General features: G+C 71.3%; 59 protein-coding genes and 1 pseudogene (1 of these 60 cut by a window edge). 31 read left to right on the forward strand and 29 right to left on the reverse strand.

Annotated elements, in window-relative coordinates:
* Positions 1 to 74: 74 nt before the first annotated feature.
* Positions 75 to 194: pseudogene (locus ACFVYA_RS23125) on the forward strand (aldo/keto reductase); the annotation flags it as partial.
* A gap of 65 nt (positions 195 to 259) precedes the next feature.
* A complete protein-coding gene (locus ACFVYA_RS23130; RefSeq protein ID WP_387047796.1) occupies positions 260 to 517 on the forward strand; it encodes an aldo/keto reductase in 258 nt (85 codons plus the stop codon).
* 580 nt (positions 518 to 1,097) lie between these two features.
* Here ACFVYA_RS23130 and ACFVYA_RS23135 read toward each other — a convergent pair.
* Complete coding sequence (locus ACFVYA_RS23135) at positions 1,098 to 1,448, reverse strand: helix-turn-helix domain-containing protein (protein WP_285985632.1); 351 nt, start codon at positions 1,446 to 1,448, stop codon at positions 1,098 to 1,100.
* 479 nt (positions 1,449 to 1,927) lie between these two features.
* Entirely contained in the window at positions 1,928 to 4,957 is a 3,030-nt protein-coding gene (locus ACFVYA_RS23140; protein ID WP_387047798.1) for a BTAD domain-containing putative transcriptional regulator, read from the reverse strand.
* 219 nt (positions 4,958 to 5,176) lie between these two features.
* Here ACFVYA_RS23140 and ACFVYA_RS23145 point away from each other — a divergent pair, with 219 nt between their 5' ends.
* From ACFVYA_RS23145 to ACFVYA_RS23160, 4 genes are all read left to right on the forward strand, one after another.
* On the forward strand, positions 5,177 to 6,400 hold the full coding sequence (locus tag ACFVYA_RS23145) for a hypothetical protein (protein WP_387047800.1): 1,224 nt from the start codon (positions 5,177 to 5,179) through the stop codon (positions 6,398 to 6,400).
* Complete coding sequence (locus ACFVYA_RS23150; protein ID WP_387047802.1) at positions 6,397 to 6,966, forward strand: hypothetical protein; 570 nt, start codon at positions 6,397 to 6,399, stop codon at positions 6,964 to 6,966. The genes ACFVYA_RS23145 and ACFVYA_RS23150 overlap by 4 nt, the downstream gene beginning before the upstream one ends.
* 63 nt (positions 6,967 to 7,029) lie before the next feature.
* Entirely contained in the window at positions 7,030 to 7,209 is a 180-nt protein-coding gene (locus ACFVYA_RS23155; RefSeq protein WP_387047804.1) for a hypothetical protein, read from the forward strand.
* A 33-nt stretch (positions 7,210 to 7,242) separates the two neighbouring features.
* A complete protein-coding gene (locus tag ACFVYA_RS23160) occupies positions 7,243 to 7,437 on the forward strand; it encodes a hypothetical protein (RefSeq protein WP_387047805.1) in 195 nt (64 codons plus the stop codon).
* Here the strand turns inward: ACFVYA_RS23160 and ACFVYA_RS23165 are convergent.
* Positions 7,391 to 8,116 (reverse strand): ANTAR domain-containing response regulator, encoded by a 726-nt coding sequence (locus ACFVYA_RS23165; RefSeq protein ID WP_387047884.1) that lies wholly within the window; start codon positions 8,114 to 8,116, stop codon positions 7,391 to 7,393. The genes ACFVYA_RS23160 and ACFVYA_RS23165 overlap by 47 nt on opposite strands.
* A gap of 175 nt (positions 8,117 to 8,291) precedes the next feature.
* Here ACFVYA_RS23165 and ACFVYA_RS23170 point away from each other — a divergent pair, with 175 nt between their 5' ends.
* Positions 8,292 to 8,627: a DUF3140 domain-containing protein gene (locus ACFVYA_RS23170; RefSeq protein WP_387047806.1), complete on the forward strand. Its 336-nt coding sequence runs from the start codon at positions 8,292 to 8,294 to the stop codon at positions 8,625 to 8,627.
* A 54-nt stretch (positions 8,628 to 8,681) separates the two neighbouring features.
* On the opposite strand, the gene ACFVYA_RS23175 is transcribed toward ACFVYA_RS23170, so the two are convergent.
* Genes ACFVYA_RS23175 through ACFVYA_RS23200 form a run of 6 tightly spaced genes read right to left on the reverse strand, consistent with a single transcriptional unit; the run spans position 8,682 to position 17,177 of the window.
* Positions 8,682 to 10,667 (reverse strand): RICIN domain-containing protein, encoded by a 1,986-nt coding sequence (locus tag ACFVYA_RS23175; protein WP_387047808.1) that lies wholly within the window; start codon positions 10,665 to 10,667, stop codon positions 8,682 to 8,684.
* A 35-nt stretch (positions 10,668 to 10,702) separates the two neighbouring features.
* The gene (locus tag ACFVYA_RS23180) at positions 10,703 to 12,457 is read right to left on the reverse strand and encodes a beta-galactosidase family protein (protein ID WP_387047810.1); all 1,755 of its coding nucleotides are present in this window, start codon (positions 12,455 to 12,457) and stop codon (positions 10,703 to 10,705) included.
* Positions 12,450 to 13,994, reverse strand: a complete 1,545-nt coding sequence (locus tag ACFVYA_RS23185; RefSeq protein ID WP_387047812.1) for an alpha-N-arabinofuranosidase — start codon at positions 13,992 to 13,994, stop codon at positions 12,450 to 12,452. The genes ACFVYA_RS23180 and ACFVYA_RS23185 overlap by 8 nt, the downstream gene beginning before the upstream one ends.
* Positions 13,991 to 15,334: an ABC transporter substrate-binding protein gene (locus tag ACFVYA_RS23190; RefSeq protein ID WP_387047814.1), complete on the reverse strand. Its 1,344-nt coding sequence runs from the start codon at positions 15,332 to 15,334 to the stop codon at positions 13,991 to 13,993. Before ACFVYA_RS23190 ends, ACFVYA_RS23185 begins: the two co-directional genes overlap by 4 nt.
* A gap of 36 nt (positions 15,335 to 15,370) precedes the next feature.
* Entirely contained in the window at positions 15,371 to 16,234 is an 864-nt protein-coding gene (locus ACFVYA_RS23195; protein WP_387047886.1) for a carbohydrate ABC transporter permease, read from the reverse strand.
* A gap of 16 nt (positions 16,235 to 16,250) precedes the next feature.
* Complete coding sequence (locus tag ACFVYA_RS23200) at positions 16,251 to 17,177, reverse strand: carbohydrate ABC transporter permease (protein ID WP_387047815.1); 927 nt, start codon at positions 17,175 to 17,177, stop codon at positions 16,251 to 16,253.
* A gap of 111 nt (positions 17,178 to 17,288) precedes the next feature.
* Between ACFVYA_RS23200 and ACFVYA_RS23205 the strand changes: the two genes are divergently transcribed.
* Together ACFVYA_RS23205 and ACFVYA_RS23210 are read left to right on the forward strand one after the other, a co-directional pair.
* Positions 17,289 to 18,344, forward strand: coding sequence for a LacI family DNA-binding transcriptional regulator (locus ACFVYA_RS23205; RefSeq protein ID WP_387047817.1), 1,056 nt, complete (start codon positions 17,289 to 17,291; stop codon positions 18,342 to 18,344).
* A gap of 622 nt (positions 18,345 to 18,966) precedes the next feature.
* Positions 18,967 to 19,152 (forward strand): hypothetical protein, encoded by a 186-nt coding sequence (locus tag ACFVYA_RS23210; RefSeq protein WP_013229246.1) that lies wholly within the window; start codon positions 18,967 to 18,969, stop codon positions 19,150 to 19,152.
* Here ACFVYA_RS23210 and ACFVYA_RS23215 read toward each other — a convergent pair.
* Complete coding sequence (locus ACFVYA_RS23215) at positions 19,127 to 19,753, reverse strand: DsbA family oxidoreductase (protein ID WP_387047888.1); 627 nt, start codon at positions 19,751 to 19,753, stop codon at positions 19,127 to 19,129. The genes ACFVYA_RS23210 and ACFVYA_RS23215 overlap by 26 nt on opposite strands.
* Positions 19,754 to 19,861: 108 nt before the next feature.
* Between ACFVYA_RS23215 and ACFVYA_RS23220 the strand changes: the two genes are divergently transcribed.
* Positions 19,862 to 20,461 carry a QsdR family transcriptional regulator gene (locus tag ACFVYA_RS23220; RefSeq protein WP_285985645.1) on the forward strand — a complete coding sequence of 200 codons (600 nt, stop codon included), beginning with the start codon at positions 19,862 to 19,864 and terminating at the stop codon, positions 20,459 to 20,461.
* Between the two features lie 197 nt (positions 20,462 to 20,658).
* On the forward strand, positions 20,659 to 21,588 hold the full coding sequence (locus ACFVYA_RS23225; RefSeq protein ID WP_387047820.1) for an alpha/beta hydrolase family protein: 930 nt from the start codon (positions 20,659 to 20,661) through the stop codon (positions 21,586 to 21,588).
* On the opposite strand, the gene ACFVYA_RS23230 is transcribed toward ACFVYA_RS23225, so the two are convergent.
* Positions 21,585 to 21,767 carry a zinc-binding dehydrogenase gene (locus ACFVYA_RS23230; RefSeq protein WP_387047889.1) on the reverse strand — a complete coding sequence of 61 codons (183 nt, stop codon included), beginning with the start codon at positions 21,765 to 21,767 and terminating at the stop codon, positions 21,585 to 21,587. The genes ACFVYA_RS23225 and ACFVYA_RS23230 overlap by 4 nt on opposite strands.
* The gene (locus ACFVYA_RS23235) at positions 21,698 to 22,573 is read right to left on the reverse strand and encodes an NAD(P)-dependent alcohol dehydrogenase (RefSeq protein WP_387047822.1); all 876 of its coding nucleotides are present in this window, start codon (positions 22,571 to 22,573) and stop codon (positions 21,698 to 21,700) included. The genes ACFVYA_RS23230 and ACFVYA_RS23235 overlap by 70 nt, the downstream gene beginning before the upstream one ends.
* A 91-nt stretch (positions 22,574 to 22,664) precedes the next feature.
* Between ACFVYA_RS23235 and ACFVYA_RS23240 the strand changes: the two genes are divergently transcribed.
* Together ACFVYA_RS23240 and ACFVYA_RS23245 are read left to right on the forward strand one after the other, a co-directional pair.
* The gene (locus ACFVYA_RS23240) at positions 22,665 to 23,324 is read left to right on the forward strand and encodes a TetR/AcrR family transcriptional regulator C-terminal domain-containing protein (RefSeq protein WP_387047823.1); all 660 of its coding nucleotides are present in this window, start codon (positions 22,665 to 22,667) and stop codon (positions 23,322 to 23,324) included.
* A gap of 45 nt (positions 23,325 to 23,369) precedes the next feature.
* Entirely contained in the window at positions 23,370 to 24,362 is a 993-nt protein-coding gene (locus tag ACFVYA_RS23245) for an LLM class flavin-dependent oxidoreductase (protein WP_387047824.1), read from the forward strand.
* Between the two features lies 1 nt (position 24,363).
* On the opposite strand, the gene ACFVYA_RS23250 is transcribed toward ACFVYA_RS23245, so the two are convergent.
* The 3 genes from ACFVYA_RS23250 to sigK form a co-directional block, all read right to left on the reverse strand.
* Positions 24,364 to 25,038 (reverse strand): fasciclin domain-containing protein, encoded by a 675-nt coding sequence (locus ACFVYA_RS23250; RefSeq protein ID WP_285985650.1) that lies wholly within the window; start codon positions 25,036 to 25,038, stop codon positions 24,364 to 24,366.
* Positions 25,039 to 25,280: 242 nt separating this feature from the next.
* A complete protein-coding gene (locus ACFVYA_RS23255) occupies positions 25,281 to 25,964 on the reverse strand; it encodes an anti-sigma factor domain-containing protein (RefSeq protein ID WP_387047827.1) in 684 nt (227 codons plus the stop codon).
* The gene (sigK, locus tag ACFVYA_RS23260; RefSeq protein WP_387047829.1) at positions 25,961 to 26,557 is read right to left on the reverse strand and encodes an ECF RNA polymerase sigma factor SigK; all 597 of its coding nucleotides are present in this window, start codon (positions 26,555 to 26,557) and stop codon (positions 25,961 to 25,963) included. Before sigK ends, ACFVYA_RS23255 begins: the two co-directional genes overlap by 4 nt.
* 335 nt (positions 26,558 to 26,892) lie before the next feature.
* On the opposite strand from sigK, the gene ACFVYA_RS23265 reads away from it, so the two are divergent.
* Together ACFVYA_RS23265 and ACFVYA_RS23270 are read left to right on the forward strand one after the other, a co-directional pair.
* Entirely contained in the window at positions 26,893 to 27,306 is a 414-nt protein-coding gene (locus tag ACFVYA_RS23265) for an SsgA family sporulation/cell division regulator (protein WP_285985653.1), read from the forward strand.
* Between the two features lie 109 nt (positions 27,307 to 27,415).
* Positions 27,416 to 28,780: a class I adenylate-forming enzyme family protein gene (locus ACFVYA_RS23270; protein ID WP_387047831.1), complete on the forward strand. Its 1,365-nt coding sequence runs from the start codon at positions 27,416 to 27,418 to the stop codon at positions 28,778 to 28,780.
* On the opposite strand, the gene ilvD is transcribed toward ACFVYA_RS23270, so the two are convergent.
* Positions 28,770 to 30,461 (reverse strand): dihydroxy-acid dehydratase, encoded by a 1,692-nt coding sequence (gene ilvD, locus ACFVYA_RS23275; protein ID WP_387047832.1) that lies wholly within the window; start codon positions 30,459 to 30,461, stop codon positions 28,770 to 28,772. The genes ACFVYA_RS23270 and ilvD overlap by 11 nt on opposite strands.
* A gap of 116 nt (positions 30,462 to 30,577) precedes the next feature.
* Between ilvD and ACFVYA_RS23280 the strand changes: the two genes are divergently transcribed.
* Together ACFVYA_RS23280 and ACFVYA_RS23285 are read left to right on the forward strand one after the other, a co-directional pair.
* The gene (locus ACFVYA_RS23280) at positions 30,578 to 31,654 is read left to right on the forward strand and encodes a dihydrodipicolinate reductase (protein WP_387047834.1); all 1,077 of its coding nucleotides are present in this window, start codon (positions 30,578 to 30,580) and stop codon (positions 31,652 to 31,654) included.
* Positions 31,651 to 32,136: a carboxymuconolactone decarboxylase family protein gene (locus ACFVYA_RS23285; protein ID WP_285985657.1), complete on the forward strand. Its 486-nt coding sequence runs from the start codon at positions 31,651 to 31,653 to the stop codon at positions 32,134 to 32,136. The genes ACFVYA_RS23280 and ACFVYA_RS23285 overlap by 4 nt, the downstream gene beginning before the upstream one ends.
* A gap of 30 nt (positions 32,137 to 32,166) precedes the next feature.
* Here ACFVYA_RS23285 and ACFVYA_RS23290 read toward each other — a convergent pair whose 3' ends face one another.
* The gene (locus ACFVYA_RS23290; protein WP_387047836.1) at positions 32,167 to 33,720 is read right to left on the reverse strand and encodes a GMC oxidoreductase; all 1,554 of its coding nucleotides are present in this window, start codon (positions 33,718 to 33,720) and stop codon (positions 32,167 to 32,169) included.
* A 208-nt stretch (positions 33,721 to 33,928) separates the two neighbouring features.
* On the opposite strand from ACFVYA_RS23290, the gene ACFVYA_RS23295 reads away from it, so the two are divergent.
* The gene (locus ACFVYA_RS23295) at positions 33,929 to 34,297 is read left to right on the forward strand and encodes an RNA-binding S4 domain-containing protein (RefSeq protein WP_285985659.1); all 369 of its coding nucleotides are present in this window, start codon (positions 33,929 to 33,931) and stop codon (positions 34,295 to 34,297) included.
* A gap of 4 nt (positions 34,298 to 34,301) precedes the next feature.
* Here ACFVYA_RS23295 and ACFVYA_RS23300 read toward each other — a convergent pair whose 3' ends face one another.
* Positions 34,302 to 34,436 (reverse strand): hypothetical protein, encoded by a 135-nt coding sequence (locus ACFVYA_RS23300; protein WP_387047837.1) that lies wholly within the window; start codon positions 34,434 to 34,436, stop codon positions 34,302 to 34,304.
* Between the two features lie 274 nt (positions 34,437 to 34,710).
* On the opposite strand from ACFVYA_RS23300, the gene ACFVYA_RS23305 reads away from it, so the two are divergent.
* Together ACFVYA_RS23305 and ACFVYA_RS23310 are read left to right on the forward strand one after the other, a co-directional pair.
* Positions 34,711 to 35,205 carry a sigma-70 family RNA polymerase sigma factor gene (locus ACFVYA_RS23305; RefSeq protein WP_387047839.1) on the forward strand — a complete coding sequence of 165 codons (495 nt, stop codon included), beginning with the start codon at positions 34,711 to 34,713 and terminating at the stop codon, positions 35,203 to 35,205.
* A gap of 16 nt (positions 35,206 to 35,221) precedes the next feature.
* The gene (locus tag ACFVYA_RS23310) at positions 35,222 to 35,524 is read left to right on the forward strand and encodes a cupin domain-containing protein (protein WP_285985662.1); all 303 of its coding nucleotides are present in this window, start codon (positions 35,222 to 35,224) and stop codon (positions 35,522 to 35,524) included.
* Positions 35,525 to 35,528: 4 nt separating this feature from the next.
* Here the strand turns inward: ACFVYA_RS23310 and shbA are convergent, their stop codons facing one another.
* Positions 35,529 to 36,164: an RNA polymerase sigma factor ShbA gene (gene shbA, locus ACFVYA_RS23315; RefSeq protein WP_285993926.1), complete on the reverse strand. Its 636-nt coding sequence runs from the start codon at positions 36,162 to 36,164 to the stop codon at positions 35,529 to 35,531.
* A gap of 233 nt (positions 36,165 to 36,397) precedes the next feature.
* Positions 36,398 to 37,345, reverse strand: a complete 948-nt coding sequence (locus ACFVYA_RS23320; protein WP_387047841.1) for a hypothetical protein — start codon at positions 37,343 to 37,345, stop codon at positions 36,398 to 36,400.
* A gap of 30 nt (positions 37,346 to 37,375) precedes the next feature.
* Here ACFVYA_RS23320 and ACFVYA_RS23325 point away from each other — a divergent pair, with 30 nt between their 5' ends.
* Both ACFVYA_RS23325 and ACFVYA_RS23330 read left to right on the forward strand, forming a co-directional pair.
* Entirely contained in the window at positions 37,376 to 37,570 is a 195-nt protein-coding gene (locus ACFVYA_RS23325) for a hypothetical protein (protein WP_285985663.1), read from the forward strand.
* 139 nt (positions 37,571 to 37,709) lie between these two features.
* Complete coding sequence (locus ACFVYA_RS23330; protein ID WP_160169739.1) at positions 37,710 to 37,886, forward strand: hypothetical protein; 177 nt, start codon at positions 37,710 to 37,712, stop codon at positions 37,884 to 37,886.
* A 7-nt stretch (positions 37,887 to 37,893) separates the two neighbouring features.
* Here ACFVYA_RS23330 and sigJ read toward each other — a convergent pair whose 3' ends face one another.
* Both sigJ and ACFVYA_RS23340 read right to left on the reverse strand, forming a co-directional pair.
* Entirely contained in the window at positions 37,894 to 38,760 is an 867-nt protein-coding gene (gene sigJ, locus ACFVYA_RS23335) for an RNA polymerase sigma factor SigJ (protein WP_387047844.1), read from the reverse strand.
* 73 nt (positions 38,761 to 38,833) lie between these two features.
* Entirely contained in the window at positions 38,834 to 39,883 is a 1,050-nt protein-coding gene (locus tag ACFVYA_RS23340; protein ID WP_285985665.1) for an amidohydrolase family protein, read from the reverse strand.
* A gap of 140 nt (positions 39,884 to 40,023) precedes the next feature.
* On the opposite strand from ACFVYA_RS23340, the gene ACFVYA_RS23345 reads away from it, so the two are divergent.
* The gene (locus tag ACFVYA_RS23345) at positions 40,024 to 42,360 is read left to right on the forward strand and encodes a putative bifunctional diguanylate cyclase/phosphodiesterase (RefSeq protein ID WP_387047847.1); all 2,337 of its coding nucleotides are present in this window, start codon (positions 40,024 to 40,026) and stop codon (positions 42,358 to 42,360) included.
* On the opposite strand, the gene ACFVYA_RS23350 is transcribed toward ACFVYA_RS23345, so the two are convergent.
* A complete protein-coding gene (locus ACFVYA_RS23350) occupies positions 42,353 to 43,174 on the reverse strand; it encodes a cyclase family protein (protein WP_387047849.1) in 822 nt (273 codons plus the stop codon). The genes ACFVYA_RS23345 and ACFVYA_RS23350 overlap by 8 nt on opposite strands.
* Positions 43,175 to 43,232: 58 nt before the next feature.
* Here ACFVYA_RS23350 and ACFVYA_RS23355 point away from each other — a divergent pair, with 58 nt between their 5' ends.
* A complete protein-coding gene (locus tag ACFVYA_RS23355) occupies positions 43,233 to 43,658 on the forward strand; it encodes a DUF5709 domain-containing protein (protein WP_013229272.1) in 426 nt (141 codons plus the stop codon).
* 1 nt (position 43,659) lies between these two features.
* On the opposite strand, the gene ACFVYA_RS23360 is transcribed toward ACFVYA_RS23355, so the two are convergent.
* Entirely contained in the window at positions 43,660 to 43,878 is a 219-nt protein-coding gene (locus ACFVYA_RS23360; protein WP_387047851.1) for a hypothetical protein, read from the reverse strand.
* 577 nt (positions 43,879 to 44,455) lie between these two features.
* A complete protein-coding gene (locus ACFVYA_RS23365; RefSeq protein ID WP_285985669.1) occupies positions 44,456 to 44,830 on the reverse strand; it encodes a MerR family transcriptional regulator in 375 nt (124 codons plus the stop codon).
* Positions 44,831 to 44,894: 64 nt separating this feature from the next.
* Here ACFVYA_RS23365 and ACFVYA_RS23370 point away from each other — a divergent pair, with 64 nt between their 5' ends.
* Positions 44,895 to 46,058, forward strand: a complete 1,164-nt coding sequence (locus ACFVYA_RS23370; RefSeq protein ID WP_387047853.1) for an MFS transporter — start codon at positions 44,895 to 44,897, stop codon at positions 46,056 to 46,058.
* A 52-nt stretch (positions 46,059 to 46,110) separates the two neighbouring features.
* On the opposite strand, the gene ACFVYA_RS23375 is transcribed toward ACFVYA_RS23370, so the two are convergent.
* Positions 46,111 to 47,304 (reverse strand): glycoside hydrolase family 18 protein, encoded by a 1,194-nt coding sequence (locus ACFVYA_RS23375; protein ID WP_387047854.1) that lies wholly within the window; start codon positions 47,302 to 47,304, stop codon positions 46,111 to 46,113.
* 152 nt (positions 47,305 to 47,456) lie between these two features.
* Here ACFVYA_RS23375 and ACFVYA_RS23380 point away from each other — a divergent pair, with 152 nt between their 5' ends.
* Positions 47,457 to 47,849 (forward strand): hypothetical protein, encoded by a 393-nt coding sequence (locus ACFVYA_RS23380; protein ID WP_285985672.1) that lies wholly within the window; start codon positions 47,457 to 47,459, stop codon positions 47,847 to 47,849.
* On the opposite strand, the gene ACFVYA_RS23385 is transcribed toward ACFVYA_RS23380, so the two are convergent.
* Positions 47,843 to 49,201, reverse strand: coding sequence for a pyridoxal phosphate-dependent decarboxylase family protein (locus tag ACFVYA_RS23385; RefSeq protein WP_387047891.1), 1,359 nt, complete (start codon positions 49,199 to 49,201; stop codon positions 47,843 to 47,845). The genes ACFVYA_RS23380 and ACFVYA_RS23385 overlap by 7 nt on opposite strands.
* Before the next feature lie 297 nt (positions 49,202 to 49,498).
* Positions 49,499 to 50,077: a YdeI family protein gene (locus tag ACFVYA_RS23390; protein ID WP_387047856.1), complete on the reverse strand. Its 579-nt coding sequence runs from the start codon at positions 50,075 to 50,077 to the stop codon at positions 49,499 to 49,501.
* A gap of 85 nt (positions 50,078 to 50,162) precedes the next feature.
* On the opposite strand from ACFVYA_RS23390, the gene ACFVYA_RS23395 reads away from it, so the two are divergent.
* Positions 50,163 to 50,696, forward strand: a complete 534-nt coding sequence (locus tag ACFVYA_RS23395; RefSeq protein WP_387047858.1) for a GNAT family N-acetyltransferase — start codon at positions 50,163 to 50,165, stop codon at positions 50,694 to 50,696.
* Here ACFVYA_RS23395 and ACFVYA_RS23400 read toward each other — a convergent pair.
* A complete protein-coding gene (locus tag ACFVYA_RS23400) occupies positions 50,686 to 51,153 on the reverse strand; it encodes a nitroreductase family deazaflavin-dependent oxidoreductase (RefSeq protein ID WP_387047893.1) in 468 nt (155 codons plus the stop codon). The two genes, ACFVYA_RS23395 and ACFVYA_RS23400, sit on opposite strands and share 11 nt — an antisense overlap.
* A gap of 42 nt (positions 51,154 to 51,195) precedes the next feature.
* On the opposite strand from ACFVYA_RS23400, the gene ACFVYA_RS23405 reads away from it, so the two are divergent.
* The 4 genes from ACFVYA_RS23405 to ACFVYA_RS23420 all read left to right on the forward strand — a co-directional run.
* The gene (locus tag ACFVYA_RS23405; RefSeq protein ID WP_387047859.1) at positions 51,196 to 51,825 is read left to right on the forward strand and encodes a class I SAM-dependent DNA methyltransferase; all 630 of its coding nucleotides are present in this window, start codon (positions 51,196 to 51,198) and stop codon (positions 51,823 to 51,825) included.
* Between the two features lie 95 nt (positions 51,826 to 51,920).
* Positions 51,921 to 53,099 carry a PucR family transcriptional regulator gene (locus tag ACFVYA_RS23410; protein ID WP_387047861.1) on the forward strand — a complete coding sequence of 393 codons (1,179 nt, stop codon included), beginning with the start codon at positions 51,921 to 51,923 and terminating at the stop codon, positions 53,097 to 53,099.
* Between the two features lie 56 nt (positions 53,100 to 53,155).
* On the forward strand, positions 53,156 to 53,635 hold the full coding sequence (locus ACFVYA_RS23415) for a DUF2975 domain-containing protein (RefSeq protein WP_387047863.1): 480 nt from the start codon (positions 53,156 to 53,158) through the stop codon (positions 53,633 to 53,635).
* Positions 53,635 to 53,692: the 5' end (the start) of a helix-turn-helix transcriptional regulator gene (locus ACFVYA_RS23420; protein ID WP_043782048.1), read on the forward strand. The gene runs 155 nt beyond the window's last position; 58 of the gene's 213 nt are visible here — the first part of the coding sequence; the start codon lies at positions 53,635 to 53,637; its stop codon lies off the right edge, out of view. The genes ACFVYA_RS23415 and ACFVYA_RS23420 overlap by 1 nt, the downstream gene beginning before the upstream one ends.

A 53,692-nucleotide genomic window follows, 5' to 3' on the forward strand; every position in this document is an offset into this window, starting at 1 on the left:
GATCCGGAGGCGCTCGCGGACCGGACTTGCGGGTCCGACCCGGGCTGCGCGTCAGCCGGCTCGCCCTCGGCACGATGAACTTCGGCACCGCCGGCTTCCACGCCGCCTACGGCAAGACCGAGGACGAAGCCCGCCCCATCTTCCGGAAGTACCTCCACGAAGGCGGCAGCTTCGTCGACACGGCGGAGTCCTACACCGCCGGCGAGAGTAGGACGATCCTCGGCAAGCTCATCGCCGAAACGAACTCCCGCGACCGGTGGTGCTCACCACCAAGTTCACCAACACCGTCGACCCGGCCCAGGTGGCGATCAACTGGGTGGCCACCCAGCCGGGCATCGCGGCGGCGATCGTCGGCGCGAGCAACGCCGGCCAGCTCGCCAAGAGCACGGCGGCACTCGACTTCGAGATCCCGGCCGAGCTGCGCACCCTGCTCGACGAGGCGAGCGCGGTCCCCGGGCGTTGGTGTACCGCATGTTCACCCCGGCATACCAGAACTGGATCGTCAGCCCGGACCTGAAGATCGGCGACAAACCGCCGGGGTACGCGCCGCCGGTCCGGAACTGGTAGCGACAGTGCCACTCTTTCGAGTGAAATTACTTCAGTTCTTCCTTTCGCGAGTTACAGGCTGACGGGTGATGTAACCGGGCGACACCTCCTCGGACGCCGTTGCCGTGGACGAGATCCGGCCCTCCTGAATCTCTACAGTGGACTGCGGAAAGTGCCGCGTCCCGTCGAATTCGCAGCGAATTCGCCTGGTCAGACGACCGCGCAGTTTTCCTCGAAAGTGGCGCACAGTCGGATGACGACCCCCGATGATTCGACCTCATCCGGCACGGGTATGGTTTCGGCAACCCAACCGAATGACCACCGAACGAGGCTCACCCCCTTGGTCACCGCACTCCACATGAGGGCAAAGATGGTACCTCGTCCGCCTACGGAGCGAGCGGTTCCTGGTCCTGATCGATGGAAGGAGAAGTCGTTGACGTACCTGATGCCGCTTTGGTGGATCATCATGGCGGCCTGACGCCTGGAACCACCCTACTGGGGGCGAGTTGCGCCGGGTCTCGCCGAAGCCGCGAAACCCGGCGCAACCGGCGTCAGGGCTGACCCCGGCGGCGGAGTTCGACACCCTCCGCGAGGAGGACGTTGCGAGTCTGGTTGTAGGACATGCCGTAGGTGGTGGCGAGCTGGCGGATCGAACGCCCGTCGAGGTAGGCGTTGACCAACCCGGGCGGGGTGGGCGGCAGCGGAATCCGCGGTGGGCGTAGCGTGACGCCCGCGTCGAGCAGGGCGACGCGGATCTTGCGATAGCTGTAGGGGTGCCGCGCGACCAGGCTTTCGATCGTTTCCCCGGCGGCGTAGCGGTCCACGAGGACCTGCACGAGCTCGGCCGGGATCTCGGCGGGCACCGACTCGGGAGGACCCGCGCCTCTGTGATCGTCGCTCACCAGATCATCGCCGCCCCGACCAGCTGATCCGTGTGCGTGGGAACGCAGCCCCGGTCGCTGGCTCGCGTGTCACGCGGTCCGCATCCCACCCAACGACATCGATGTCGGCGGGTACACCGCCAACCGAGTGGCCGTCGATCGTCACAAGCGCTCATGGCTGGTTCCGCTCCCCGTGCGGTGTGCCCGTCGATGAGTGTGGACCACCTCGTCCCGCGGTCGTGACGTCGGTGGGCACAGTTGTAACGGTCGTTACACGCGTGCCCGAAAAGCCGAATTGTCGGTTCGGGCGAATCAGGCGCATGCACCCAGCATGGTTGCCACCCCTGGTGCCCGCCAACGATCAGCCGGCGCGGACGGCTGAAGTGTCAGCCCCGGTGGACGATCATGCACCGAAAGACGCGCTGTGCCAACGATTTCGCCCGTCTTCTGTAGCGGATCCGCGCCGATCACGAGAAGGGAAATGCCGTATCGGGTGACGTCTAACGGTTTCGCCGCAACCGCGGTGGCAGCATCGCCACGGTGTCCCGCTCACCGTCGCGGGCCGCCGGGATGACTGGCTCCGAGGCATCCAGCTCGGCGAGCAGCCCCTCGATCTCCGCCGCACGCCTGGTCCGTGCCCGCCCCTGGTAGAGGTCCGCCGCCTGCATCCACAACGCTCGTGCGTCTTCCCGGTTCCCGTGGTCGCGCAGGATCACCGCCAGCGTCGACAACGCCCTGGCCTGGCCGGTGGCGTGGCGGGTCCGGTCGGCCAGCTCGACCGCGCGGTGCGCGTACCACAACGCCGCCCGGGCATTGCCCTGCTGGTGCCGCAATCGGGCCAGTACGGTGTTCAGCTTCATCACCGCCGGCAGGTTCAGGCACGCCGGGATCAGCTCCGCAGCTTGCCGGCACTGCTCATCAGCCTCGTTCAGGCGCCCCAGGTCGGTGAGCAGCGCGCCCAGCGCGGTGTGGATCTGCAACCGTGCCGTCCGATCGCCGGATTGCCACAGGTGTTCCAGCGCCTCGGCGTAGAGGTCCAGCGCCTCCTGCTCGAACCCGCCGGCCGCGACCAGCGCGTTCGCCAGCCGATGGGCTGCGGCGGCACACAACGACGGCTCGTTCAGCTCATCGGCCAGCTGCAGCGCCAACCGGCACAGCATCGCGGCCTCCGGCGCCCGGCCGACCCTCAGGTGCCACCGGGCCAGGTTCAGCGTCGAAACGATCCGGCCCAGCGGAAACCCGTCGGCCTCGGCGAGCGCCAATGCCCGCCGGAGGTGGTGTTCCGCCCGAGGCTCCTCGCCCATGTGCATCAACACGACCGCGAGGTCGTTCAGGTGTGACCCGAGAACCTGACGCAGCTGCGGCGCGGAGTCACCACCTTCGGCGAGCACCTCTTCGACACTGCGGATCGCCGCGGTGAGGCAGCTGATCGCGTCGGCGTAGAAACCCATTTCCGTGATCAGCTCGGCGAACAACGCGGGCAGGTAAGCGCTTTCACCGCCACCGGCAGCGGCAATTTCCAGCAGTACGTTCTTTTCCCGGACCACCCACTGCCGGGCCAGTGCCGCGCTGCCGAAACCGGCCCCCGGCCGCGTCCGGGTCGCCGGCAGCTGCGGCGGCGGTTTGTACGGGAAAACCAGACGATGCGCCTCATAGGCCATCTGCAGGTGGAAATCGAACAGCCGGCGCCGCACTGCCGCCACATCGGCCAATTGCTCGGCGACCGAAGCGGCGTAGGCGTGCAAAAGGTCGTGGACGCGGTAGCGATCCAGATCGCTCGGGTGCTCGAGCAGGTGCGCCGCCACCAGGACGTCGAGCGAACGGCGCACGGCAGGCAGCGGGCGCCCGTCCCCGGCTGCCACCGCCTCGGTCGTCACTTCCGCTCCCGGGTGCACCCCGATCACCGCGAACGCGCGTCGCTCACCCGGCCCCAGCACTCGGTAGGACGCCGTGAACGCCGCACGCAGGCTTCGCTGGAGAGCATCTCCCTCGTACCCGAGATCCAGCAGCATGTCCGCGTCCCGCAGCTGCCTGGCCAGGGTCGACAAGAGCAGGCCGGTCCGCGCAGCGGCGCGGTCGGCCACCAACGTGAGCGCCAGCGGATTCCCCTGGCAAACCCGCACCAATTCGGCCACGCCGTCGCGATCTTCCCGGGCCCGCCGGCCGATCCGGCGGTCGAGCAGCGCAGTCGAGTCCTGATCGGTCAGCGGCGGCACGGTCACCACCGGCGGGGAAACCGTCGCGGCCAGCGAAGGCAGCCGCCACCGCGAAACCACCAGAACCGTACAGGCGTCGAGCACGCCGAGCAGCGGGGCGATCTGCTCACGGCTGTCGACGTTGTCCAGGACCACCAGCATCGGCCGCCGTTGCAAGAGCGCCGAGAGCTTCGCCGCTCTCCCCACGGGACTCACCACTTGGTCGACCGGGAAATCCAGCAACGACAACAACGTGTCCACGACCTCGCCGCTGCTCGCGGAGGTCGCTTGACCATCCCCTCGCAGGTCGAGCAGGACGGCTCCGTGCGGAAACCGGCGCCGGGCCCGGTGCACCCACCGCACGACCGCCGTGGACTTGCCCACGCCCGGCCCACCGGTCACCACGACCACGCCTCGCCGCGAGGCGCCGCTCGAATCGGAGGTGAACGCGTCGAGTTCCGCCAGCAGCTCGGCCCGTCCTTCGATTCCGTCGCAGTCCGGAGGCACGTGCCAGACCGGCCGGCCGGCCGGCTCCTCGACGTCCACGGCGCGAATCCGCACGACCTGGCGGGGGAAACCACCGTCGCCGGAGATCACCTCGTCGTGCACCCCCCGCAGCTCATCCGCGGCACGCAGTTCGCCGATGTCGAGGTACTGGCGGCGCTTGGCGAAGTAGAACTCGGTCACCTCGTCCGGGCGGTCCGTCGCGGCCAGCGCGCGCAAGCGCAGTTTCGCCAGGCCGAGTTCCAGCGGATGCGCGTGTTCGAGCTCCAGCAGCCTGCCGAGCGCCACGTCGCCATGACCGACGGCGAGCAGCTCGGCGACCAGGAAAGCATTGGCGGGCAGCCAGTGGCCGCGCGTCCACTGCGCACGCCAGTCGTCCGCCCGCTGCGTCGGCAAGTCGGCGAGCGGATCGTCCCGCCACAGCCGCACCGCCGCCTGCGCCTCGATCTGCGCGCGACGGTGGTCGCCGCGATCACGCAGCTCGCGCGCCCGCGCCATTCCCCGGGCGAACTGGCGGTGATCGACCAGTACTTCGTCGATTTCTACCACGCAGCCGTTCTTCCCGACGCCGACACGAGCCGGGATTCCGCTCTTCTGCAGCGCTTGCCGGAGGTGCACGGCGTTCTGGTGCAGGGTAGCCAGCGCACCTCGCGGCGCGTTCTCGTGCTCCGCCCACACCCAGTCCACGACCGCGTCGACCGGGAACCGCTGGTTCGGGGACGTCAGCAAGGCGGCGAGCACCTGCCTCGAACGCGGGTGAGCCCACTTCACATCCACTTTCCCGTGCAGCAGCATGGCCGTTTGCCCGAGAATTCCGAGCGCGATTTCCATGCGACCCCCTCCGCCACGGCTTCGGCCACCGGCCGACCGCCCCACTACCGGTATTTTTCCATTGTTTCCGACAAAAGACCACGTCAGCGCCAGTTCGCTGGCCCGGTAATGGTGATTGTTGATCGATTGTCAACCAACGAAACCGCAGGCCGAAAGCCTTTTGTGAGCACCCTCCTCCACCTTCGTGACAACAACTGGACAACCACGAGGAGGACCGCGATGGCCGCCGTCAGCTGGGTACGCAGCCCCATCGAGCGCGCCGATGCCCACTGGGCCACCCGGTGCGGAACGAAATCCGTCCTGGTGCTCGTGCCGCACGTGGTCGCCGGCACGCGTCTGCTGGACCTGCTCCCCCTGCTCGAAGCCGACCATCGCGTGCAGGTCGTGTTCACCGATCCCGACGCCGGCGAAAACTGGCAGGCCACGCACGACTTCCTGCGCGCACAGGGCGGTCCGGTGCTGCCGTGGGCCCAAGCCCGCCGCAGCGATGTCGACCTCGTCCTCGCCGGCAGCACCCGCGGCCTCGACGACCTGACCGCGCCGGCACTGCTGGTTCCGCACGGTGGCGGCCTCGGGCAGTACCGGCCCTGGCGCCCTCCCGCCACCACCCGGCCGTACGACCCCCAGCTCGGTCTCGGCGCCGGCCAGCTGATGTGCGAAGGCCGGGTCCGCGCCGACGCGATTGTCCTGGTCCACGACGACGAGCGCGACCTCCTCGCCCGAGCCTGCCCGCAAGCGCTCCCCACCGCGGTCGTCGCTGGCGACATCGCCCTCGACCGCATCACCGCCAGCCTGCCTTACCGCGACTGGTACCGGCACGCGCTCGGCGCCACCGGCGACCAGCAGGTCGTCGTGGTCACCTCGACCTGGTCACCTCGGTCGGCGTTCGGCCGTCACCCTGATCTGTTCGACCGTGTCCTGGCCACCCTCCCGCGGGAGGGCTACCGGGTCGTCGGTGCGCTGCACCCCGCGATCTGGGCCCACCACGGGACCCGGCAGGTCCGCTCCTGGCTCGCGGCGGCCCTCCGTGCCGGACTCGTCCTCGTGCCGCCCGAAGAAGGATGGCGTGCCGCTTTGGTCGCCGCGGACCACGTGCTCGGGGACTACGGATCCGTTACCGGCTACGGCGCGGCCACCGGCGCTTCGATCCTTCTCGACGACAACCCCGGCCAGCCGCTCCTGAGCGGCACCCCGGCCGAGGTCCTCGCCCGGCACGCGCCCCGCTGGCGGCCCGGCCGGCCACTGGTTCCCCAGCTGCGCGCCGCCGCCGCGGCCCGTGACGCCGCTCGTCTGCCCGGCGTCATCCACCGCCTCTTGACGTCCCGGCCCGGCGAGGCCGGCCCCATCCTGCGCCGCACCTTGTACCGGCTGCTGGGCATTCCCGAACCGGCGCACGCCGTGCCGGTCGCCCCGGTGCCACTGCCGAATCCGGTGCCGGCATGACACTCACGACGTGGCACTACACCTGCGGCCACCGCGAAGGCACGGTGGTCACCGGCACTCCCGGCGACCGGGCCACCCTCGCCGACGCGGTTATCGCGCCGGCCCATCACTGCGAAGCCGAAGGACGAGTCGCAGTGGCCGGGCTCTTCGACCGGCTTCCCGGGCTCACCCTGGCCGCCATCCCGATCCGCTCGACCGGGCTGCTGCTCGGCGACCGCCGCGGCGAGACCACCCTCGTCGGTCACGGGGCCGCCGAACCAGTCGCGGTCGCCGCCTGCGTGTGGCTGGCCACCGGACGGCCGCTGGGCTCGCTCGCGGTCATCACCGGCATGGAGTGCCGCCTCGGCTGGAGACGCGCGGGCTCGTTCCTGCTGTTCGCCGCGGCGAGCCCGGCGCCAGGTGCAGATCCGTGTCGTAGGCCGGCGGCGCCCCTGCTGCACTGGCGCCCCACGGGTAACCCAGGTCATGCGTATCGGCCTGTTGACCCGACCGGTGACTGCGGCGAAGACGACTTCGCCGCCCTGTGCCGGCGGCTCGACCCGGCGCCCGGCCTCGACTTCGCCTAAGTCGAGTGGGATCCGGACGTCGGCCGGGTCGGCGACCTCGACGCGGCGACACAAACCGCCGCCGTGCGTGCGCTCGGGACTCCAGGACGCCTCACCGCGGCCGCCGACCGGTTCACGGTCACCCCGGACGTCGTCGGCTGGGCGTGCTCCAGCTGCAGTTTCACCCACGGTCTCGACGGCGCCCCCGACGAGGCGCGGGCGCTCACCGCCCTCTTGCCGCCTTCCTCGCCGAGGCGGGCGTGACGACGGTGCACGCCGTATCGGCACGCCGACGCGGTGCTGGTCTCCGAGACCGCCCTGCGCACCACGCCGCTGCTCGCCGAGCTGGAGGAGCGGCTCGGGAAGGCCGTGCTCACGGCGACCGCGGTCGCCGTGGGGGACGCCACCGCGGCGACACCGGCGCAGGGCGGCCCGGGGACGCTGTTCAGTGCCGGGCCGTGCCCCCGTCCGCCGAACTCATCCTCTTCGTGAAGCGGGCCGCCACGTCCCGCAGCTTGATGTTCGTGTGCTGGGACTCCACGATCAGGCGGTGCATCGCCGCGTCCTCGGTGACCCGGTGGATCAGCATCAGCATGCCCTTGGCCTGCTCGATCACCGCGCGCGTCTCCATCGCGTTGCGCAGCTCGTCCGCGAGTCTTCTGGCCTCCCGGTAGCGGCGGGTCAGCCGCAACACCGTCTCCACGCACAACGTGAACAGCCGCAACACCTTCGTGTCGAACTCGTGGTAACCGTGGGTCTCGAAGCCGAACAGCGTGATTGCGCCCACCAGGGTGTCGTCCACCCGCAGCGGGACCGCCAGGTAGCTGCCCACGCCGAGGTCCTTGGCCGCCGCCACGAATTCGGGCCACTGATCGCCCGTCTCCGCGACCGCCACCCGCACGACTTCGCCCGTCAGCGCCGCGAGCAGGCCGGGCCCGTCGCCCGCGGCGTACTGGACGTCGTCGATGCGCCGGGCTCGCTCGTCCGTGAAGGCCGCGGTCTGGGTCACGCCGTCGCGGACGACCAGGATGCTGGCCAGGTCCGCGTCCGGGACCACCCGGACCGCCTCGCCGCAGACCGCCTCGAGCAGCCCCGGCGTGTCGGACATCGATTCGAGGACCCCGACGAGATCGGCCAGGACGGCGTTCAGCTCGTCGACCCGCTCCGCCATGCCGTCGCCAGTGGTCGGCAAGGCCCACCCCTCCCATGCGTCAAGCGGCGAGCACGGGATCGAGCTCGCCAGCAGCGTCAACAGAGACCACCGCTGGCGTTTCAACGGGTCCGCACGAATTCTACCGGCCACGGGCCCCCGGTTTGACGTCGGCCGCGCCGGGTAGCCGCAGAAGATGGACAATCCGGCTGTTGACGACGAGCTGTGGGCGGAGTTCCACCGGGTGGTGAACATGACCTCGCGCGAGCTGGAGGACTGGCTCCGCACGCGCGACGCGGGCCCGGAGACCGAGCCGCTCCCCGCCGAGGCGGGCCCGCCGACGGGCCACCAGGTCCTGGGTGTCCTGCGCAAGCGGCGGTCCGACGTGGACGGCCGCGACGCGGACGTGATGCGGAAGGTGGTCGACCGGGTGCACTCCGAGCGCCGCGACGACCTGGAACCCACCGCCGGTGAGGCCCACTGGCGCCACCGCCTGATGTCGCTCGGCCACGACCCGCTCAAACCCGCCTGACCACACTGAAGGCCACCACCCGCGAAGCGGTGGTGGCCTTCAGTGGTTCCCCGGTCAGCCGGCGATGGCCTGCCAGCGCTGGTTGGACCCGTTGGTCGGCTTGTACAGGCCGATCCGGGCGCCGTCCTCGCGGGACTCGCTCGTGACGTCGAGCAGCTGGCCGCTCGCCGCGTTGACGAACGTCCAGGTGCCGTCACCGGTCGTGGACAGCGTCCACTGCGCCGCCGGGTCGCACGTGCCCGCCGCGGCCAGCGTCACCGCGCCGCCGGACGTGCTGAGCACCTGGCCCGTGCCCGCGTTGGTGATGGTGAACCGGTCGCGGCTGCCGTAGCGGCCCGTGCGGTCGGTGAGCGTCCAGCGCTGCGCCGCCGCCGAAGCGTCCGTCGTGCGCTGGACCAGCGTGCCGTTCTCCGCCGACAGCGACTTGCCGCTCTGCACGCCGGTGAAGGTGACCGGCTTGCCCGAGCCGAGGCCCGTGCCGGCCGCCGTCGAGGAGACGCCGTCGACGAGGAAGCTCGTCACCGAACGCGCCGGCACCCGCAGGGTCGCCTTGCCCGCGGTCACCCGCACCGGCTTGCCCCGCTTCAACGCCCCGGTGACGTCGGTGACGACCGGCGTCACCGACGCACCCGGACGGACGTTCCGGAAGCCCGACAGGTCCAGCGTGACGTCCTGGGCGTCGGTACCCGCGTTGGTGTGCACGACCGTCGCCAGGTCCTCGCCGCGCATCGCGGCCGTCGACGCGGTGTCGTTCACCCCGACCAGCCGGTCACCCGGCCGGATGTAGTGGGTGAAGTTGCGCATGGTGTTGAACTTCGTGTTCGTCTTGATCTGGCAGGTCTGCAGCGTGGCGTTCTTCGGGCAGTCGAACGGGACCTGGATCTCGCCCCAGTTCATCCCGGCCGCGGACTCCCCGCCCGGCTTCATGTTGTTGTAGTCCTCGATCGGCTGCCAGCTGACCCACGCGCTCGGCTCGAGCAGCCGCAGGTCGTCGGTGATCTGCTTGGCCATGCCGAGGCCCGGGTCCATGTCCGTGAAGTCCTGGCGGTCCAGCCAGCTGCCGCCGACCTCGCTCATCCACAACGGCTTGTCCGCGCCCTTGGCCAGGTCGCGCGGGACCGGCCGGTTGCCGGTGCCGTAGGTGTGCACGTTGAGCCGGCCCGCCGCGGCGCGGGCGTCGGCCGACCAGCCGGCCCAGTCCGCGGCGAAGATGTCCGGGTTGGTCTCGTCGGGCGCGGAGACGATCGCCCGCGAACCGGCCGCCTTGAGGGCCCCGGCCATCGCCGGGATCAGCTGCGACTGGACCGACGGCCCGATGTGCGCGCCTTCCTGCCGCCCGCCGGTCGGGTTGCCGTCGGCGCCGAGCGTGGTCTTCCAGTAGTTCGTGTTCGGCTCGTTCAGCGGGTTCACCGACGCGAACTTGATGCCGTGCGCGCGTTCGAGGGTGCGCACCACCTGCGTCAGGTACGCGGTGAAGTCGCCGATCTTGTCGGAGCGAAGCTGCTCGTCGGTGGCGTTGAAGCCGCCCGAGACGTACCCGGACACGGTCTGGAAGTACGGCGGCGAGTTGCTGAACGCCTCCCACTTCGTGACGCGGTTCTTGATCTTGTCCAGCCACCAGCGCTGGTTCGGGTCGGCCTTCGGGTCGAACTCGGCCGGGTTGCCCGGTGTCCACCAGTCCTTGTCGGCGCGGGTGGTGCCGGCCGGCGCCTTCCACCAGCCCGGCACCGCGGCGCCCGCGCGTAGGTACGACGGGACGTCGGGGGCGTTGCCGCCGCCGACGTTGAACCGGGCGATGTTCAGGTTCAGCCCGTCGGGGCCGAAGACCAGGTCCGCCAGCTTGTTCCGGACGGCGTCGGGGTAGCCGCCGGTCGCCTCGGCCATCCACGCCAGGCTGGCGCCCCAGCCGTCGAACGGCTGCTGCCGGTAGGTGGGGTCCGGCTTGACGGTGACGGCGGTGGCCGCTTCCGCCGGCGCCGCGGCCAGACCGGTCGCGACAATCGGTACACAAAGGACGGTGAGCAAACGCCGCAGGTTCATCGTCGAATCTGCCCTTCGGTGCGGTGGGGACTCTTCTAGGCCTCGGTGTGGCCGAGCAGCGGCCGCGGCACGAACCGGGCCGCGGGGTCGAGCATCGTGCCGAGTTCGAGCACGACGAGTTCGTTGGCACCGGCCCGGACCACCGGGCGCGGCACGTACAACGTCCGTTGCGGCCCGCGCCGCCAGTACCGGCCGAGCGCGAACCCGTTGAGCCACGCGACGCCCTTGCCCCACTCCCCGGTGTCGAGGAAGAGGTCGGCGGGCTCGTCGAGGTCGATCTCGGTGCGCAGCACCACCGGCCCGGCCACCGGGCCCGCCACGGACTCCGGCGACGCAGGACGCAGCGAAGGCAGCGCGGCCAGGTCGAGCGGCAGCACGTCCCAGCCGGTCAGCGGCTCGCCGTCCAGCGACGCCCCGCCGATGATGCCCTTCGCCTCGCCGATGCGCGGGCCGTAGTCGACGCGGCCCTGGTCTTCGACCAGCACCAGCAGCTCGCCGCGGGCGCGCGGCAGCGGGATCGCGCGCTCGTGGTGGTCCCGGCTGAGCGTCCCGACGAGGTCGCCGTCGAAGAACACCGTGGCGCGGTCGCGGACCTCGCCGAAGGTGAGCACCCCGGGCCGGTCGCCCTCGACGGCCGTGCGCAGCAGCGCGAGCTGCGGCATCGGCGTCAGCTCGTCGAACGCCGGCAGGTCCTCGTGGAACTCCCAGGTGCCCCAGCGGTCCGGGGCGTCGAGCAGCCGGACGGGGTCCCGCAGCACGCCAGCAGGCGTCGGCGCAGGCTGAGCCGGCGGCGGGACGGTGTCGGGCACCTTGTGGTAGCGGGCGATCACGTCGCGGAAGGCGTGGTACTTCGGCGTCGGGTCGCCGGCTTCGTCCAGCGGCGCGTCGTAGTCGTAGGAGGTGATCAGCGGCTGGTAGACGCCCTTGTCGTTGGCGCCGTTGGTGAGGCCGAAGTTGGTGCCGCCGTGGAACATGTAGAGGTTGACCGAGGCACCCGCGGCGAGCAGCGCGTCGAGCTCCGCCGCCGAGTCCGCGGCCGACGTCGTGTGGTGGTGCGCGCCCCAGTGGTCGAACCAGCCGTTCCAGAACTCGCTGCACATCAGCGGCCCGGTCGGCTGGTGCGCGCGCAGGATCGCCAGCCGCGCCTCGGCGCCGGACCCGAACGACGCGGTGCGGTGCAGCCCGTCGAGACTGCCCGCTTCCAGCATCTCCGGCGTCGGCTGGTCCACTGTGGTCAGTGGCACGGTGACGCCGGACTCGCGCGTGTGCTCGGCAAGCGCTTTCAGGTAGCGCTTGTCGTCGCCGAACGCGCCGTATTCGTTTTCCACCTGGACCAGCAGCACCGGTCCGCCGCGGTCGATCTGGTGCGGGACGACGACCTCGTAGACCTTCGTCAGGTACTCGCGGACGGCGTCCAGGTACTTCGGCTCGTACCGGCGCACCCCGACCGACGGGTCGCGGAACAGCCACGCCGGCAGCCCGCCGTTGTCCCACTCGGCGCAGATGTACGGGCCGGGCCGCACGATCGCGTACATCCCGGCGTCGGCGACGAGCCGCAGGAAGCGGTCGAGGTCGAGGCCGCCCGTCAGGTCGAACGTGCCGGGTTCGGGGGCGTGCGCGTTCCACGCCACGTACGTCTCGATGGTGTTGAGCCCCATCCGCCGGGCCTTGTCGATCCGGTCGGCCCACAGGTCCGGGTGCACCCGGAAGTAGTGCAGGGCCCCCGAAAGGATGCGGAACGGGCGGCCGTCGAGCAGGAAGTCGTGCTCCCCGATGGCGAACTCAGGCATTCGGGGCCGCCTGCGGGGTCAGCTGGAGCACGGTCCAGGACAGCGGTGGCAGTGTCACGGTGATGGTGGTCCCCCCGGGATCGGACGTCGCGACCGTGCCGGGTAGCGGCACCGGCCGGACCGGTTGTGCGTCGGCGGTGTTCACGGTGTGGCGGGTCTCGCCGTCCGGTGTGGTCAGGGTTTCGGCGGCGTAGACGCCGAACCGGGCGCCGCGCAGGCGGATCCGGACTTCGGTCGGCGACGCCGTCGCGCGGTTGGTGAGGAACACCGCCCCGCGCCCGGACTCCTCGATCGTCGCGGCGGCGTCGACGAGGTCGACTTCGCCGTGCTGCGCGGTCCGGAGCCGCTCGCCTTCGACGGCCAGGCGGAGGCTCTCCCCACCGGCCAGCGCGGCGACCTGCCGGAACGGGTGGAACGTCGTCTGCCGCCACGCCGGGCCGCCGGGCTCGGAGCGGATCGGCGCGATGACGTTCACCAGCTGGGCCTGGTTCGCCATGGTCACGCGGTCGACGTTGCGCAGCAGGGAACTCAGCAGCGAGCCGACGACGACCGCGTCGGTGACGGTGTAGGTGTCCTCGATGATCCGCGGGTGCTCCCGCCAGCCGCCCTCGGCGAGCTTCGCCTGGTCGACCTCGTTCCAGCGGCGCAGGTCCCAGACGTTCCACTCGTCGACGCTGATCCCGATCTTCTTGTCGAGCCCCAGCTCGGCGAGGGTTGCGTCGATCACCCCGGCCGTCGTGGCGATGTAGCGGTCCAGCGCGGCCGCGCTGGCCAGGTAGCTGTCGGTGTCGCCGTGCAGCTCCTGGTAGTAGGCGTGCAGCGAGATGTGGTCGACCAGCTCGGCGGTGTGGCGCAGCACCGTGCGCTCCCACGAGCCGAACGTCGGCATGTCGGCGTGCGAGCTGCCCGCGACGACCAGCTCGACACCGGGGTCGACCATCCGCATCAGGCGGGCGGTCTCGGCGGCCAGGCGGCCGTACTCGTCGGCCGTCTTGTGGCCGATCTGCCACGGGCCGTCCATCTCGTTGCCCAGGCACCACAGCTTGAACCCGAACGGGCGGTCGGCGCCGTTCGCGCGCCGCCGCTCGCTCAGTTCCGTGCCACCGGCGTGGTTGCAGTACTCCAGGACCTCGGCCGCTTCCTGGATGCCGCGGGTGCCGAGGTTGACGGCGTACATCACCTCGGCACCCGCGGCTTCGGCCCACGCGACGAATTCGTGCAGGCCGAAGCGGTTGGATTCCACGCTGTGCCACGCCGGGTCCAACCGGACCGGCCGGGTTCCGGCCGGTCCGACACCGTCTTCCCAGCGGTAGCTGGAGACGAAGTTGCCACCGGGGTAGCGGAGCACGGTGGGACCGAGTTCCCGGACCAGCTCCAGCACGTCGGCGCGGAACCCGCGGTCGTCGGCGGTGGCGTGCCCCGGCTCGTACAGTCCGGTGTAGACGGACCGGCCCATGTGCTCGACGAACGAGCCGAAGAGGCGACGCGGGACCGGGCCGATGACCTGGCCCGCGTCACCTTCGATGTCGACGGTCATCCCGCGCTGACCGTGAAGCCCTGCTGGTTGCCGTAGTCGACGATGGCCTGCTGCCAGGCCGCCAGCCCGGCGTCGAGCGGGGTGGCGTTCAGGTAGGCCTTGCCGGCGGTGTCGCTGAAGACGCTGTTGGCGTAGGTCTGGTACGGCAGGTAGGTCCAGCCCGGCGCGACGTCCTTCGACGCCTGGGTCAGCACCTGGTTGATCTTCTGGCCGCCGAAGTACGGCACCGCCTCGTCGACGAACGCGGGCGAGGTCAGGTCGGCCGTGGTGGACGGGAAGCCGCCGCTCTTGATGAACGGCTGAACGCCGCCGGCGTGGTTGAGCCAGCGCACGAAACCCGCGGCCAGGGCCGGGTTCTTGCTCTGCTTGACGACCGACTGGGCGCTGCCGCCGTTCTCCGCGGTGACCGCCTTCTGGCCGTCGTAGGTCGGCATCGGTGCCACGGCCCACTTCCCGCTGGCACCGGGCACCGAAGAGATGAAGTTGCCCGGCATCCAGGCGCCGGTGACCAGGGACGAGATGGTGCCGTCGCCGAGGGCGCGGAACCAGTCGTCGGACCACTCCTTGACCGGGGCGAGCAGCTTGCCCTGGATCATCTGGTCCCACATCGCGGTCCACTTCTTGGTGCCCGCGTCGGCGAGGTTGACCTTGACGTTCCGGCCGTCGACGGTGAACGGGTGCCCACCGGCCTGCCAGATCATGCTCAGCACGGCCCCGGGGTCACCGGTGTCCGAGGTCATGTACTTGGTGGGGTCGGCGGCGTGCAGCTTCTTCGCCGCGGCGATGTACTCGTCCCACGTCTTCGGGACGGTGACGCCGTTCTTGTCGAAGACTTCCTTGTTGTAGAACAGCGCCATCGGGCCGGAGTCCTGCGGCAGGCCGTAGATCCCGTTGCCGTTCTTGACCTGCGCCCACGTCGAGGCGCTGTAGTCCTTCTCGAACGACCCGAAACCGAACTGGTTGAGGTCGGCCAGTGAATCGGTCAGCGCGAACTGCGGGAGGGCGTAGTACTCGATCTGGGCGACGTCGGGGGCACCCGAGCCGGCCTTGATCGCGTTCTGGAGCTTGGTGTACTCCTCCTTGTTGGTCCCCGCGTTGACGTAGTTGACCTTGACGTTCGGGTATTCCTTCTGGAACGCGGCCACCTGGTCCTTGGCCGAGGGGGTCCAGCTCCAGTACGTGATCTCGCCGCCGGCCTTCAGCGCGGCGTCGACGGAATCCTGGGTGCCGGTGGCAGCGGCGGGCGCGGAGGACGAGCCCCCGGACGAGCAGCCGACCGCCAGCGCGGCGGCCAGCGCCACGACGGCGGCCGCCTTGGCGCGGGTGCGGAATCTTGACATCGAATGTCCCTTCACGGCGGTGTGACGGCGGATTTCTTACTGCTTGACGCTGCCGGCGCTCAGCCCGGACTGCCAGAACCGTTGCATGAGCAGGAAAGCGACGACTAGGGGGATGATGGTGAGCAACGACCCGGTGAGGACCAGGTTGAAGATCGGCTGGGCGCCGGCACCGTTGGCCTGGGCGCTCCACTGGTTGAGCCCGACGGTCAGCGGGTACCACTTCGGCTCGCTGAGCATGATCAGCGGCAGGAAGTAGTTGTTCCACGTCTGCACCATCGTGAACAGCGCGACGGTGATGATCCCGGGGACCAGCTGGCGCAAGGTCACGGTGAGGAAGATCCGGATCTCGCCGGCACCGTCGATCCGCGCCGCTTCCAGCAGCTCGTCCGGGATGGCGTCGGCGGCGTAGACCCAGATCAGGTACAGGCCGAACGGGCTGATCAGCGACGGGATGAGGACCGCCCACGGCGTGTTGGTCAGCCCGAGCTTGCTGAACATCAGGAACGTCGGCACGGCCAGCGCGGTCGGCGGCACGGCCACGGCCCCGAGGACGACGGCGAACACCGAGCGGCGGCCGGGGAAGCGGTACTTGGCCAGCCCGTATCCCGCCGCGGTGGCGAGGATCGTCGCGCCGCCGGCCCCGACCACCACGTACAGCAGGGTGTTCCCGAGCCAGCGGAAGAAGATCCCGCCGTTGTAGGTGAACGTCTGGCCGATGTTGTCGAACAGCGCGAACGGGCCGCCGAAGGACAGTCCCGACGTCGAGAACAGCGCCGGCTGGGTCTTGCTCGCGTTGATCACCAGCCACACCAGGGGAACCAGGGTGTAGAGCAGGTAGAGCGCCATGAAGCCGGTGAGGACACGCGACTTGCGGGGGTTGGTCACTGAGGACCGTGCCATCGAAGAGGCAGCCACGTCACATCTCCTTCCGGGAGCCGCGCAGCTGCACGACGTAGGCGATGACCGCGGTGATCACGCCCATCACGATCGCGACGGTGGCGGAGTAGTTGTACTGCTGCCCGTTGAAGGAAAGGTTGTAGGCGTACATGTTCGGCGTGTAGAAGGTGCCGATCGTGTTCGGCACCAGGTTGCGCATGATGTTCGGCTCGTTGAACAGCTGGAAGCTGCCGATGATCGAGAAGATCGTCGCGACCACGATGGCGCCCCGGATCGCGGGGAGCTTGACGGACACGATCGTGCGGAACGTCCCGGCGCCGTCGATCGCGGCCGCCTCGAACAGCTCCTTGGGGATCACCTTCAGCGCGGAGTAGAAGATGAGCATGTTGTAGCCCACGAACTCCCACGTGACGATGTTGCCGATCGAGGTGAGCAGCCAGCTCGGCGACAACGGCGCTATCGCGGTGCCGAGCAGGTGGTTCAGGTCGGCCGCGAGTCCGAAGTGGTCACCGTAGATGAAGCCCCACATCAGCGCGGCGACCACGGCGGGGACCGCGTACGGCAGGAAGATCACGATCCGGAAGAACCCGGCGGCGTGCAGCCGGGCACTGTCGATGGCCAGCGCCGCGATCAGCGCGAGCACCAGCATGATCGGCACCTGCACGGCGAGGAACACCAGCACCCGCCGGAAGGCCTCCCAGAACTTCGGGTCGCCGAAGACCTGGAGGTAGTTGTCGGCGCCGACGAACACGGTGCCACCGAAGAAGGCCTGGTCGCGGTAGAGGCTGAGCACGAACGCGTACACGACCGGCGCGATGAAGGTCAGCGCGAACACCAGCATGAAGGGGGCGACGAAGAGCCAGCCCCGCCATTTCCGCCGCGGCCGGCGGGCCGCGGGCGCCCGGCGCGCCGGCACCGGGGCGGGCGGAGCCGCTGTGGACGTCATCGTCTCTCCGAGTGGTCATGCGGCCGGGCACTGGACCCGGCGTGATGTTTACGTCAACATGGACGGCCGCAGAGTAACGTGTTGACGTAAACATGTCCAGGACACCAAGGAGTGACCGTGCCGCGCCAGACAGCGACCTCGTCCGCATCCGGCCACGCCGCCCGGCGCCGGGGGCCGTCGATGGCGGACGTGGCCCGCGAGGCGGGCGTGTCGGGCCAGACTGTCTCGCGCGTCGCGAACGGGAAGACCAATGTGGACGACGCCACGCGCGAACGGGTCCTGGACGCGATGCGCCGGATCGGCTACCGGCCGAACAGCGCGGCGCGCGCCCTGCGCAACGGCCAGTTCCGCAGCATCGGCGTGATCATTTCGGCGCTCCCGACCTTCGGCAACAGCCGCACGCTCGACGCCATCGCGGCGGCGGTCGTCCCGGAGGGGTTCTCGATCATCTTGATGCCGGTGACGCGCCCGACGCAGGGCGAGGTGACGGGGGCGTTCAGCACGTTGAACGAGCAGGCCGTCGACGGCGTCATCATCCTCATCGAGCAGCACCAGCTCGACCAAAGCGAGATCGAACTGCCGCACGGGCTCCCGGTGGTGGTGATCGATTCCAGCGCCCGCTACGACTACCCGGTGGTGGACAACGACCAGGCCGACGGCGCCGCCCGGGCGACCAGCCACCTGCTTTCGCTGGGGCACTCGACGGTGTGGCACATCGCGGGCCCGCCGCAGTCGTATTCGGCCGAGCGCCGCCGGAGGTCGTGGCAGGCCACGTTGGAGCGGGCGGGCCGCCCGGTACCGCCGGTCCTGGTCGGCGACTGGTCACCGGAGTCGGGCTACCAGGCGGGCTTGCGCCTGGCGGCGGACCCGGCGGTGACGGCGGTGTTCGCGGCGAACGACCAGATGGCACTGGGCCTGCTGCGCGCGCTGCACGAAATCGGCCGCGGAGTGCCGTCCGAAGTGAGCGTGGTCGGCTTCGACGACATGGAGGAGTCGGCCCACTTCTGGCCCCCGTTGACCACGATCCGCCAGTCCTTCGAGGCGGTGGGCCGCCACGCGGTGGAGGCCCTCCTGGCCGAAATCGAGACCGGCACCGAAGCCGGCGAACCGGTCCTGCTGCCGACCGAGCTGGTCATCCGCTCGAGCACCGCCCCACCTCGCGCTTGACCCGAAACTGTCGGTGCCCGCCGGTAGAGTGGAAAACGGGGGGCGCCCCCGCGGGCCGGGCTCATGCCGGTGGTCGAGCGGGCATCACGGGTGCTGAGCGGGTATCAGCGTGTCGACCCTCCAATCACGCGAGGCGGCCCTCCAATCACGTGTCGACCCTCTGATCACACGTGCCGACCCTCCAATCACGCGAGTCGACCTTCCAATCACGAGTGATGGCCCTCCCGAGGCAAGGCCGACTGGGCAGGTACGCGTGCCGACCGCTCGAGGAAGGCGGCGAGAATACGCGCGAGGCCGGGCGAGGTACGCGAGGCGACCGGATAGGTGCGCGAACCAACCCTTCAAGTACGCAAGCCGACGGGCAAACGCGAACCGGCCGCCTGAGTACGGCGCGGGAATCCGCGCCGGGACCGCGCGAGTGGGCGAGCGAGGCGGCCGGCTGCGCGAAGCGAGGCGGCAGGCGAGGCGAGTGCGGGAGCGGGCCGGCGACGGGACGCGCACGAAAGGTCGTTTCAGGCGGCCAGAGCGCGGGCATTACCGGCCACCGGACCGGAACCCCCGGTCCCGCGAACGTCGCAGTGGTGTGGACCATTTGGCCGCACCGCCGTGGAAAGAGGCCGTCATGCTCGCCATTCTCGCCGCCGTGCTCTTCGGGCTCGCCCTGCTCATGGAGCTGGCCGGGTTCGGGCTGGGCCCGGTGATCACCACCGGGACGCTCACCACCGCCGGGCTGCTGTGCGTCGCCCTGCACCTGGCCGGGGTCGCCACCGACCGGTCGCGGTTCACCCGGCGGCGGCGCCGTCGCTGACTCGCCTCAGCACCTGCGCGAACACCTCCGGCGACTGGGCTCCCGCCACGCCGAACCGCTCGTCGATCACGAAGAACGGCACGCCGGACGCGCCGAGTGCGCGGGCCTGCTCGCCGTCCGCCGCCACTTCCGCTTCGTACGCGTCGGACTCGAGCACGGCTCGCGCCTCGTCGGCGTCCAAGCCCGCTTCGGCCGCCAGCTCCACCAGGGAATCGCGGTCGAACAGCGAGCGACGCTCGGTGAAGTGCGCTCGGTAGAACCGGTCGACGACGGCGTCGGCCATCCCGCGCTCCGCCGCGAGGTGGACCAGGCGGTGGCCGTCGACCGTGTTGCCCATGTGGACGCCGTCGAGGTGGTACTCGAGACCGTCGGCGGCCGCGCGCTCCTCCATCTGGGCTTCCATCGCGTCCGCTTCTTCCAGTGTCCGGCCGTACTTCTCGGCCAGCACCTCGCGGGTCGGCCGGGAAGTGCCACGGGGGAATGAGGGGTCGAGCTGGAACGAGTGGTGCACCACCTCGACCTCGACGCCGACTTCGGCCACCGCCCGCTCGAAGCGGCGTTTGCCGAGATAGCACCAGGGACAGACCAGATCGGACCAGATGTCTACGCGCACGAAACCACGCTAACCGAAGGGCCGCCGCGCACTTCAAGGTAACCGGTGGCCACCTGCGGAGAGTGAGATCCGGGGCGCCGAAGCTAGGGTGGGCCGGTGACCGTCTCGACCGACGACATCGTCCGGCACGCGGCCCGGCTGCTGATGGCCGGAACCCGCCTCGACCTCGGCCGGATGGCGGCCGAGCTCGGGATTTCGCGCACCACGTTCTTCCGGCGCGTCGGCAACCGCGACGACCTCATGGGCGCCGGGCTGCGGCTGCTGTCCGACCGGACCTGGCAGCGGGCGCTCGACGGCTGGCGCGCCCGGCACGGCGACGCGGCCCGCACGCCGGAAGGCCGGCTGCGCTGCCTGTGGGTCATGGAGGAGTACCGCCGCGAGGTCGCCGGCAGCGACGGCATGCGCAAGCTGATCGAGGCGGAGTCGGCGGTCGCCCTGCGCGTGCTGACCGACCCGCGCGGCGCCGTCCAGCCCGGGCTCGTCGACGCGCACGTCGAGCTGTTCCGGGCCGACGCCGACGCCGCCGGGCTGGCTCCGCTGGTCGGGCTGCCGGACCTGGCGTTCGCGGTCGTCCGGCTCGGCGAGTCGTTCCTCTACTCCGACGTTCTGGCCGCCCGGTCGGTGGACCTGACCGTCGCGACGACGCTGGTGGACACCCTCGTGCGCGGGGCCCTGGAGCCGGTCCGCGTTCCCTGAGCGACCGCACAGTTCGTCAGACCACTCCCCCATTCGGAGGATGTGGAACATTTCGCCAAGGTGTTTCATAGGCGACGGGAAGCGGTTACCCCGCACCCCACCCGCGGCACCCCTTTTCGTTGCCGTGTACCAGTTCTGCCGATCCGCCCGTCTGTGTCCGGGCGTGCTTTCGCCTGCCCGGGGAAAGAGAGCGATCCATGTCCGCACTCACCAGCCCGCCGACGCCGTCCGGCTCGAGTGAGAAAATTTCCCGCCGCCGTGGGTGGCGCGCCAAGGCCGCCGGCGTGGTGCTGGCCGCCCTGGCGCTGACCACCGGGTTCGCCGCGCCGGCGCCCGCCGCCGCGAACCCCTACGAGCGGGGTCCCGACCCCACCACCGCCAGCATCGAGGCCACCCGCGGCTCGTTCGAGACGAGCACCGTGACGGTGTCGCGGCTGGCCGTCTCCGGCTTCGGCGGCGGCACCATCTACTACCCGACGACCACGACCGCCGGCACGTTCGGCGCCCTCTCCATCGCGCCCGGCTTCACCGCGACCCAGTCGAGCATCGCCTGGCTGGGCCCGCGCCTGGCGTCGCAGGGCTTCGTCGTGTTCACCATCGACACCCTGACCACCAGCGACCAGCCCGACAGCCGCGGCAGGCAGCTGCTGGCCTCACTGGACTACCTGACGCAGCAGAGCTCGGTGCGGTCACGCATCGACAGCAGCCGGCTCGGCGTCGTCGGGCACTCCATGGGCGGCGGCGGCACCCTCGAAGCGGCGCGCTCGCGGCCGTCACTGCAGGCCGCGGTGCCGCTGACCGGCTGGAACCTGACGAAGAACTGGTCGACACTGCGGGTGCCGACACTCGTCGTCGGGGCGCAGTCGGACACCGTCGCGCCGGTGGCGTCGCACTCGATCCCGTTCTACACCAGCCTTCCGTCCACTCTGGACCGCGCGTACCTGGAGCTGCGGGGCGCCAGCCACTTCGCCCCGAACTCGCCGAACACGACGATCGCGAAGTACACGCTGTCGTGGCTCAAGCGGTTCATCGACAACGACACCCGCTACGAACAGTTCCTCTGCCCCATCCCGAGCACCAGCCTGTCCATTTCGGACTACCGCGGCAACTGCCCGCACAACGGCTAGGCGGCTCCGCCGGGCACGCCGAGGGTGGCGACGACCTTGCCCTTGGCGTGCCCGGCTTCGGAGTGGGCGAACGCGGCGGGCAGGTCGTCGAACGGGTAGCTCCGGTCGATCACCGGCGTGACCGCACCGCGCTCCACCATGCCGGCCAGCTCGCCGAGGAGGGCCGCCTTTCCCGGCAGGCCACGGTATCCGCCAGTACGACACGTCTCCTCGTCAGCGGCCCGGAAGCCAGGGCGGCGAAGACGTGCCCCGCGGGCTGCACCCACCGCCCCGCCGGACCGCCCACGGCGACGAACGTGCCGTTGCGCGCGAGCACCCGCCGGCAGGCGAACAGCGACCGGCTGCCGGCGATGTCCAGCAGGACGTCGTAGCGGCGGCCGCTGCGGGTGAAGTCCTCCACCCGGTAGTCGAAGACGTGGTCCGCGCCCAGTGAGCGCACCACCTCGGCGTTGGCCGCGCCGCACACGGCGTCGACCTCGGCACCGAGCGCCTTCGCCAGCTGGACGGCGAAGGTGCCGACGCCGCCGGAAGCACCGTTGACCAGCACCCGCTGCCCGGCGCCGGCACCTCGCAAGGCCAGCAGCGCGGTGACGGCGGCCATCGGCATCGCCGCCGCCTGTTCGTACGTGAGGTTCGCCGGCATCGGCGCCAGCAGGTCCTCGCGGACGCGGACGTACTCGGCGTGCGCACCCCGCGGCAGGAGCGCGTAGACGTCGTCGCCGGGCGCGAACCTGGTCCCGGCGGTCTCGACCCGGCCGGCCAGGTCACACCCGAGGACGCCCACCGGTGGACGGCGCAGGCCGAACCCCCCGGCCATCAGGCGGGCCACGTACGGCTCGCCTCTCAGGAAGTGCCAGTCGTACGGGTTGACCGAGGTCGCGCACACCCGGACCAGCACCTCACCTTCGCCGGGCACCGGGTCCGGTACGTCTTCCCAGGTCAAGGTGTCCGGCGGACCGTACGCGCGCTGAACCAGGGCCTTCATGGCCGCTCCCTTACGTTGTAAGTCGTACGTTGTAAGGTAGCTGCGTTCCGGACCCGTGGTCAAGGACGTCTTACGTTGTACGATCTTGGCCGTGACCACCGAAGCCCGGACCCCGCTGAGCCGGGAACGCGTGCTGCGGGCGGCCGTCGCGCTCGCCGACGAGCACGGCCTGCGCGCGGTGACGATGCGCCGGCTCGCCGAGGACCTCGGCGCCGAGGCGATGTCGCTCTACTACCACGTGGCCAAGAAGGAAGACGTGCTCGACGGGATCGTCGAGGTGGTCGCCGAGGAGATCAACGACGTGGTGGCCCGCGTGGAACCCGGCCCGGACTGGAAGCAGACGGCCCGGCGGCGCATCCTCGCGGCGCGGCAGGTCTTCCTGCGCCACCGCTGGGCCCCGGAACTGTTCGGCACGCGCTCGTCGACGAGCGTCGCGGTGCTGAAGCACTACGACAGCCTGGTCGGGCTGATGCGCGAGGGCGGGTTCTCCCACGACCGGATCCACCACGCGCTGCACGCACTGGGCAGCCGCGCGCTGGGGTTCAGCCAGGAGCTGTTCGACCCGAACGCCGGGGCGTCGGCCGAGGTACCCGCCGAACTCGCCGCGCAGCTGCCGAACCTGGCCGGGATGCTGGCCGAAGTCGCCCACGACGACCCGGATTCGACCCTGGGCTGGTGCGACGACCAGGCGGAGTTCGAGTTCGGCCTGGACCTCATCCTCGACGGCCTCGACCGGCTGCGGGAGCAGTAGCCCACCAGGTGGGACGCCGGCGTGCGCGGGGGCAGAATCGGCATCGTGTCACGACCTCTGCGGAAGCTCGGCTTCCTGACCATCGGCCTGTTCGACGCGGCCGACCCGCGCCGGGGCCACGAGTCGACGCTGGAGATCATCGAGCTGGGCGAACGGCTCGGGTTCGACAGCGCCTGGGTGCGCCACCGGCACCTGCAGTACGGCATCTCGTCGCCGGTCGCCGTGCTGGCCGCCGCGTCGCAGCGGACCAGCCGGATCGAGCTCGGCACCGCCGTGATCCCGCTCGGCTGGGAGAACCCGCTGCGGCTGGCCGAGGACCTCGCCACCGTCGACCTGCTCTCCGGCGGGCGGCTCAACCCGGGCCTCAGCGTCGGCCCGCCGATGCGCTGGGACGAGGTGAAGCACGCCCTCTACCCCGACACCGCCGGCGCCGAGGACTTCTCCTACGAGCGGGTGCAACGGCTGCTGGACTTCGTGCGCGGCGAACCGGCAACGGAGTTCAGCGGCACCGCCGGGTTCGAGGTCTTCTCCGACCGCGTCCAGCCGCAGGCGCCGGGACTGGGTGATCGCCTCTGGTACGGCGGCGCGAGCCTGCGCTCGGCCGAGTGGTCCGGCAAGCACCGGATGAACTTCCTGACCAGCAGTGTGGTCAAGGCCGAAGGCGAAAGCACCGACTTCGCCGAGATCCAGCTCTCGCACATCCGGACGTTCCGCGAGCACCACCCCGCCGGCCGCATCTCGCAGGGTCTGGTCGTCATCCCGACCGACGGCGCGACGCCGCAACAGCGGGCGAAGTACGAGGCCTACGCCGAAAAGCGCCTGCCTCGCACCGCGGAACCACAGGGACCCGCGCGGATGCTGTTCTCCCCCGATTTCGTCGGCACGTCCGCGGAAATCGCCGAGCGGCTGCACGCGCACCAGGCGTTCCGCGAGATCGACGAGGTGGCTTTCGCCCTGCCGTTCACCTTCGAACACGAAGACTACGTGCAGATCCTCACCGACATCGCGGAACGCCTCGGCCCCCTGCTCGGGCGCTGATCTACTGGTTGGTGCCCGGGGTCAGCACCTTGTCGATCACGAAGACCGTGGCGTTCTTCGTGGGGATGTTGCCGCACAGGACCTTCGCGCCGTTGATCGTCATGGTGTCACCGGAGCCCTCGATCTTCACCGGGCCCCCGGCGGTGTTGAGCGTGTCGACCGAACCCGCGGTGGCGAGGCCCTTGGCGTCGTAACGCTTGCCGACGACGTGGTACTGCAGGATCGGCGACAGCTCGGCGGGCTTGCCGGCGAGCTCGTTGAACTTGGCGTCACCCAGCGCGGCGAACGCCGGGTCGGCCGGCGCGAAGACCGTGATGGCCTCCTGGCTGTTGAGCGTGTCGACCAGGTTGGTGGCCTTGACGGCCGCCACCAGCTTGGTCAGCAGCGGGTTCGTCGACGCGGCCGAGGCGACCGGCTGCGGACCCATCGAGTCCAGCGAACCGGGCGCGGAGCCCTGCGGCAGCTGCGAACACGCCGGGCCGAAGACATCGGCGTTGGTGGTCACGCCGTTGCCGGCACCGGAGGCCATGCTGGACGACGGCGCGGGCACCGAGGACGACGGCGCCATCGAGCTGCTGGAACTGCCCGACGAAGCGGTGTCGCTACCGCTGCACGCGGTCAGCGAAAGCGCGGCAACGGCGGCGACGCCGATTCCGGCGACACGAAGCTTGGTCACGAAAATCACTCCAATTAGCGGCTGAGAATTACTTCTTGCCCCTGATTCGAACCTGCGGGAAAATCGGATTGCCGCCATTCGGGTGACGTGGGTCACCGCGCGGCGAAGGAAATGCTGTGCCATTCGGTTCACGTTGACTTCTTGGGACAGCACGGCTTCGCGCCACGCACCTTCCCGGAAGAAACGGTTTAAACCCTTTCGGTGTATCGATGCGCGATTGTGTCTTGATCGGCGCCCTCCTGCTAGACAAGGGAAATCCTGGTGACGGCGGGGGTCGTCGGGCCGGCCGAGCCGCCGGCGGGCTCGACGGTGATCCCGATCCGGTCGACGTCGGGCGGAAGATCGGCCACGAGCATCCGCTGCGATGCCTCGGACGTCATCAGCCCGGCCGACCGCGCGCCGCCGCTGCCGATCAGCCACACCTGGTAGACGTGCCCGGCGTCGAGCGCGGGCAGGTCCGATGCGAGGAGCACGGCCTGGTTCCGGCTGCGCGAGACGACGAGCGTGGCGTGCCCCTCGCCGGCCCCCTGGATCGCGGACGCGTCCGGCGCACTCAGCACCGAGTCGACGGGCGCGGGCGTCCTGGCGACGCCGAACACGACGACCGCCACCACGGCCGCGGCGGCCGCACCGAAGAGCGACACGCGCAGCTGCCACGTCTTGGCCCGGCTCAGCCGGCGGATGACCGGCACCTTCGGCGGCAGCTGCCGGGTGCGGGCCACCTCGGCGAGCACCACCAGCTTCAGCTCCGGCGGCGGGTCCGCCGCGGCGGCCACGGCCAGCCGCGCGCCGGTCGCCCGCAGCTCCGCCACTTCCTCCCGGCAGGCGGCGCATTCGCCGAGGTGCCGTTCGAATTCGGCGCGGTCCACATCGGACACCGCGTCCAGGGCGTATGCCCCGGTCAGCGTGTGCAGCTCGGCGGTCATCGGTCCACCCCCAGGCAGTCGCGCAGCCGGATCAGGCCGTCGCGGATGCGGGTCTTGACGGTGCCGGGCGCGACCTTCAGCACCTCGGCGACCTCGGGGTAGGTGTAGCCGTTGTAGTAGGCCAGCACGATCGACTCACGCTGCAGGTCGGTCAGCGCGGCCAGGCACTGCCGGACCCGCTGCTGCTCCAGACCGGCCAAAGTGGACTCGGTGACCTCGTCGAACGGCCGCCGCACGTCCATCAGGCCGGCGCGCTCCTCCCGGTCGAGGCCGGCCTGGTGCGAACGCACGCGGTCCACGGCCCGGCGGTGGGCGATGGTCAGCACCCACGACAGCGCGCTGCCGCGCTCCGGCTCGTACCTCGTGGCCTTGCGCCACACCTCCACCAGCACCTCCTGCGCCACCTCCTCGGCCTGCGCGTGACTGCGCAGCACGCGCGTCGCGAGGCCGAGCACCGGGCCGGCGACGAGGTCGTAGAGCGACGCGAACGCCGCCTCGTCCCCCGCCGCCACCCGCGGCAGCAGTTCTTCGGCGCTCGGCGCGAGCGCCGGCGCCTCGTCCGGTTGCAGCCGCAACCGCCCACGCTCACCCATGCCCGGCACCCTCCGCGTCCTCGGCTTCCCGTGCTGGGTTCGCGGCTGGACGGCGGCCCGGACTGGTGTGCGGTGGCCTTTCCCACCCGGACGGCGCAACTCCGGCGCCGGGACCCATCCGGCGGCGGCACGGCTCCGAAAGCCACGAAGGGGCCTCAGTGACGAATGGTCACCATGAGTGAAAAGGCTGCCCTTTCGGCCACGCCGACGGTGACGTCGGACACTTCTTGATCACCCCAGAGTGTGAAAGTTATTCGGAACGCTGGGCGTTGAACTGACTATGGGTTATCCCTGGAACCAGACGAAGTTAACCGACGAGTAGCAAAGGCGGTCCCATGACCGACCCGTACAGCGTGACCAACGCCCGCATCGACTTTGCCCTCCGCACCTTCGGGGCCGGGCCGCGACCGGTGCCGGCCGAGCTGGAGTACGACACCCGCGACCCGTACGCGGTCGCCGTGGTGCTGCACGCCGGCCCGAGCGCGGTCCGGTGGCTCTTCGGCCGCGACCTGCTCGCCGACGGCCTGCTCGCCCGCTGCGGCGACGGCGACGTGCGGATCGGGCCCGCCGGCGACCCCGCGCTGGTCGTGGTGGAGCTGACCTCCCCCGACGGCGCCGCGGTGCTCGAAGCGCCCGCCAAGGAGATCGCTGCCTTCCTCGACCGCACCTACGACGTCATCCCGGCCGGCAGCGAGAGCGACTGGTTCGACTTCGACGAGGAACTGGCGAAGCTCTCGTACCAGGACTGAGGCTTGTTCTGGTCAGCCCGCCGCGCCCCACGCGCGGACCGCCGGCCGAGAGCGAAAGCCATGCGGCGGGCAACGGCAGAACAAGCCTCACCTGAGTACGTTCCCCGGGGTGAGCTTCTTCCTGACGAAGGTCCTCGCCGCGCTCGACGACGGCGGTGACCGCGTCCTGTTCCACTCCGGCGGCGGGGTCACCACCTACCACCAGGCCCGCGACCGCCTCCACCGCCTGCACGGCGCGCTGGGCGGCGTCGAAACGCTCGCCGTCGACCTGCGCAACCGGCCCGAGACGGTCCTCGTGCAGCTGGCGGCCCTCCTGCGCGGCGCGACCGTGCTCATGGTCCCGGCCTCGGTGCCGCCCCGCGACCGGCTCGCCGCGGCGAGCGGCGCCACCGTCGTCACCGACCGGCCGCACGAGTGGCCCGCGGGCGACGTCCGCACCCTCGACGACCTCGACGGCGAACCCGGACCGCTGCACCCGCCGGAAACCGTGCGCCTGCTCTTCCCCACCGGCGGCACCACCGGCACCCCGAAGCTGATCCGCCACAGCGGCATCTACGACGGCATGGCGTCCATCTTCACGCCGTCGCCGGACGGCCCGGGCCGCACGCTCCTGGTCGCCCCGATGACGCACATGACCGGCAACGCCACCGTGCTCGGTGCGCTCCTGCGGCTGGACACCGTGGTGGTCCACGACGGTTTCGACGCAGGAGCCGTCCTCGAAGCGATCCAGGCGCACCGGATCGACACGCTCTCGCTGACTCCGCCGCGGCTGGCCGCGCTGCTCGACCACCCGGCCAGGGAAGGCACCGACCTCAGCAGCGTCCGCTCGCTCTCCCTCGGCGCCGCGCCGCTGCCGCCGCACCGGCTCGCCCAGGCCCTCGACGTCTTCGGCCCGGTCGTCGGCCAGGGGTACGGCCTCACCGAGGCGCCGATGATCGCGAGCATCTCCGCCGCCGAGCTCGTCGCCCGTCCCGAACTCCGGAGCTCGGTCGGCCGGATCGTGCCGGGGATGGAGGCCCGCATCACCGACGGCGAGGTCGAGGTGCGCGGACTGTCCATGATGGATGGTTACCTCGGCGGCCCGGAGGTCGGCGCGGGCTGGCTGCGCACCGGCGATCTCGGCCGCTTCGACGACGAGGGCTACCTCTACCTGCTCGACCGCGCGGACGACGTCGTGGTGGTCGGCGAGCACGGCACGAAGGTCGCCACCACCGTCGTCGAACACGCCCTCGCGACGCATCCCGCGGTGCGGAGCGCGGCGGTCTTCGGTGTCCCGGGCGAAGACGGCCAGCTGCTGCACGCCGTCCTCGTCACCTGTGAACCACTGACCGCCGGCGAGGTCCGGGAGCACGCGCGAAAGGCCTTCGGCCAGGAGCACTACGTCCCGGCCGGGGTGGACTTCGTGGCCGAGCTGCCGCTCACGAGCGTCGGGAAGGTCGACAAGCGCGCGCTGCGAGCCGCGGTCAGCTCGTGACGGCGCCGTCCGAGGACGACTTGACGAGCTTCACGTACTTGCCGAGCACCCCTTCCGGAAACTTGTTCGGCAGCGGCTCCCAGCCCGCGCGGCGAGAAGCCAGCTCGGCGGCGTCGACCAGCAGGTCGATGCTGCGCGCCTTGATGTCGACGGCGATCCGGTCGCCGGTCCGGACGAACGCGATCGGCCCGCCGTCGACCGCCTCCGGCGCGACGTGGCCGATGCACAGGCCGGTGGTACCGCCGGAGAACCGCCCGTCCGTCAGCAGCAGCACGTCCTTGCCCAGCCCGGCGCCCTTGATCGCCGCGGTGATCGCGAGCATCTCGCGCATGCCCGGACCGCCCTTGGGCCCTTCGTAGCGGATGACGACGACGTCGCCGGCCTCGATCCGGCCCTCGTTCAGCGCCGCCATCGCCTCCTGCTCACGCTCGAACACCCGCGCCGGACCCTCGAAGTTGGCCGTGTCGAAGCCCGCGGACTTCACGACCGCGCCTTCGGGGGCGAGCGAGCCGCGCAGGATGGTGATGCCGCCGGTCGGGTGCAGCGGGTTGTCCAGGGCGCGCAGCACTTCGCCGTCGATCGGGTCCGGGTCGAGCTCGGCGAGGTTCTCGGCCACCGTCCGCCCGGTCACCGTGAGGGCGTCGCCGTGCAGCAGGCCCTCGTCCAGGAGGGCCTTCATCAGCACCGGGATGCCGCCGTGGCGGTCGATGTCGTTCATGACGTACTTGCCGAACGGCTTCAGGTCGCCCAGGTGCGGGACGCGGTCACCGACGGTGTTGAAGTCGTCGAGCGTCAGCGGCACCTTCGCCTCGTGCGCGATGGCCAGCAGGTGCAGCACGGCATTGGTCGAGCCACCCAGGGCCATGACCACGGTGATGGCGTTCTCGAACGCCTCCCGGGTGAGGATGTCCCGCGCGGTGATGCCGCGTTCAAGCAGGCCGACGACGGCCTCCCCGGACAGGTGGGCGTAGTGGTCGCGACGGCGGTCCGCGGACGGCGGCGCGGCCGAGCCCGGCATGCTCATCCCCATGGCTTCCGCCGCCGATGCCATCGTGTTCGCCGTGTACATCCCGCCGCAGGCGCCCTCACCGGGGCAGATGGCCCGTTCGATGCGGTCGAGATCGGCGGTCCCGAGCCGGCCCGCCCGGCACGCGCCGACCGCCTCGAAGGCGTCGATGAGCGTGACGTCCTTCTCGGTGCCGTCGGTGAGCTTCACCCAGCCGGGCGCGATCGTGCCCGCGTAGAGGAACACCGACGCCAGGTCGAGGCGCGCCGCGGCCATCAGCATGCCCGGCAGCGACTTGTCGCAGCCGGCCAGCAGGATCGACCCGTCGAGCCGTTCGGCCTGCATCACCGTCTCGACCGAGTCGGCGATGACCTCGCGGGAGACCAGCGAGAAGTGCATGCCGTCGTGGCCCATGGAGATGCCGTCGGACACCGAGATCGTGCCGAACTGCAGCGGGTACCCGCCACCGGCGTGCACGCCCTCCTTGGCCGCCTGGGCCAGCCGGTCCAGGGACAGGTTGCACGGCGTGATTTCGTTCCACGAGCTGGCGACGCCGATGATCGGTTTCTTCCAGTCGCCGTCGCCCATCCCGACCGCGCGCAGCATGCCTCTGGCGGGCGCGGCCTCGATCCCGTCGGTCACCGTGCGGCTGCGGGGCTTCGGGTCGATCGTCATCACGGGCCTCCGGTTGCGACGTTCGGGCGCTGAAGCATGTTACCAATGGGCCCGCGGTCCGCTGGCCGGAACGATTTCCTATCGGCGCCCGGGACGACCGGCGAAAACTCGGCCGCATGATCTCCACAGTGGTGTGGGGCACGGGCAACGTCGGCCGTGCGGCAATCCGGGCCGTCGACGCCCACCCGGCGCTGAAGCTCACCGCGGTGCTCGTCCACGACCCGGCGAAGGTCGGCAAGGACGCCAGCGAGCTGGCCGGAGTCGAGGCACTGGGGGTCGCCGCGACGGACGACATCGACGCCGTCCTGGCGGCGAGTCCGCGCGCGGTCGTGTACGCCGCCTCGGGCGACGTCCGGTTCGACGACGCGCTCGCCGACATCGTGCGGGCCGTCCGGGCGGGCGCGGTCGTCGTGACGCCGGCCCTGTACCCCCTCTACGACCAGCGGAACGCGCCTCCGGAGCTGCGCGACCCGGTGCTCGCCGCGATCGAAGAGGGCGGCGGCTCGCTCTTCGTCTCCGGCGTCGACCCCGGCTGGGGCAACGACGTGCTGCCGCTGCTGATCAGCGGGCTCGGCACGGACGTCGACGTGGTCCGCTGCCAGGAGATCTTCGACTACTCGACGTACGAGCAGCCCGACTCCGTCCGGTACCTGGTCGGGATGGGCCAGCCGATGGACTACGACCCGCCGATGCTGATGACCGGCGTGCCGTCGATGGTGTGGGGCGGCCAGGTCCGGCTGATCGCGCGCGGCCTCGGCGTCGAGGTGACCGAGCTGCGCGAGACCCTCGACCGGCGGCCGTTGGAAGACTCCGTGACCACGCGGACCATGGGCGAGTTCGAAAAGGGCACGCAGGGTGCCGTGCGGTTCGAGGTGCAGGGCATCGTCGGCGGCGAGCCGCGGATCGTCATCGAACACGTCACGCGCATCCACCCGTCGTGCGCGCCCGACTGGCCCACGCCGCCCAGCGGCGACGGCGCCCACCGCGTGATCATCGAGGGCCGGCCGCGCATCGAAGTCACCGTCGAGGCGACCGACGAAGGCGAAAACCGGTCGGCGGGCGGCAACGCCACCGCCGTCGGCCGCCTGGTCGGCGCGATCGACTGGCTGGCCGCGGCGGACCCCGGCCTCTACGACGCACTCGACGTCCCGCTGCGCCCGGCAGCCGGCAAGCTCGGAAGGAGCCGTCCGTGAACATCGACATCCCCGCGGGCAAGGACCCGATCGGGTACGTCTGGGGCGAAATGGTGCCCGGCATCGGCATCGCCGCGTCGAAGTTCTCGCTGGCGGTGTACGAGCACACGACGCTGGGGCTGCGGGAGTTCGAGGCCGCGCGGCTGCGGATCGCGCAGATCAACGGCTGCGTCTTCTGCCTCGACTGGCGCACCGAACGCGACGGGCAGAAGGTCGAGCCGGAATTCGCCGACGCCGTCCTCGAGTGGCGCACGACCGACCGCTTCGACGACCGCACGCGGCTGGCGGCGGAGTACGCCGAGCGGTACGCGACCGACCACCACGACCTGGACGACGAGTTCTGGGAGCGGATGGCCGGGCACTACACGCAGCAGGAGATCGTCGAGCTGAGCATGAGCCTCGGCGCGTGGCTGGCCTTCGGCCGGCTCAACCACGTCCTGGGCCTCGACACCGTCTGCGTGCTGCCGTCCCACCGGTCGTGAGGGGCAGGACGCCCCCCACGACCGGCGGGGTCAGAAGTCCGTCGCGATGATCTTTTCGATGTTGCGTTCGGCCAGTGCCGTGATGGTGACGAACGGGTTGACGCTGGTGTTGCCCGGGATCAGGGACCCGTCGATCGCGTACAGGCCCTGATAACCGGCCAGCCTGCCGTAGTTGTCGGTCGCCTTGCCGAGCACCGCGCCGCCGAGCGGGTGGTAGGTGAGATGGTCGCCCCAGGTCTTGTACGTGCCGAAGAGGTCGGTCCGGTAGATCGTGCCCTCGGTCGCGTTGATCTTGTCGAAGATGGTCTTCGCCATGTCGATGCCCGGCTGTTTCCACGCCGTCTGCCAGTTCAGCTCCACCGCGCGCGTCGTGGGGTTCCAGGCGAACTGCGCGCGGTTCGGGTTCTTCGTGATCGAGAGGTAGAACGACGCCCACGTCTCGATCCCGGTCGGCAGCGGCGCGACTTCCGCGAACGCGCCGCCCGCGGCCCAGTTGTCGATGCCGCCGCACGGGATGGTCGACTGGGAGGCCCCGGTCGGGTCCCAGATCTGGTTGGCCCGCCCGACCATCACGTTCCCGTTGTCGCCCCAGCCCTTCCCGACTTCGCCGTTGAGGTTCGGCAGCGCGCCGGTCGCCTTCAGCTTCACCAGCAGCTTGCTCGTGCCGACGCTCCCCGCGGCGAAGAACACCTTGTCCGCCGTGACGGTCTTGATCGCGGACACCGCGCCCGCGGTGGTCAGCTGCTCGATGGTCACGGTGTAGCCGCCACCGGACGCCGGCAGCACCTGCGTCACGCGGTGCAGCGGCGAGATGGTGACCCGGCCGGTCGCGGCGATCTTCGGCAGGTAGGTCTTCTGCAGCGACTTCTTGCCGTAGTTGTTGCCGAACAGGATTTCCCCGGCCAGCGCCGACTTCGTGGCGGTGCCCGCCGCCTCCCGTTCCATGTAGTCCCAGTCGTACACGTCCGGCACGAACACGAACGGGAACCCGGACCGCTGGGCCTGTTTCCGGCCGACGCGGGCGAACTGGTACCAGTCGGTGGTCTCGAACCAGGCCGGGCGGACACTGGCGACCCCGAGCCCGGCGTTGGCGCGCGGGTAGTAGACGTCGTACATCTCGTTCGCGTCGACCGTGGGCAGGATCGCGCCGAAGTTCTCCCGCTTCGGCGTGACGGCCATGCCGCCGTTGACGAGCGAGCCGCCGCCGACGCCGCGGCCCTGGTACACGGTGATCCCGCTGAACTCCTCGGCGTCGAGGATGCCCGTGTAGCGCGGGATGTCCTTGTCGATCGGGAACCCGAGGAAGTTGGACAGCGGCTGTTTCGTCCTGGTGCGCAACCAGAACGACCGTTGGTCCGGATTGGGCGTGGTGCAGAAGATCTTGCCGTCCGCGCCCGGGGTGTCCCAGGCCATGCCCATCTCGATCATCTGCACGTCGACGCCCGCCTGGGCGAGCCGCAGCGCGGCGACCGAGCCGCCGTAGCCCGACCCGATCACCAGCGCGGACACGCGGGCGCCGTCGGCGACAGCGGCCTGCTGCGGCGACGCGGCGGTGGCTCGACCGGCCAGCGCGGCACTCGCCAAGATAGAACCAGTTCCAGCAATGAAGAGACGACGGGATACGGAGCCAGAAGTTGTTCTCCACACGGGTTCGTCACTCATTTGGTGTTCCTCACCGTTGAGGTATTTAGAACAAGTTATAGCTCTGCGGTGCAGACAAGTCGACAAGTACTCGCGAGTAACCTGGCGGGGTTGCGGGGCAGTGCCGCTGAATGGGCCATGATGGACGACTGTGGAGTCCACCCGAGTGGACCGCTGGCTCTGGGCGGTCCGGCTGACGAAGACGCGCCCGGACGCGGCGGCGGCCTGCCGCGGCGGCCACGTGCGCGTCAACGACAAACCGGCCAAGCCGGCGACCACGGTCGTCCCGGGCGACGAAGTGCGCTACCGCGTCGACGGGACGACGAAGATCCTCGACGTGGTCAGGGTGATCCAGAAGCGCGTGGGCGCTCCGGACGCGGCGACGTGCTACGTGGACCGGACCCCGAAGCCGCCGCCCGAAACGGCGATCCCGGTCGCCCGCCGCGACCGCGGCGCGGGACGGCCGACCAAAAGGGAGCGTCGCGTGCTGGACGCGTTCCGGTCCCAGCAGGAGCCTTAGGCCTTCAGGCCGTCCAGCACCACTGACAGCAGGTGCCGCGTGCGCGCTCCCGCTCGGCGCCGGAGGCCTTGAGCGCCACCAGGGCGACCTCCAGGATGCGCTCGCGGTTCTGCTCGGCGTCGGCTCGCATCGGCGTCACCCGCCCACTCCAGCCAACCGGACACCTGTCCGCCACCCGTCGAAGCGGACAGGTGTCCAGGTCGTGCTGGGCGCGCGGCGCAAGGACCGGCTGGACGAGCAGGCAGGCGCCCCCGCGGCGGGTCACCTGGACCGACCGCGCAGGTGTAGGTCATCCGCGCCTTCGATCGACGGATCGTCGTCGCGGCCGCGGCTTTCCCGGAAATGGCCGGGAATCCGCGCCAGGTGGGTCGGTCCGCGGGGAATGCGGGTAGTTCCCCGCACGGAGGAAACCCATGACGACCAGCACCACCCCGGACCACCTGCTGGCCGCGGCGCGGCCGCTCGTGGTGCGCTACTGCCGCGATCGCCTGGACCCGGACTCGGCCGACGATGTCGCCCAGGACGTCTGCGTGGCACTGATCAAAGCGCTGCCGCGGCGGCCACCGGAACGGTCCTTCCCGGACTTCGTCTGCGGCATCGCCCGGACCAGGGTCGCCGCCGCGCGCAAGGCGGCCGCGCGGAAGGACGAGCCGGTCGCCGAACTGCCCGACGAACCCGACTCGTCGCTGGGGCCCGAACACCACGCGCTGCGGCGCGAACTGCGCGAACGGGTGACGGAACTGCTGCGGGTGCTGCCGCGCAGACAGCGGGAGATCGTGGTGCTGCGCGTGGTCGTCGGCCTGTCGGCGGAGGAGACGGCGGCCGCGGTCGGCTCGACGCCGGGTGCCGTGCGCGTGGCCCAGCACCGGGCGCTCGGCCAGTTGCGCAAGGTCGTGACCAGCCCGTGACGGCTACCCTGGCCAGGTGAGCGACAGCGAGAATTTCGAAGGACGCGACGTCGGGTCCGGAGTCTCGGTCATCCGCGAAAGCACGGACGTCGTCGGCTCCGGGCCGCGGCTGCACCGGCACCCGTACACCGAGACGTTCGTCATCATCCGCGGGCGGGCCCGGTTCACCGTCGGCGGCGAACAGCGCGACGGCGGGGCCGGGGACGTGCTCGTCGTCCCGGCCGGCACGCCGCACAAGTTCGCCGTGCTCGGCCCCGGCGTCTACGAGGCCGTGCACATCCACGAAAGCGACCACTTCATCACCGAATGGCTGGAGTGACGGTTCAGAGGCCACCGTCCCCGATCATGCCGCGCAGCTTCGTCAGCGCGCGGAACTGCGTGATCCGGACGTTGCCGGCGGAGATGCCCAGCGCCTCCGCCGTCTCGTTCGCCGACAGGCCGCCGACGATCCGCAGCGACAGGATCTCCTGGTGCAGTGGCGGCAGCAACGCCATCAGCCGGCCCAGGCGGGCGCCGAGGTCGAGTTCGAGGACGTGGTTCTCCGGCTCGTTGCCGCCCAGCGGGCGGTCCGGCAGCTCCGGCACCGGCTTCGACCGGTCCCTGGCCACCGAGCGGAACGCGTCGGCGACCTTGTTCGCCGCGATCGCCCGCACGAGGTACAGGAACGATCCCCCGCGGTCCTGGTAGTTCGGCAGCACCTTCAGCACCGCCAGGCACACCTCCTGGGCGACGTCGTCGGCCGAGAGGTACGACAGGTCCCGGCCGCCGATCCGCGCCCGGCAGTAGCGCACGACCGTCGGCTTGATGAGCCGGAGCAGCGCCTGGACCGCGTCCGGGTCGCCGTCGCGCGCCGCCGCCACCACCGGGTCGAGCTGCTCCTTCGCCAGGCCGCCCTCCGGCCTCGGCAAATCCGCCGGCACGGTGTAGCCGTCGACGGCCGCCGCCGCCTCCGCGATCATGGTCTCCACGGGCCCTCCTCGTGTCCGCCACCGGGGCCGGCGTCCGTCCACAACGGACAGTGTGGTACCTCGGCGTTCCCGGTCCGACATAGGCGTTATCGAGGTGCTGACCAGCAACGTTGCACTGTGGTGTGGGTTGTCCAGCTATTGTCCGTTAACCGTTCACGACCCGGCCGGAACCGCTGCCGAGCACCGGCGGAACACCGGACAAATCGTGGACAGATCGCGGAAAATCAGGCCCAGCGGATTCCGTACGCGAAGCCGGGAGCGAGGTTCCGGAACCGGACGTGCACCTCGCCGGCGTCGTCGGCCGCCAGTGCGGCACCGGTTCGCGGCCAGTCATCCGCGCCGGCCGGGGAAACCTTTTCCTGGCGCACGATCCGCTTCGGCACCCGTTCACCGAACCGGACGTGCAGATCGAAAAGATCGCACGGGTACCGCGGTATGCAGACGTAACGCGGTTCTCGCAGCTTCGCCCGGAATCGCAGGCCGACCTCGTGCCGCGCGCCCCGGCGCAACGGCTCCGGCAGCCGCAACGCGAGCCCGACCCGGTCACTCGATTCCCGTTCCCGGCCGGCGAGCACACCACCGTGGAACACGTCGACACCGAGATCCGGTTCGCGCACCGAATCGCCCGATTCGCCGGTGACCGGCAACGTCAGCGCCAGGTCGAGCACGGCGATTTCGTCGGCATCGGCGATCACCCGCCGGAATTCGAACGCCTCCGGCACGGGCTGGTCGAGGGCCAGCGTGACGCGCAGTTCTTCGGTGTGCCATCCGCGGCCCGGATACAGCCGGGGTGCCGGCACGGCCGCCGCGACGGCCAGCGCGGCGATCTGCTCGATTCCCTCGTCGATCCGGCGCCGGACCGTCCGGTCGTCGCGGTCGAGCGTGATCGCCGCCCAGTGCACCCGCTCCTGGTAGAACGGTTTTCGCGCCCGCTCGTCGAGCGCGAACGCGGCGAGCAAAGCGATCTTCAGATCGTCCGGCAACGACTCGACCAGCGGGCGCAATCGATCGGACAGCTTACGCCGCATCTCCACGGTTCCGTCATCTTCGACAATGCCGCAAGTGGAACGTAATGCGGGGCCGACCCGGTCCGCGAGCGGTGTCGTGAAAATTGCCCTCCCTTTGCGCAGGGCCTTGAGTTCGCCGACCACGTCCGCCGCACTGAGGCTCACCGTCCCCTCCCCTTCCACGCAAGGAGGTCAATGTTCGCCAGCGCCACCGCCGATGTCCAGTCGATCACGCTCCGGCAAACGGATCGTTATCCCGCGGTTTCCGTTCCGGCCGCCACGGGAAAGGACGAAACTCCTTGGCGTTCCGTTAACAAGGGCCGCATTGCGCCGCAACGATTTCGCGACCGGAACTCACGCGACCCCCACCTGTCGAACGTGTCGAAATGACGAACGCTCGTTCGCCGACGCACCGCGCGTTCCGGCGCGGCACGTTCACCCGGGCGGCGCACCACCCCGGCGGGTGAACGTGACCGGGCCGTTGCCTCGGCACGGGTTGACGGCGGTCCGCCGCGGGTATTTGTTGATCATGAGCCCGAGGATGTGGCGCCTGCTGATCTCGGGGTCGCTGCGGCTGTTCCTGATCAGCGCCGTGCCGGCCGCCGCGCACCTGTCCGTGCTCGCCGGACTGGCGGCGGGGGTGATCGCGTTCATCGTGCCGGCCCCGCACAGCCGGCACGACGACCGCGTCGGCCCGGGCGGCTAGCGACCCCTCAAGCAGCCTGCCACCGGCGGAGCTTCTCGGGGTTCCGCACCGCCCAGATCCGCCGGACCGACTCGCCGGCCACCTCGAACGCCATCACGGCCACGACCGCGCCGTCCCGCCGCGCGACCAGGCCCGGCCGCCCGTTGACGGTGGTCTCCTCGAGCGTCAAGGCCGGGATCCGGCCCGCCAGGTCCACGGCGTAGCGCGCGACCCGCTCGCCTCCCTCGATCGGGCGGCGGACCGCACTGGCGAGCCCGCCGCCGTCCGCGACGACCGTCGCTTCCGGATCGAGGATGCCGACCAGCCGCTGGATGTCCCGTGCGGCCCAGGCCAGCTTGAAGGCGCGGACCACCTCGGCGCTCCCCCTGGCCGGCACCGGGGCGCGGGCGGCCCGGACGCGGCGGCGGGCGGAGGAAGCCAGCTGCCGGCACGCGGCGGACGTCCGGCCGAGGACGTGCCCCACCTCCGCGAAGGGGTAGCCGAAGACGTCGTGCAGGACGAAGGCCACCCGCTCGGCCGGTGTCAGGGACTCCAGCACGACGAGGAACGCCATCGTGATCGACTCGTCCAGCGTGACGCGGTCGGCCGGGTCGGCGAGCGAACCCGCCGCCCCGGGCAGCGGCTCCGGGAGCCACTCGCCGACGTAGCTTTCCCGCCGCACGCGGGCCGAGCCGAGCAGGTCGAGGCAGATGCGGCCGGCGACCGTCGTCAGCCACGCCCCCGGCGACTCGATCGCGTCCCGTTGCGCCCCGGACAGGGCGTACCACCGGCCGTACGCCTCCTGGACGACGTCCTCGGCGTCGCTCATCGAGCCCAGGAGCCGGTAGGCGAGGCCGGTCAGCTGCCGCCGCTCGGCCGTGATCGTGCCGGTCATGCTCCCCCTCGGTCCGCGTTCGTCACCCCGGTGACGAAACCCGGGGGCCGGTTGTGACACGCCCGCGCCGTGCTCACCCGCGGCGTCGCACGCACCGGCCGCGCAGCACCACCGCCGCCGGGTCGGCCAGCTGGTCCGGGTCCGCCCGGGGATCCCGGTCGTAGACCACCGCGTCCGCCGGGGCGCCCGGCTCCAGACCACCCAGTCCGAGGTACTCCCGCGCGCTCCACGACGCCGCCGCCAGCGCGTCGTGGGGCCGCACGCCCGCGGCCACCAGCGCCCGGATCTCCGCGACGATTCCGCCGTGCGGCAGGGAATCCGTGCCCGCCAGCACGCGCACCCCGGCTTCCGCCGCGGCCGCCGTCAGCGCGCCGTGGACCCGCGCACCGCTCAGGTACCAGGCCCGGGCCGGGCTGTCCGGCTGCTGTTCCCGGCGCCGCAGGCCTCCGGTGATCACCGACAGCGTCGGGGTCAACGCCGTTCCCTGGGCGGCCATCCGCGCCAGCAGGCCGGGGTCGAGGCACATGCCGTGTTCGAGGGAGTCGACGCCCGCCGCGACCGCGGCCGCGCCGCCCTCGGGGTGCTGGCTGTGCACCGCGACCCGCCCGCCGGCCGCGTGCACCGCGCGCACGACGGCCCGCAGCACGTCCACCGGCACCGCGGAATCCCCGACGCGCCAGTCCGCGATGATCTTCGCCCAGCCGGTCCGCGCGGCCTGCGCCGCCGCCAGCCCGGGCAGCTCGTCATGGGAAGCGCGGCGGCCCCAGCCGTCGAAGAACTGTCCGTGCTGCGCCAGCCACGGTCCCGCGTGCCGGGCCCGCGGCACGTCGGGGTCCTCGCCGAACCACGGCGGCGGTTCGCCCGGCAGCCCGGGTGCGCGGATCAGCGTGACCCCGGCGTCGACGTGCTGGTGCAGCTGCTCCCGGAGCAGCTCGGGGTCCATCGGCTGCCCCGGCTCCGCGGCGCCGGGGTGGGTGTGGGCGTCGACCAGGCCGGGCACCAGCCAGCCTTCGCCCACCAGGGTCGCGCCGGGCACCGGATCGGTCGTCCAGCGGTCCCCGTCGGCGTAGAGGTCGGCGTATTCGCCGCTCGGCAGCGCGTACCCCCGGATGCGCGTGATCACCACGCCGACCGTACCCGCGTACGCAGCCCGGCGTAGGCGCAAGTGCCGTCCCCCGGCGGCGGTGCCGGTGCGCTTGTGCGTGATCACACCCGGTGTAGTGTTTGCCGGTCCTACCGGCGTGCGTGACCGCGTGAGGTGCCATGACAGTGCGGCGGTACCCAGTCGCCATCCTGCTCGTCTTCGTCGTGGCGGCCCTGGTCGTGGTCAACGGCTTCGCCTTCTGGGGCGACACTTTCGCTCTCTGGGTCGACGACGCCATGCAGCTGAGCGCCGGGCTCGCCGGGGTGATCTGCGGGGTCGTCGTCGCGCGCCGGGTCCGCGCGCACCAGCGGTGGTGGCGGGTGCTGGTCGCGCTCGGCATGACCGGCTGGTCGCTCGGCCAGTGCGTCTGGTCCTGGTACCAGCTGATCGACGGCCGCGGGCTGCCGTCGCCGTCACTGGCCGACCTCGGGTACCTGAGCTTTCCGGTGTTCGCCCTCGCCGCCCTCTTCGTCCTCGCGCACGCGCGGTCCCGGCCGGAGCGCGAACGCTGGCAGCCGGCCCAGTGGTTCGGTGTCGCGGTGGTGCTCGACGGGCTCGTCGTCACCGGCTCGCTGTTCATCCTCACCTGGACCGCGGCACTCGGGCAGGTGGTCCGGGCCACCGGGCCGGACTCGCTGACCTGGGCCGTCGCCATCGCCTACCCGCTGTCGGACCTGGTGGTCGTGGTCGTCGCCGTGCTGCTGGTGGTCTTCGACCGGGTGGACCGCCCGTACCGCGCGAACCTGCTGCTGGCCGCCGTCGGGATCGTCGCGCTGGCGTGCTCGGACAGCGTGTTCGCCTACCTGGTCAGCATCGGCGCGGAAAGCATGAAGCCGTGGTCGGACGCGGGGTTCGTGCTCGGCCCGCTGTTCATCGCCTTCGCTCTGCTGGTCACCCCCGGCACGCGGCGGCGTGACGACGCGGGCCAGCCGCTCGGCGTCGACTGGTGGCAGGTGGCGCTGCCGTACCTGCCGGTCACCGCGGTCGCGCTGCTGATCACCGTGCAGATCGTGGCCGGGGCCGGCCCGGACGGCGTCGAGGTGTTCGTCGGCGCGCTCGTGGTGTTCCTGGTGCTGGCCCGGCAGCTGCTTTCCTTGCTGGACAACCGGTTGCTGCTGCGCCGGGTGTACGAGGGCCAGCTGCAGCTGACCCACCAGGCCTACCACGACCCGCTGACCGGGCTGGCCAACCGCGCGCTGTTCGCCGACCGGCTGGACCGGGCCGTCGAGCAGGGCGCGGAAGGCGGGCACGGGCCGCTCGTGCTGATCTTCGTCGACCTCGACGACTTCAAGGAGGTCAACGACCGGTTCGGGCACGCGGGCGGGGACGTCCTGCTGCACGCGGTCGCCCAGCGGCTGCTGAGCTGCGTGCGCGCGGGCGACACCGTCGCCCGCCTGGGCGGTGACGAGTTCGCGATCCTGCTGGAAGGCGAGGTCGACGCCCCGCAGGCCGTCGCCGACCGGATCCAGAGCGCGCTGCGGCGGCCGTTCGCGGTGCACGGCACGCTGGTGCCGGTCCGCGCGAGCATGGGCCTGGTGGTGCCGGACCCGGCCGAGCCGGCGATCACCGCCGACGTGCTGCTGGGCCGCGCGGACACGTCGATGTACGCGGGCAAGCGGCTCGGCAAGGACACGACGGTCGTGTACCACCCGTCGCCGGACGGGCCGCCCGACTTCCCGTCGGCACTGCGCCGCGCGGGCGGTGGTCTCCCGGACGGCTTCGCCCTGGTGTACCAGCCGATCGTCCGGCTGGCCGACGAGCAGCCGGTGGCGGTGGAGGCGCTGGCCCGCTGGACCGCGCGGGACGGCACCGCGGTGTCACCCGAGACGTTCGTCCGCGCCGCGGAAGGCGCCGGTCTCGGCGCGGAACTGGACGCGCTGGTGCTGGACCTGGCCTGCCGCGAGATCACCGCGGCCGGGATCGACCTCACCGTGCACGTCAACGTGTGCGCGAGCCGGCTGGGGGCCGCCGCGCTGGAGCAGAGCGTCGAGTCCGCGCTGGACCGGTACGGCCTGCCGGCCGAACGCCTGATCGTCGAGATCACCGAGACGGTGCCGGTGCCGGACCTGGCGGCGGGCGCGGCCGCGATCCGCCGCCTGCAGGACCTGGGCGTGCGGGTGGCGCTCGACGACTTCGGCGCGGGGTACAGCTCGCTGACGGTGCTGCACGCGCTGCCGGTCGACCTGATCAAGCTGGACCGCGCGCTGACGACGGGTGTCCGCCCGGACCGCGACGCGGCGCTGTGCCGGTCGCTGGTCGGGCTGTGCGCGGACCTGGAGGTGGCGGTGGTCGCGGAGGGCATCGAGACGGCCGAGCAGGCCGAACTGGTCACCCGCGCGGGCTGCCCGACGGCCCAGGGCTACCGCTTCGGCCGCCCGGCCGGGCTGGCTTCACTGCGGCTCTCGACGCTTTCGGCCGGCTGGCCCGGCGCGGCCTCGCCCGAGCGCGTCAGCTGACGCCCGGTGGGAGCACGCCGAAGATCGTCGCCGTGGAGCCCGCGCCGTTGCGGTTGATCGGGCCGCCCGCCAGGACCCACGCGCCCGTCGTCGGCAGGGCCTTCAGGTTCGCCAGGATCTCCAGGCTGATCCGGTGCCGGCGGTAGACCAGCTTGGACACCGTGTACGTCTCGTCGGTGCCGACGTCCGGGCTGAACGTGTCGGTCCCCGTTCCGCCGCGGCGGCCCAGGCGTCCGGTGTCGACCAGCCACTGCACCGCGGGGATCGAGAACCCCGGCTGGTGCAGCACGCCGTCCGCGCCGGTGTTCGGGAAGGCCGGGGTGCCCCACTTGGCGTCCCAGCCGGTCCACAGCACGACCACGGACTCGTCCGGGATCCGGCCGTGGTGCTTCTCCCACGCCTTGAGGTCGTCGACCGTGACGGCGTAGTCCGGGTTCGCCGCGGCCTTCGCCCGCACGTCGATCTTCACGGCGGGCCGGAACAGGTCGGCCGGGTCCATGTCGTCGGCGAGCGGCTCCCCGGTGTTGAAGTGCCCGGGCGCGCCCCAGTGCGTCCCGGTGTGCTCGCCTTCGCGGACGAACTGCAGGTAATAGCCGTCGTCGGGGATCGTGGCGATGGTCTTCAGCTCGAAGGCCGGGTCCCCGGGGAAGACGTTGGTCGTGGCGGGGTCGTTGACGTGCGACAGGTTGACCAGGTTCAGCTGGTCCAGCCGCACGGGCGGCGCGGCTTCCGCGGCCTGGGCCGTCCGTCCGGACAGCGCGGCGCCGAACACCCCGGCCAGTCCCGCGGCGAGCACCTTGCGTCTCATCGGCATGACACCGTCATATCACCCGGGCTGGGCGCGGCCAACGAGTTGCGCGAAGATGGGGGCTGTGGACGACGACATCGAAGACAACGCCGACAACGGCATCCTCGACCCCGAGGACACTTTGGACGACCGCGACGAGCTGGCGGAGGGTTATTCACCGCCGGAACGCGCCCAGGCGACCGAAGGCTGGGGCACCACCGCGCACGAGACGGCGGAGGGCGAAAGCTGGGCGGGCCGGCTCGCCCGCGAGGTCCCCGACCTGGCCGACGACCTCGACGACGACGGACTGGGCGACACCGAGGACACCGACGGCGAGCTGGTCGACGACGAGGTCGGCGACGTCCGCGCGGGCCGCCTGGTCGCGACGGACGAAGGCTTCGGCGAAGACAGCGACGAAGAGCTGTACGCCTCGGACGCCGGCATCGACGGCGGCGCGGCTTCGGCGGAGGAAGCGGCCGTCCACGTGATCGACCCGTCCCGCCGCTGGTGAGCTAGAAGAAGCTCCGGAAGGGACGGGCGGGTCCGGGCGGCTCGACGGCCGGTGGCGGCGGTGGCGGCACTGGCGGCACGGCGGGCTCCGGCGGCTCGAGGTCCACCGGTTCCTCCTCGGCGACCTCGGGCAGCGCGGGCTCCGCCACCTCGGCCGGGAGCTCGAGGACACGATCACTTCGGCGTACGGCGAGGGCAACGAGCAGAAGATCCGCGAGCACGTCGACGTGCGCGCGCTGGACTTCACCACCACCTTGTGCAGTTCCCGCCCGGCCGCGTCGAGCTCGCCCTCGCGGAGCTTGTCCACCACCGCGCGGCCGACGTCGCCGAGCGGGATCTCCGGGCCTGTGACCACGTGCCGGAGGACGTTGCGCTGGTGGTTGAAGTCCCTTACCTGCACCACCCCGGCCGCGAGCTTGCGGGCCAGGCTCTTGTCGAGGGTGCTCCGGACGTCCTCGACCCGGAACCTGTGGATGTTCGTCTGGGAGTTCCCGTTGCCCAGCTGGATCCCCGCGCAGTTCTTGACGACGAGCGCGTTCGGCGGCAGCAGGCCGGTGACGCCCTCGGCTTCGAGCGTCGCCGGGACGTCGACGACCTGCGCGTTGCGGTCCGGGGTAGGGAAGAACGCGGCCCGCGTCGCCGCGGCCCACTCCTCGATCACCTTCGGCGCGACGACGGCGACCGGAGTGCCCCGCCACGACGCGCCGATCAGCGGCTCGTCCGCGTCCGCCACCGAGGCGGCGATCTCCCGCCAGGGCACCGGTTCCAGGATCCAGTCGCCGCCGGGGCCGTCGTCCGTCATCGGCCGGCCGGGTCGTACTCGCGGACCGCGGCCAGGTACTCGCCGATCGCGTCGCGGTTGCGCAGCAGGCATTCCGCTCGCCTGGTCATCCGGTCGCGCTCCGCCTCCAGTGTCGCGATCATCTCCGGGGTCGCGTCCGGGAAGTAGATCGTCCGGGGTTTGTCCAGGCAGGGCAGGATCTGCTTGATGATCCGGGTCGGCAGGCCGGCGTCGAGCAGGCCGCGGACCTGGATCACCCGGTCGACCGACGGCTCGTCGTAATCGCGATAGCCGTTCGGGCCGCGGCCGGCGATGATCAGGCCCTGTTCCTCGTAGTACCGGAGGAGCCGGCGGGACGTGCCCGTGCGCTCCGCGAGCTCGCCGATCCGCATGTGTGCCACCTCACATTCGCCGGGGTAGACCTTCACATCAATGTGAGGGTTTGAGCATAGCGGCATGACGGACCTCCGCACCCGCGCGCTGCCCCTGACCGCCCTGCTCGCCCTGACCACCGCCGCGTTCGTCACCGTGCTCACCGAGGCGCTGCCCGCCGGCGTGCTGCCCGGGATGAGCGCCGGCCTCGGCGTCGGCGAGTCCGCGGCCGGCCAGGCCGTGACGATCTACGCGCTCGGCACCGCGCTCACCGCGATCCCGCTGTCCGCCGCCACCGCGAACTGGTCCCGCAAACGCTTGCTGCTCACCGGGGTCGCCGGGTTCGCCGTGGCCAACACCGTCACGACGCTGTCCCCGGACTACGCGCTGACGATGGTGGCGCGCTTCGTCGCCGGGGTGGCCGCGGGCGTCGTCTGGGCGCTGCTCGCCGGCTACGCGCGCCGGCTCGTCCCGGACCACCAGGGCAAAGCCATCGCGATCGTGATGGCCGGCATCCCGCTGGCGCTGTCGCTCGGCATCCCGGCCGGGACGTTCCTCGGCGGCCTGCTCGGCTGGCGCTGGGCGTTCGGCGTGATGTCGGCGATCGCGGTCCTGCTGCTCGCCTGGATCGCGACGGCGGTTCCGGACCAGCCGGGGCAGCCGGCCGGCCGGGCACCGGTCCTGCGCACGCTCGCCGTCCCCGGTGTCCTGCCCGTGCTCGCCGTGACGCTCGGGTTCGTGCTGGCGCACACCGTGCTCTACACCTACGTCGCCGCCTTCCTCGGGCACGCCGGGATGGGCGGCGCGGTGGACGTGGTCCTGCTGGTCTTCGGGGTCGCGTCGATGGCAGGCATCGGCGTCGTCGGCGCCCGGATCGACCGGGCACTGCGGACGCTGATGGTGCTCAGCACCGTCGGCGTCGCGGTGGCCGCGACGCTGCTGGCGGTGTTCGCCGGCAGCCCGGCGCTGGTCTACGTCGCCGTGGCGCTGTGGGGACTCGGCTGGGGCGGCGTCCCGACACTGCTGCAGACGGCGGCCGGGAACGCCGGCGGCGAAGCGGCGGACAACGCGCAGGCCATGCTGGTCACGCTGTGGAACGCCGCGATGGCCGCGGGCGGGGTGGCCGGCGGGGTCCTGCTCGACGCGGCCGGGCCGGTGGCGTTCCCCTGGACGCTGCTCGTGCTCCTGCTGCCGGTGCTCGCCGTGGTGCTCGGCGCCCGGCGGCACGGGTTTCCCGTTCGCTCCTAAGTGGACGAAGGGCCCGGACGCGGCTCGCGCCCGGGCCCTCCAGCTCGGGGGTTCAGCAGCGGCCCGCGATGGCCCGCAGCAGCTCGGCGTTCGCCGTGTCACCGGACAGCTCCCAGGCGAACACGCCGCCGAGGCCCTGCGACTTCGCGTAACCGGCCTTGGCCGACGCCGTCTCGGGCGTGTCGTAGCTCCACCACTGCGAACCGCACTTCGCGTACGCCGTGCCCGCGACGCGGCCGTCGGCCGGGCACTTGGTCTTGAGGACCTTGTAGTCCTCGACACCCGCTTCGTAGGTGCCGGGCGCCGGGCCGGTGGCCGTGCCGCCCGGCTGCTTCTGCGTGACACCGTCCCAGCCGCGGCCGTAGAACCCGAGGCCCAGCAACATCTTCGACGACGGCACGCCCTGGCGGCGCAGCTTCTGGATGGCCGCGTCGGCGTAGAACCCGGCGGTCGGGAGGCCCGGGTAGGCGCGCAGCGGCGAGTGCGGCGCGGTCGGCCCGTTCGGACTGGCGCCGGCGACGAAGTAGTCGTAGGTCATCACGTTGTACCAGTCGAGGTACCGGCTCGCGGCGCCGTACTCGGTGGCGTCGATCTTGCCGTCCTTCGAGCCGTCCGCGGTGATCGCGGCGGTCACCAGCTGGCGCCCGAACTTCGCGCGCAGCGCCTTGACCAGCCCGGTGAACGCCTTCGGCCCGCTCGTGTCGCAGGTGCTGCCGCAGGCGTTCGGGTACTCCCAGTCGACGTCGATGCCGTCGAAGACGCCCGCCCAGCGCGGGTCGTTGACCAGGTTGTAGCAGGAGTCCGCGAACGCGGCCGGGTTCTTCGCCGCCTCGGTGAACCCCGCCGACCAGGTCCAGCCGCCGAAGGACCACAGCACCTTGAGCTTCGGGTGCAGCTTCTTGAGCTGGCGGAGCTGGTTGAAGCTGCCGTGCAGCGCCCCCGGTTCGGTGCTGTCGGCCTGGCCGCCGACGCTCGTGGCGGCGTCGTAGGGCATGTCGTGGTCGGCCCACGGGTCGCCGACCGCGCAGCCGCCGTCCGTCACGTTGCCGAACGCGTAGTTGACGTGGGTCAATTTCGCGGCCGACCCGGACGTCTCGATGTCCTTGACGTGGTAGCCGCGGGCATAGACGTCCCAGTCGGCGAAGTAGGCCATCACCTTGCTCTGAGCCTGCCCGGCCTCCGCGGGCGGCGCGACGACCGATGCACCGGCGAGGGCGAGCGCGACGAGGGCGATGCGTTTTCTCATGCGGAGCACGGGATTCTCCTCACCGGCCGGACAGGCGGACGTGCCGAGGCTAACAGGTCCAGACCACTGCGGACCAGAGGGAATCGTGTGGTCAGCGGGTTTCGGTGTACCTCCGCAGCCGGGTCCGGATTCACGCGTGCGATGATCGGCCGATGACCGAGTTCGGCTGCGCCCGCTGTTCCGGCGAAGACGCCCTGACCGCGCTGGCGTTCTGCACGACCCGGCTGAACAAGACCCATCGCCTCGTCGAGCGGTCGCACTTCAGCATCTCGCTGCGCCGGTGCCCGGAGTGCGGCCAGACGTTCGCCGCGATCTTCACCGAGTTCGTCGACTCCTCCGGCGGCGAAGACGCGCAGTACTTCGACTTCGTCCCGCTCACCACCGCCGAGGTGTCCACGCTGGCGGCGCAGGGCCCCCGCGTCGACCTGGCCGAGCTGGGCGCGCTGGGCAGCGTCCGCCGCCGGCTGTCGTCGAGCTGGCCGACGGGCGGCGAGAAGGAAATCGCCTGGCGGACGGACTCGCTCTCGGTGCGCGAAGGTCACTGACCGGCGCATTGACCGGCCAGGCGCAGGATCGCCGCGGCACTGCGGTCGACGTCGGCTTCCGTCGTCGACCAGCCGGAAACCGAGATCCGCAGGTACCGGCGGCCGCGCCAGGTGGTGCCGCCCAGCCAGCAGGTGCCGTCGTCCTGGACCTTCCGGATGAGGGCGTCGGTGTCCCCGCCGAAGGACACGAGAACCTGGTTGAGGACGACGTCGTTGGCGATCTCGGCACCGCCGTCGGCGAGTTTTCCGGCGAAGCGGCGGGCCAGCCGGCAGCAGCGGCCGACGAGCTCGGCGACGCCGTCACGGCCCAGCTCGCGCACCGCCGCCCAGACCGCGAAGCCGCGGGCGCGGCGCGACGACTCCAAGGTCAGGTCGCCCATGCCGGACACCTCGCCGGCGCCGGTGAGGTAGGCAGCCCGGTAGGCGATCGCCGCGGCGTGGACGTCCGGGCGGGCGCAGAAGACGAAGCCCGAGTCGTACGGCACGTTCAGCCACTTGTGCCCGTCGCAGGCCCAGGAATCGGCGAGTTCGACGCCGTCGAGGAGTCCGCGGGTTTCCGGATTGGCGGCGGCCCACAGCCCGAAGGCACCGTCGACGTGGATCCAGGCGCCGCCCGCGGCTTCCCGGGCGGCGCGCAGGTCGTCGCACGCGCCGGTGTTCACGTTCCCCGCCTGCAGGCAGACGATCAGTGGCCCGGTCCCGGCCGCGCACACCCTTCGGAGGTCTTCGACGTCGATGGCGCCCTGCGGACCGGCTTTGACCGGTTCGACGACCCGGGTGCCGAAGCCGAGCAGCCGCAGGGCGCGATCGACGGTGGCATGCCGTTCTTCACTGGCGACGACGCGGACGCGCGGGGCACCGGCGAGCCCGTCGCGTTCGACGTCCCAGCCGGCTTCGGCGAGCACGTGGTGCCGGGCGGCGGCGAGGCCGGCGGTGTTCGCGGCCTGCCCGCCGGTGACGAACCCGGTGGAGGCGCCGGCGGGGAGGCCGAGCAGTTCCTTGAGCCATCCGCCGGCCACATCTTCGGCGGCGGCCGCGGCGGGCGAAAGGACGGCGTTGAAGCCGTTCTGGTCCCAGCCGGCGGCGAGGACGTCGGCGGCGGTGGCGGCCGGGAGGGCACCGCCGATGACGAACCCGAAGAACCGCGGCCCGGCGGTGCCGACGAGCCCGGGTCCGGCGGCCCGGGCGAGCTGTTCGAGCACTTCGGACGGTGGCGTGGGGTGCGGCGGGAGCGGGCCACCGAAGGCGGACCGCAGGGCGGCGTGGTCGACGGCCGGGGCAACGGGCCGATCCGCGAGAGTGCCGCGGAAATCGGCGGCGAGTTCGGCGGCGCGGGCCAGGAGGGGGTGCATGTCGTCCACGGCTTGACTGTAGGCCGGGTTCGGCGCACGAGCGGCACAATTCCCGGCTTGGCTTGGCAGGGTTCGCGGCCCGGCTCAGCTAAGCGGCCCGGTTCGCCAGCCGCCGCTCGGCTCGGCAGCCCTGCCCGGCGCCCAGCGTGGCCCGGCGGCCGCGCCCAGCCCGGCCGCCCAGCCCGGCTCGGCCAGGCCCGGCCAGGCCCGGCCAGGCCCGGCCAGGCCAGGCTCGGCGGCGCGCCCGCCGTGCGGCCACCAGTCCACCGGCCCACCGATCCGGCACCCATCGACCAGCTAAGCCGCCTTCGGGTGGGCGGCCCGGCGGTTCTCCCGGGCCAGCTCGACCGTCGTCGCGATGCGGCGCCGCCTGGTCTCCGGGCGCTTGGCCTTTGCGATCCACTCCAAAATCAACCTCCGCGACGACGGCGGAAACGCCTCGAAGCACCGCCAAGCCACGGCCTCCCCCGCGAAGGCACCCCGCAAATCCGCCGGCACCACGCCGTCCTGTGCCTCGGCGAGCACGTCCCAGGTCCCGGTCCGCCGCGCGAGGTCCACCATCGCCTGCCCGGCCGGAGCCATCAGGCCCGCCGCGCTCAGCCGCGAAACCCGCTCCCGGTTGACCCGGCTCCACGTACTCCCCGGCTTGCGCGGCGTGAAACACAGGTAGGTGCTCTCGGCGTCACGCCGCAGCGCCTTGCTGTCGATCCACCCGAAACACAGCGCCTGCTCCATCGCCTCGTGGATCCGCACCCCCGGCACCGCGCTCCCCTTGCGCCGGATCACCAGCCACACCGACGTCTCGCCCGGCGCCGCCAGCCATGCCCGCCACTCCGCGGCCGAGGAAACCTCCAGTGCCCCTTCGATCTTCTCCATGCCCTCATCGTCCGCGGTGAAGTGCTCATCTTCTGAGCACTTTCGGGCGGGAACAATCGGCGACCTCCCGGCGTAGCGTCCTGGTATGGAGACCCCGTTGAGCACCGACCGGCTCGTGATCCGGGACTGGACGGTGGACGACGCCGAAGCCGCGTTCGAGATCTACGGCGCGGAAGACGTCACGCACTGGCTGACCCCGGCCATGGACCGCGTCGGCGACATCGGCGCGATGCGCGCGGTCCTGCACGCCTGGCAGGAATCCCAGCCGAACCTGCCGCCACCGCGGGGCCGGTGGGCCATCGAGCGCAAGGAGGACGGCGCGGTGATCGGCGGCCTCGGCATCCGGCTGCTGCCGCCGTTCGAAGAGGACCTCGAACTGAGCTGGCAGCTCAGCCCCGGCGTCTGGGGCAAGGGGTACGCGTCCGAGGCGGCCACCGCGCTGATCGAGTGGGCCTTCACCCAGGACACCGAAGAGCTGTTCGCCGTCGCGCGGCCGAACAACACGCGGGCGATCGCGGTCGCCAAGCGGCTCGGCATGCAGTGGGTCGGCGAGACCGACAAGTACTACAACCTGCGGCTGCAGGTGTACCGGATCCGGCACACCGATCTCATCGACTGACCGGCTCCAGCAGGAAGACGCGGATTTCGCGGTGCCCGGCCCGCACGGCGTAACGGTCGTACGCGGGCCAGTACCCCGCCACCGCGTCCCACATCTCCTGGCGCTCGTCCCCGGTCAGGAGCCGTCCGGTGACGTCGATGCTGCGCCCGTGCACACCGATCGTCGCCTTCGGCTGCGCCAGCAGGTTCGCCGACCAGGCCGGGTGGGCCTCGCCGCCCCAGTTCGAGCCGATCACGACGTACCCGCCGGCCCGCTCGACGTAGAGCAGCGGCACCTGCCGCGGCTCGCCGCTGCGCCGCCCGATCGTCGTGAGCAGCAGCGTCCGCAGCCCGACCGCCGCGCCGACGCCGACCCGGCCACCGCTGATCCGCAGCAGCACCCGGTCGGCGGGCACGAGCGCCCGCCCCAGCACCGCGAACGCCCGGCTCTTGCCGAACCCGGCGAAGACTCCCCGCAAACCGGCCACGGCGAGATCCTAGGTCTGGCAGGGTGGGCGAGCATGACCCGCCCCGAAACCGCCGCCGAGGTCTTCGACGCGCTCGGCACGGACTACGAACACGCCTTCCGCACCGCGACCGCCCAGCGCGCCGCGATCACCGACCTGCTCGCCGCCCTGCCGCCGGAGGCGAAGGTGCTCGACCTCGGTGCCGGCACCGGGCGGCCGACCGCGGAACTGCTGGTCGCCGCCGGCCACGACGTCACCGGCTACGACGTGGCCCCGAAGATGGTCGAGATCGCGCGGAGCCAGGTGCCCGCCGCCCGGTTCGAACTCGGGGACATGCGCGAACTGTCCTTCCCGGACGGCACCTGGGACGCGATCACGGCCTTCTTCTCGATGCTGCAGCTCCCCCGGGCCGAGCAGGAAACCATGATCGGCCGCCTCGCGGCCTGGCTGAAGCCCGGCGGCCTGCTCGTCTTCGCCACCGTGCCCGCCGACGTCGACGGAGTCGACCTCGTCTTCATGGGCCACCCGGTCCGCGCGTACAGTTTTGCCGCCGGTCCCCTCAAGGAGCGGCTGCGGGCGGCGGGCCTCGAAATCGTCCACGAGGACGAGGCCGAGTTCGTCCCCGACCACCCGGACGCCGGCCCCGAGCCGCACGTCTACCTGACCGCACGCAAACCGGCCTGAGCCGGCGAGCCCGCACGACGTCGGGCACCCGACGGACATGAATTTTGCTCAAGTTCGTGCATGTCCCGCGCGGCGGACCCGAGCTAAAGTGAGGGATGGGCATCGAAGCTCTGGCCAGGCCGGTACCTCGCGAGCACCGCGAGCTGCTGCGCGAGATGCTGGCCAGGCTCCCCGAGTTCGCCGATCGCCTGGCCCGGCTGCTCAGTGAGCAGGACGAGTTCTACCGCCAGGTCGAGGACGTCGCCCCCGGCGAACTGCGGCAGGTCTGCCGGGCCAACCTCGAGCGCGCGCTGACGGCGCTGGCCGAAGGTCACGGCCTCGCCCTCGACGCCGCCCGCAAGACCGGGCTCACCCAGGCGCGCCAGGGCATCCCGCTGCCCGCGGTGCTGCGCGCGTTCCGGATCGGCGGCACCTTCGTCTACGAAGGACTCCTCGAGCTCGCCGGCCCGGAGTTCCTCAACCCGACCCGGACGATCGAGATCAACTCCTACGTCTGGAAGGCGATCGACCTCTACTCCGACGCGCTGACCACGGCGTACGAGGAGGTCGCGGCCGAGCCGTCGCACGCGAACGCGCGGCTGCTGGACGACCTGCTGCGCGGCCGGCTCGCCGGCCAGGGGGACATGGAGGCCGCGGCCCGCGAGCTGGGCCTGCCGACCGCGGGCATGTTCGTCGCCGTGGTCACCGAGCGCGTCGAGCCGGACGAGCACGACTCCGTCGACGCACTGCTGCGGGCGCGGCGCTGGCGGTCGGCGTGGCGGCCCGGCGGCGAGGCGGGCCTGGTCGCGATCGACCGGATCGAGGACGTCCGGCGGCTGCGCGAAGTGCTCGGTTCCCTGCCCGTGGCGGCCGGGATGAGCAAGCCGTTCACCGGGTTCCCCGACGTCCCGGACGCCCTGCACCGGGCCCGGATCGCCCGCCGCTCGCTGCCGGCGGGGACGGCCGGCGTCGTGGTGTTCGGTGACTCGCCGGTGACGACGCTGGTCGCGGCCGCGCCCGGGATGGCCCGTGACGTCGTCCGGTCGGCCCTGGCCGGGGTGCTCACGCTGCCGGCCGCGGAGCGCAAGGTCCTGCTCGACACGCTGCTGGCGTGGTTCGCCGGCCACGGCTCGGCGAAGGAGGCCGCGGACCGGTTGTTCGTGCACCCCAACACGGTCCGGTACCGGCTGCGCCGCGTGCAGGAGCTGACCAAACGCGACCTCACCGACCCGGTCGACATCGGCGAGCTGTACGTCGCGCTGGAGTCGGTGCGCCTCGAGCCCGAACCGGAGTGATCGTATTTCGATCACTACCGATTGACTTTCGATAGAAAGAGCGCGATAGTCGGCGCATGGTTACCGAGAAGTGGGCCGTTGCCGCGCTCAGGGTCTTCCTCGTGGTGCTGTTCGGCGTCCTCGTCGTGTTCCAGACGCTCTCGCTGCCGGGCAGCATCGCCTACCACGCGCAGCAGAACCCGCACGACGCTCCGCTGCGGTGGCCGCTGACCGCCATCGCGGTCTTCCTGGTGCTGTGCGTCCAGGTGGTGGTCGTCGCGACCTGGAAGCTGCTGACCCTGGTCAAGAAGGACCGGATCTTCACCACCGCGTCCCTGAAGTGGGTCGACGCGATCGTCTGGGCCGTGGCCGCCGCGTGGCTGGTGGTCGCCGGGATGCTGCTCTTCGTCGGCTTCAACGCGGACGACCCGGGGATGCCGATGCTGCTGTTCCTGGTGACCGTGGCGATCACCGTGATCGGCCTGCTGATGGTGGTCATGCGCGCCCTGCTGCGGCAGGCCACCGCGCTCCGGTCCGACATGGAAGCGGTCATCTGATGCCGATCGTCGTGCGCATCGACGTCGAACTGGCCAAGCGCAAGATGAGCGTCGGGG

This window comes from Amycolatopsis sp. NPDC058278 (genome assembly GCF_042881395.1).
Taxonomy (GTDB): domain Bacteria; phylum Actinomycetota; class Actinomycetes; order Mycobacteriales; family Pseudonocardiaceae; genus Amycolatopsis.

What these genes read in the sequence shown, in the direction of transcription:
- ACFVYA_RS23140 (WP_387047798.1), bottom strand. Translation starts at nt 4,957, where the DNA reads ATGGAAATCGCGCTCGGAATTCTCGGGCAAACGGCCATGCTGCTGCAC.
- ACFVYA_RS23145 (WP_387047800.1), top strand. Translation starts at nt 5,177, where the DNA reads ATGGCCGCCGTCAGCTGGGTACGCAGCCCCATCGAGCGCGCCGATGCC.
- ACFVYA_RS23150 (WP_387047802.1), top strand. Translation starts at nt 6,397, where the DNA reads ATGACACTCACGACGTGGCACTACACCTGCGGCCACCGCGAAGGCACG.
- ACFVYA_RS23165 (WP_387047884.1), bottom strand. Translation starts at nt 8,116, where the DNA reads ATGGCGGAGCGGGTCGACGAGCTGAACGCCGTCCTGGCCGATCTCGTC.
- ACFVYA_RS23170 (WP_387047806.1), top strand. Translation starts at nt 8,292, where the DNA reads ATGGACAATCCGGCTGTTGACGACGAGCTGTGGGCGGAGTTCCACCGG.
- ACFVYA_RS23175 (WP_387047808.1), bottom strand. Translation starts at nt 10,667, where the DNA reads ATGAACCTGCGGCGTTTGCTCACCGTCCTTTGTGTACCGATTGTCGCG.
- ACFVYA_RS23180 (WP_387047810.1), bottom strand. Translation starts at nt 12,457, where the DNA reads ATGCCTGAGTTCGCCATCGGGGAGCACGACTTCCTGCTCGACGGCCGC.
- ACFVYA_RS23185 (WP_387047812.1), bottom strand. Translation starts at nt 13,994, where the DNA reads ATGACCGTCGACATCGAAGGTGACGCGGGCCAGGTCATCGGCCCGGTC.
- ACFVYA_RS23190 (WP_387047814.1), bottom strand. Translation starts at nt 15,334, where the DNA reads ATGTCAAGATTCCGCACCCGCGCCAAGGCGGCCGCCGTCGTGGCGCTG.
- ACFVYA_RS23195 (WP_387047886.1), bottom strand. Translation starts at nt 16,234, where the DNA reads ATGGCACGGTCCTCAGTGACCAACCCCCGCAAGTCGCGTGTCCTCACC.
- ACFVYA_RS23200 (WP_387047815.1), bottom strand. Translation starts at nt 17,177, where the DNA reads ATGACGTCCACAGCGGCTCCGCCCGCCCCGGTGCCGGCGCGCCGGGCG.
- ACFVYA_RS23210 (WP_013229246.1), top strand. Translation starts at nt 18,967, where the DNA reads ATGCTCGCCATTCTCGCCGCCGTGCTCTTCGGGCTCGCCCTGCTCATG.
- ACFVYA_RS23225 (WP_387047820.1), top strand. Translation starts at nt 20,659, where the DNA reads ATGTCCGCACTCACCAGCCCGCCGACGCCGTCCGGCTCGAGTGAGAAA.
- ACFVYA_RS23235 (WP_387047822.1), bottom strand. Translation starts at nt 22,573, where the DNA reads ATGAAGGCCCTGGTTCAGCGCGCGTACGGTCCGCCGGACACCTTGACC.
- ACFVYA_RS23255 (WP_387047827.1), bottom strand. Translation starts at nt 25,964, where the DNA reads ATGACCGCCGAGCTGCACACGCTGACCGGGGCATACGCCCTGGACGCG.
- sigK (WP_387047829.1), bottom strand. Translation starts at nt 26,557, where the DNA reads ATGGGTGAGCGTGGGCGGTTGCGGCTGCAACCGGACGAGGCGCCGGCG.
- ACFVYA_RS23265 (WP_285985653.1), top strand. Translation starts at nt 26,893, where the DNA reads ATGACCGACCCGTACAGCGTGACCAACGCCCGCATCGACTTTGCCCTC.
- ilvD (WP_387047832.1), bottom strand. Translation starts at nt 30,461, where the DNA reads ATGACGATCGACCCGAAGCCCCGCAGCCGCACGGTGACCGACGGGATC.
- ACFVYA_RS23280 (WP_387047834.1), top strand. Translation starts at nt 30,578, where the DNA reads ATGATCTCCACAGTGGTGTGGGGCACGGGCAACGTCGGCCGTGCGGCA.
- ACFVYA_RS23305 (WP_387047839.1), top strand. Translation starts at nt 34,711, where the DNA reads ATGACGACCAGCACCACCCCGGACCACCTGCTGGCCGCGGCGCGGCCG.
- shbA (WP_285993926.1), bottom strand. Translation starts at nt 36,164, where the DNA reads ATGATCGCGGAGGCGGCGGCGGCCGTCGACGGCTACACCGTGCCGGCG.
- ACFVYA_RS23325 (WP_285985663.1), top strand. Translation starts at nt 37,376, where the DNA reads ATGTTCGCCAGCGCCACCGCCGATGTCCAGTCGATCACGCTCCGGCAA.
- ACFVYA_RS23330 (WP_160169739.1), top strand. Translation starts at nt 37,710, where the DNA reads ATGAGCCCGAGGATGTGGCGCCTGCTGATCTCGGGGTCGCTGCGGCTG.
- sigJ (WP_387047844.1), bottom strand. Translation starts at nt 38,760, where the DNA reads ATGACCGGCACGATCACGGCCGAGCGGCGGCAGCTGACCGGCCTCGCC.
- ACFVYA_RS23345 (WP_387047847.1), top strand. Translation starts at nt 40,024, where the DNA reads ATGACAGTGCGGCGGTACCCAGTCGCCATCCTGCTCGTCTTCGTCGTG.
- ACFVYA_RS23350 (WP_387047849.1), bottom strand. Translation starts at nt 43,174, where the DNA reads ATGCCGATGAGACGCAAGGTGCTCGCCGCGGGACTGGCCGGGGTGTTC.
- ACFVYA_RS23365 (WP_285985669.1), bottom strand. Translation starts at nt 44,830, where the DNA reads ATGCGGATCGGCGAGCTCGCGGAGCGCACGGGCACGTCCCGCCGGCTC.
- ACFVYA_RS23370 (WP_387047853.1), top strand. Translation starts at nt 44,895, where the DNA reads ATGACGGACCTCCGCACCCGCGCGCTGCCCCTGACCGCCCTGCTCGCC.
- ACFVYA_RS23375 (WP_387047854.1), bottom strand. Translation starts at nt 47,304, where the DNA reads ATGAGAAAACGCATCGCCCTCGTCGCGCTCGCCCTCGCCGGTGCATCG.
- ACFVYA_RS23380 (WP_285985672.1), top strand. Translation starts at nt 47,457, where the DNA reads ATGACCGAGTTCGGCTGCGCCCGCTGTTCCGGCGAAGACGCCCTGACC.
- ACFVYA_RS23385 (WP_387047891.1), bottom strand. Translation starts at nt 49,201, where the DNA reads ATGCACCCCCTCCTGGCCCGCGCCGCCGAACTCGCCGCCGATTTCCGC.
- ACFVYA_RS23390 (WP_387047856.1), bottom strand. Translation starts at nt 50,077, where the DNA reads ATGGAGAAGATCGAAGGGGCACTGGAGGTTTCCTCGGCCGCGGAGTGG.
- ACFVYA_RS23395 (WP_387047858.1), top strand. Translation starts at nt 50,163, where the DNA reads ATGGAGACCCCGTTGAGCACCGACCGGCTCGTGATCCGGGACTGGACG.
- ACFVYA_RS23405 (WP_387047859.1), top strand. Translation starts at nt 51,196, where the DNA reads ATGACCCGCCCCGAAACCGCCGCCGAGGTCTTCGACGCGCTCGGCACG.
- ACFVYA_RS23410 (WP_387047861.1), top strand. Translation starts at nt 51,921, where the DNA reads ATGGGCATCGAAGCTCTGGCCAGGCCGGTACCTCGCGAGCACCGCGAG.
- ACFVYA_RS23415 (WP_387047863.1), top strand. Translation starts at nt 53,156, where the DNA reads ATGGTTACCGAGAAGTGGGCCGTTGCCGCGCTCAGGGTCTTCCTCGTG.